Annotated in this window: 58 protein-coding genes and 1 pseudogene (2 of these 59 running past the window's edge); 24 read left to right on the top strand and 35 right to left on the bottom strand. The window is 67.7% G+C overall.

What is annotated here, in order from left to right:
• Positions 1-472 carry the 5' portion of a TetR/AcrR family transcriptional regulator gene (locus tag ROP_RS02075; protein WP_012687695.1) on the bottom strand. 173 nt of this gene lie to the left of the window's left edge, so only the first 472 of its 645 coding nucleotides appear in the window; it begins with the start codon at positions 470-472; its stop codon lies off the left edge, out of view.
• Positions 469-1944: an MFS transporter gene (locus tag ROP_RS02070; protein ID WP_043824068.1), complete on the bottom strand. Its 1476-nt coding sequence runs from the start codon at positions 1942-1944 to the stop codon at positions 469-471. Before ROP_RS02070 ends, ROP_RS02075 begins: the two co-directional genes overlap by 4 nt.
• A 409-nt stretch (positions 1945-2353) precedes the next feature.
• Between ROP_RS02070 and ROP_RS02065 the strand changes: the two genes are divergently transcribed.
• Both ROP_RS02065 and ROP_RS02060 read left to right on the top strand, forming a co-directional pair.
• Positions 2354-2638, top strand: a complete 285-nt coding sequence (locus ROP_RS02065; RefSeq protein ID WP_012687692.1) for a DUF1490 family protein — start codon at positions 2354-2356, stop codon at positions 2636-2638.
• 1 nt (position 2639) lies between these two features.
• On the top strand, positions 2640-4850 hold the full coding sequence (locus ROP_RS02060; RefSeq protein WP_012687691.1) for a heavy metal translocating P-type ATPase: 2211 nt from the start codon (positions 2640-2642) through the stop codon (positions 4848-4850).
• Positions 4851-4885: 35 nt separating this feature from the next.
• On the opposite strand, the gene ROP_RS02055 is transcribed toward ROP_RS02060, so the two are convergent.
• The 10 genes from ROP_RS02055 to ROP_RS02010 form a co-directional block, all read right to left on the bottom strand.
• Entirely contained in the window at positions 4886-6325 is a 1440-nt protein-coding gene (locus ROP_RS02055) for an ABC transporter ATP-binding protein (RefSeq protein WP_012687690.1), read from the bottom strand.
• Positions 6322-7158 carry an ABC transporter permease gene (locus tag ROP_RS02050; protein WP_012687689.1) on the bottom strand — a complete coding sequence of 279 codons (837 nt, stop codon included), beginning with the start codon at positions 7156-7158 and terminating at the stop codon, positions 6322-6324. Before ROP_RS02050 ends, ROP_RS02055 begins: the two co-directional genes overlap by 4 nt.
• Complete coding sequence (locus ROP_RS02045; protein ID WP_012687688.1) at positions 7155-8105, bottom strand: ABC transporter permease; 951 nt, start codon at positions 8103-8105, stop codon at positions 7155-7157. The genes ROP_RS02050 and ROP_RS02045 overlap by 4 nt, the downstream gene beginning before the upstream one ends.
• A complete protein-coding gene (locus ROP_RS02040; RefSeq protein ID WP_012687687.1) occupies positions 8102-9679 on the bottom strand; it encodes an ABC transporter substrate-binding protein in 1578 nt (525 codons plus the stop codon). Before ROP_RS02040 ends, ROP_RS02045 begins: the two co-directional genes overlap by 4 nt.
• 62 nt (positions 9680-9741) lie before the next feature.
• Positions 9742-10578: a class I SAM-dependent methyltransferase gene (locus ROP_RS02035; protein WP_012687686.1), complete on the bottom strand. Its 837-nt coding sequence runs from the start codon at positions 10576-10578 to the stop codon at positions 9742-9744.
• Positions 10575-11831, bottom strand: a complete 1257-nt coding sequence (locus tag ROP_RS02030; protein ID WP_012687685.1) for an MFS transporter — start codon at positions 11829-11831, stop codon at positions 10575-10577. The genes ROP_RS02035 and ROP_RS02030 overlap by 4 nt, the downstream gene beginning before the upstream one ends.
• On the bottom strand, positions 11828-12859 hold the full coding sequence (locus tag ROP_RS02025; RefSeq protein WP_012687684.1) for an enolase C-terminal domain-like protein: 1032 nt from the start codon (positions 12857-12859) through the stop codon (positions 11828-11830). The genes ROP_RS02030 and ROP_RS02025 overlap by 4 nt, the downstream gene beginning before the upstream one ends.
• Entirely contained in the window at positions 12856-13929 is a 1074-nt protein-coding gene (locus tag ROP_RS02020; RefSeq protein ID WP_012687683.1) for a pyridoxal-phosphate dependent enzyme, read from the bottom strand. Before ROP_RS02020 ends, ROP_RS02025 begins: the two co-directional genes overlap by 4 nt.
• Positions 13926-14768: a Rossmann-like domain-containing protein gene (locus ROP_RS02015; RefSeq protein ID WP_012687682.1), complete on the bottom strand. Its 843-nt coding sequence runs from the start codon at positions 14766-14768 to the stop codon at positions 13926-13928. The genes ROP_RS02020 and ROP_RS02015 overlap by 4 nt, the downstream gene beginning before the upstream one ends.
• Positions 14765-16051 (bottom strand): ATP-grasp domain-containing protein, encoded by a 1287-nt coding sequence (locus tag ROP_RS02010; protein ID WP_012687681.1) that lies wholly within the window; start codon positions 16049-16051, stop codon positions 14765-14767. Before ROP_RS02010 ends, ROP_RS02015 begins: the two co-directional genes overlap by 4 nt.
• A gap of 72 nt (positions 16052-16123) precedes the next feature.
• Here ROP_RS02010 and ROP_RS40325 point away from each other — a divergent pair, with 72 nt between their 5' ends.
• Both ROP_RS40325 and ROP_RS40320 read left to right on the top strand, forming a co-directional pair.
• Positions 16124-16774, top strand: coding sequence for a hypothetical protein (locus tag ROP_RS40325; protein WP_012687680.1), 651 nt, complete (start codon positions 16124-16126; stop codon positions 16772-16774).
• A 15-nt stretch (positions 16775-16789) separates the two neighbouring features.
• On the top strand, positions 16790-17698 hold the full coding sequence (locus ROP_RS40320; protein ID WP_080512429.1) for an alpha/beta fold hydrolase: 909 nt from the start codon (positions 16790-16792) through the stop codon (positions 17696-17698).
• Positions 17699-18192: 494 nt separating this feature from the next.
• Here ROP_RS40320 and ROP_RS02000 read toward each other — a convergent pair whose 3' ends face one another.
• On the bottom strand, positions 18193-18573 hold the full coding sequence (locus ROP_RS02000; protein ID WP_012687678.1) for a hypothetical protein: 381 nt from the start codon (positions 18571-18573) through the stop codon (positions 18193-18195).
• 450 nt (positions 18574-19023) lie between these two features.
• Here ROP_RS02000 and ROP_RS01995 point away from each other — a divergent pair, with 450 nt between their 5' ends.
• On the top strand, positions 19024-19461 hold the full coding sequence (locus ROP_RS01995) for a carboxymuconolactone decarboxylase family protein (protein WP_043826173.1): 438 nt from the start codon (positions 19024-19026) through the stop codon (positions 19459-19461).
• 277 nt (positions 19462-19738) lie between these two features.
• Here ROP_RS01995 and ROP_RS01990 read toward each other — a convergent pair whose 3' ends face one another.
• Positions 19739-20446, bottom strand: coding sequence for an MspA family porin (locus ROP_RS01990; protein WP_012687676.1), 708 nt, complete (start codon positions 20444-20446; stop codon positions 19739-19741).
• 464 nt (positions 20447-20910) lie between these two features.
• On the opposite strand from ROP_RS01990, the pseudogene ROP_RS45040 reads away from it, so the two are divergent.
• The 4 genes and pseudogenes from ROP_RS45040 to ROP_RS01970 all read left to right on the top strand — a co-directional run.
• A pseudogene (locus tag ROP_RS45040) lies at positions 20911-21066 on the top strand (cupin domain-containing protein); the annotation flags it as partial.
• 310 nt (positions 21067-21376) lie between these two features.
• A complete protein-coding gene (locus ROP_RS01980; RefSeq protein WP_043826169.1) occupies positions 21377-21757 on the top strand; it encodes a VOC family protein in 381 nt (126 codons plus the stop codon).
• 102 nt (positions 21758-21859) lie between these two features.
• Positions 21860-22594, top strand: coding sequence for a thioesterase II family protein (locus ROP_RS01975; protein WP_012687673.1), 735 nt, complete (start codon positions 21860-21862; stop codon positions 22592-22594).
• A 117-nt stretch (positions 22595-22711) separates the two neighbouring features.
• Positions 22712-23041: a VOC family protein gene (locus tag ROP_RS01970; RefSeq protein ID WP_012687672.1), complete on the top strand. Its 330-nt coding sequence runs from the start codon at positions 22712-22714 to the stop codon at positions 23039-23041.
• Between the two features lie 110 nt (positions 23042-23151).
• On the opposite strand, the gene ROP_RS01965 is transcribed toward ROP_RS01970, so the two are convergent.
• On the bottom strand, positions 23152-23805 hold the full coding sequence (locus ROP_RS01965; protein WP_012687671.1) for a DUF305 domain-containing protein: 654 nt from the start codon (positions 23803-23805) through the stop codon (positions 23152-23154).
• Entirely contained in the window at positions 23795-25354 is a 1560-nt protein-coding gene (locus ROP_RS01960; protein WP_012687670.1) for an LVIVD repeat-containing protein, read from the bottom strand. Before ROP_RS01960 ends, ROP_RS01965 begins: the two co-directional genes overlap by 11 nt.
• 157 nt (positions 25355-25511) lie before the next feature.
• Between ROP_RS01960 and ROP_RS01955 the strand changes: the two genes are divergently transcribed.
• The gene (locus ROP_RS01955; RefSeq protein ID WP_012687669.1) at positions 25512-26426 is read left to right on the top strand and encodes an exodeoxyribonuclease III; all 915 of its coding nucleotides are present in this window, start codon (positions 25512-25514) and stop codon (positions 26424-26426) included.
• 24 nt (positions 26427-26450) lie between these two features.
• On the opposite strand, the gene ROP_RS01950 is transcribed toward ROP_RS01955, so the two are convergent.
• Both ROP_RS01950 and ROP_RS01945 read right to left on the bottom strand, forming a co-directional pair.
• On the bottom strand, positions 26451-26768 hold the full coding sequence (locus ROP_RS01950) for a hypothetical protein (protein ID WP_012687668.1): 318 nt from the start codon (positions 26766-26768) through the stop codon (positions 26451-26453).
• Positions 26769-26864: 96 nt separating this feature from the next.
• On the bottom strand, positions 26865-27779 hold the full coding sequence (locus tag ROP_RS01945) for a hypothetical protein (RefSeq protein ID WP_012687667.1): 915 nt from the start codon (positions 27777-27779) through the stop codon (positions 26865-26867).
• 246 nt (positions 27780-28025) lie between these two features.
• On the opposite strand from ROP_RS01945, the gene ROP_RS01940 reads away from it, so the two are divergent.
• Positions 28026-29303: a sensor histidine kinase gene (locus ROP_RS01940; RefSeq protein WP_012687666.1), complete on the top strand. Its 1278-nt coding sequence runs from the start codon at positions 28026-28028 to the stop codon at positions 29301-29303.
• A 34-nt stretch (positions 29304-29337) separates the two neighbouring features.
• Here the strand turns inward: ROP_RS01940 and ROP_RS01935 are convergent, their stop codons facing one another.
• Positions 29338-29820, bottom strand: coding sequence for a hypothetical protein (locus tag ROP_RS01935; RefSeq protein WP_063721415.1), 483 nt, complete (start codon positions 29818-29820; stop codon positions 29338-29340).
• A gap of 188 nt (positions 29821-30008) precedes the next feature.
• On the opposite strand from ROP_RS01935, the gene ROP_RS01930 reads away from it, so the two are divergent.
• The 3 genes from ROP_RS01930 to ROP_RS01920 all read left to right on the top strand — a co-directional run bounded on the left by ROP_RS01930 (position 30009) and on the right by ROP_RS01920 (position 35228).
• The gene (locus tag ROP_RS01930) at positions 30009-31415 is read left to right on the top strand and encodes a sensor domain-containing diguanylate cyclase (protein WP_012687664.1); all 1407 of its coding nucleotides are present in this window, start codon (positions 30009-30011) and stop codon (positions 31413-31415) included.
• A gap of 252 nt (positions 31416-31667) precedes the next feature.
• Positions 31668-34697: a serine/threonine-protein kinase gene (locus ROP_RS01925; RefSeq protein WP_012687663.1), complete on the top strand. Its 3030-nt coding sequence runs from the start codon at positions 31668-31670 to the stop codon at positions 34695-34697.
• 141 nt (positions 34698-34838) lie between these two features.
• Positions 34839-35228, top strand: a complete 390-nt coding sequence (locus ROP_RS01920) for a hypothetical protein (protein ID WP_012687662.1) — start codon at positions 34839-34841, stop codon at positions 35226-35228.
• A 30-nt stretch (positions 35229-35258) separates the two neighbouring features.
• Here the strand turns inward: ROP_RS01920 and ROP_RS01915 are convergent, their stop codons facing one another.
• Positions 35259-35441, bottom strand: coding sequence for a hypothetical protein (locus ROP_RS01915; RefSeq protein WP_012687661.1), 183 nt, complete (start codon positions 35439-35441; stop codon positions 35259-35261).
• Positions 35442-35618: 177 nt separating this feature from the next.
• Here ROP_RS01915 and ROP_RS01910 point away from each other — a divergent pair, with 177 nt between their 5' ends.
• Positions 35619-36113, top strand: a complete 495-nt coding sequence (locus ROP_RS01910; RefSeq protein WP_012687660.1) for a hypothetical protein — start codon at positions 35619-35621, stop codon at positions 36111-36113.
• Positions 36114-36246: 133 nt separating this feature from the next.
• Complete coding sequence (locus tag ROP_RS01905; protein ID WP_012687659.1) at positions 36247-37527, top strand: serine/threonine-protein kinase; 1281 nt, start codon at positions 36247-36249, stop codon at positions 37525-37527.
• 43 nt (positions 37528-37570) lie between these two features.
• On the opposite strand, the gene ROP_RS01900 is transcribed toward ROP_RS01905, so the two are convergent.
• The gene (locus ROP_RS01900) at positions 37571-38179 is read right to left on the bottom strand and encodes a poly-gamma-glutamate hydrolase family protein (protein ID WP_231868847.1); all 609 of its coding nucleotides are present in this window, start codon (positions 38177-38179) and stop codon (positions 37571-37573) included.
• Positions 38180-38215: 36 nt separating this feature from the next.
• On the opposite strand from ROP_RS01900, the gene ROP_RS43945 reads away from it, so the two are divergent.
• The 3 genes from ROP_RS43945 to ROP_RS01890 all read left to right on the top strand — a co-directional run bounded on the left by ROP_RS43945 (position 38216) and on the right by ROP_RS01890 (position 39936).
• Positions 38216-38455 carry a hypothetical protein gene (locus tag ROP_RS43945; RefSeq protein ID WP_231868846.1) on the top strand — a complete coding sequence of 80 codons (240 nt, stop codon included), beginning with the start codon at positions 38216-38218 and terminating at the stop codon, positions 38453-38455.
• Positions 38456-38611: 156 nt separating this feature from the next.
• Positions 38612-38977 carry a DsrE family protein gene (locus ROP_RS01895; RefSeq protein WP_012687657.1) on the top strand — a complete coding sequence of 122 codons (366 nt, stop codon included), beginning with the start codon at positions 38612-38614 and terminating at the stop codon, positions 38975-38977.
• A complete protein-coding gene (locus ROP_RS01890; RefSeq protein ID WP_043824062.1) occupies positions 38974-39936 on the top strand; it encodes a nucleoside hydrolase in 963 nt (320 codons plus the stop codon). Before ROP_RS01895 ends, ROP_RS01890 begins: the two co-directional genes overlap by 4 nt.
• A 218-nt stretch (positions 39937-40154) precedes the next feature.
• On the opposite strand, the gene ROP_RS01885 is transcribed toward ROP_RS01890, so the two are convergent.
• The 5 genes from ROP_RS01885 to ROP_RS01860 form a co-directional block, all read right to left on the bottom strand.
• Positions 40155-40880 (bottom strand): DUF3105 domain-containing protein, encoded by a 726-nt coding sequence (locus ROP_RS01885; protein WP_012687655.1) that lies wholly within the window; start codon positions 40878-40880, stop codon positions 40155-40157.
• Positions 40881-41054: 174 nt separating this feature from the next.
• Positions 41055-41309: a hypothetical protein gene (locus tag ROP_RS01880; RefSeq protein WP_012687654.1), complete on the bottom strand. Its 255-nt coding sequence runs from the start codon at positions 41307-41309 to the stop codon at positions 41055-41057.
• Positions 41310-41314: 5 nt separating this feature from the next.
• Positions 41315-41509 carry a hypothetical protein gene (locus ROP_RS01875; RefSeq protein WP_043824059.1) on the bottom strand — a complete coding sequence of 65 codons (195 nt, stop codon included), beginning with the start codon at positions 41507-41509 and terminating at the stop codon, positions 41315-41317.
• Positions 41510-41604: 95 nt separating this feature from the next.
• On the bottom strand, positions 41605-41934 hold the full coding sequence (locus tag ROP_RS01870) for a hypothetical protein (protein ID WP_043824057.1): 330 nt from the start codon (positions 41932-41934) through the stop codon (positions 41605-41607).
• 558 nt (positions 41935-42492) lie between these two features.
• Positions 42493-42975: a DUF1707 SHOCT-like domain-containing protein gene (locus ROP_RS01860; protein WP_012687650.1), complete on the bottom strand. Its 483-nt coding sequence runs from the start codon at positions 42973-42975 to the stop codon at positions 42493-42495.
• Between the two features lie 104 nt (positions 42976-43079).
• On the opposite strand from ROP_RS01860, the gene ROP_RS01855 reads away from it, so the two are divergent.
• Positions 43080-43598 (top strand): PadR family transcriptional regulator, encoded by a 519-nt coding sequence (locus ROP_RS01855; protein WP_012687649.1) that lies wholly within the window; start codon positions 43080-43082, stop codon positions 43596-43598.
• Positions 43599-43637: 39 nt separating this feature from the next.
• On the opposite strand, the gene ROP_RS01850 is transcribed toward ROP_RS01855, so the two are convergent.
• The 3 genes from ROP_RS01850 to ROP_RS01840 all read right to left on the bottom strand — a co-directional run bounded on the left by ROP_RS01850 (position 43638) and on the right by ROP_RS01840 (position 45986).
• Entirely contained in the window at positions 43638-44165 is a 528-nt protein-coding gene (locus tag ROP_RS01850; protein WP_012687648.1) for a hypothetical protein, read from the bottom strand.
• Between the two features lie 78 nt (positions 44166-44243).
• Entirely contained in the window at positions 44244-45341 is a 1098-nt protein-coding gene (locus tag ROP_RS01845) for a calcium:proton antiporter (RefSeq protein ID WP_012687647.1), read from the bottom strand.
• Positions 45342-45386: 45 nt separating this feature from the next.
• Positions 45387-45986, bottom strand: a complete 600-nt coding sequence (locus tag ROP_RS01840; protein ID WP_012687646.1) for a TetR/AcrR family transcriptional regulator — start codon at positions 45984-45986, stop codon at positions 45387-45389.
• A 108-nt stretch (positions 45987-46094) separates the two neighbouring features.
• On the opposite strand from ROP_RS01840, the gene ROP_RS01835 reads away from it, so the two are divergent.
• Positions 46095-46445: a hypothetical protein gene (locus ROP_RS01835; protein WP_012687645.1), complete on the top strand. Its 351-nt coding sequence runs from the start codon at positions 46095-46097 to the stop codon at positions 46443-46445.
• Positions 46446-46464: 19 nt separating this feature from the next.
• On the opposite strand, the gene ROP_RS01830 is transcribed toward ROP_RS01835, so the two are convergent.
• Positions 46465-47850, bottom strand: coding sequence for a DUF2252 domain-containing protein (locus ROP_RS01830; protein WP_043824053.1), 1386 nt, complete (start codon positions 47848-47850; stop codon positions 46465-46467).
• A gap of 175 nt (positions 47851-48025) precedes the next feature.
• Here ROP_RS01830 and ROP_RS01825 point away from each other — a divergent pair, with 175 nt between their 5' ends.
• From ROP_RS01825 to upp, 3 genes are read left to right on the top strand one after another with little or no spacing between them, the layout of a single operon-like run.
• On the top strand, positions 48026-49297 hold the full coding sequence (locus ROP_RS01825) for a GTP cyclohydrolase II (protein WP_012687643.1): 1272 nt from the start codon (positions 48026-48028) through the stop codon (positions 49295-49297).
• On the top strand, positions 49294-50559 hold the full coding sequence (locus ROP_RS01820; RefSeq protein ID WP_012687642.1) for a URC4/urg3 family protein: 1266 nt from the start codon (positions 49294-49296) through the stop codon (positions 50557-50559). Before ROP_RS01825 ends, ROP_RS01820 begins: the two co-directional genes overlap by 4 nt.
• A 17-nt stretch (positions 50560-50576) precedes the next feature.
• Positions 50577-51206, top strand: coding sequence for a uracil phosphoribosyltransferase (gene upp, locus ROP_RS01815; protein WP_012687641.1), 630 nt, complete (start codon positions 50577-50579; stop codon positions 51204-51206).
• Positions 51207-51236: 30 nt separating this feature from the next.
• Here the strand turns inward: upp and ROP_RS01810 are convergent, their stop codons facing one another.
• From ROP_RS01810 to ROP_RS01790, 5 genes are all read right to left on the bottom strand, one after another.
• Positions 51237-51578, bottom strand: a complete 342-nt coding sequence (locus ROP_RS01810) for an HNH endonuclease (protein ID WP_012687640.1) — start codon at positions 51576-51578, stop codon at positions 51237-51239.
• Between the two features lie 13 nt (positions 51579-51591).
• Positions 51592-53031 carry an FAD-binding oxidoreductase gene (locus ROP_RS01805; RefSeq protein WP_012687639.1) on the bottom strand — a complete coding sequence of 480 codons (1440 nt, stop codon included), beginning with the start codon at positions 53029-53031 and terminating at the stop codon, positions 51592-51594.
• Complete coding sequence (locus ROP_RS01800; protein WP_012687638.1) at positions 53015-54484, bottom strand: APC family permease; 1470 nt, start codon at positions 54482-54484, stop codon at positions 53015-53017. Before ROP_RS01800 ends, ROP_RS01805 begins: the two co-directional genes overlap by 17 nt.
• Positions 54485-54766: 282 nt before the next feature.
• Positions 54767-55165: a hypothetical protein gene (locus tag ROP_RS01795; protein WP_012687637.1), complete on the bottom strand. Its 399-nt coding sequence runs from the start codon at positions 55163-55165 to the stop codon at positions 54767-54769.
• A gap of 186 nt (positions 55166-55351) precedes the next feature.
• Positions 55352-55816, bottom strand: the 3' portion of a protein-coding gene (locus ROP_RS01790; protein ID WP_012687636.1) for a DUF1931 family protein. The gene runs 57 nt beyond the window's last position; the window shows 465 of its 522 coding nt (coding positions 58-522); its start codon lies off the right edge, out of view — the gene reads right to left on this strand; it ends in the stop codon at positions 55352-55354.

Below are 55816 nucleotides of genomic sequence, written 5' to 3'. Positions count from 1 at the left end.
AGATGAGGTCCAGGTCGGCGTCGGTGGCATCCTCGCGGATGCGGCCGTGCTGCTTGGCTCGCGCCAGGAGTTCGAACAGGATCCGTCGGTACTCGTCCCTGAGGATCCTGGTCTCATCGTCGTTCCACATGCGAGACAAACATCCTCGGTTGGACGCCAGGATGGCACCCGTGCCGTACAGAACTTGCTCGAGCCCTTCGCCGTTCGGCGCGGACAGGGCTTCGTTGGCCACGGCCAGGAAGTCGTCGAATACCTGTCGAACGAGCTCACTGACCAACGCATCCTTGGTGGGGAACCGGCGGTAGAGCGTGCCGATCCCGACGCCCGCGACCCGGGCGATCTCGTCGACCCCCACATCCAGGCCACGCTCGCTGAACACGGTCGCTGCCGCGTCGAGCAGTCGCTGCCGGTTCTCCGCGGCGTCGCGGCGCAGCGCTTTTTCGTTTCCCTGCACCTTCACGTCGGACTTCATTCGGGTTCGTCTCCCACCAGAGTGCCTCCCGCGACCATGGCGAGTTCCGGGTGCCGCAGTGCGGTCGACTCTTCGAGACGCGTGATGTCGCCCCGTTTCATCGCCGGGATGAACATCGCCGCAACTGCGCCGAGGCCCACTGCTGTGCCGAGCACGACGAATCCATGGGTGTAACCGGATTCCGGCGGAACGCCCTCGGCGGACGCGCCGGCCGTGACGATGCTGGCCATGAGTGCAGCGCCCAGTGACCCGCCGATCGTGCGGATGTTCGCGTTCATACCGCTGGCGACACCGGTCTGTTCGGACGGCACCGCCGCGACCACGACGTTCGACATCGCCGAGAAGGCAAGTCCGAAACCGATTCCGATCAATGACGTGGCGAGGTAGATCTCGGTCTCGGTCTGATGTGCAAACGCCACCACGAAGTAGCCGATCGCACTCACGACAGACCCCGCGATCAGTAGGCATTTCGAACCCAGGCGAGCCGCCAGGCGGCCGGAGGCGAGTCCGAGTAGGAACATTCCCACGCTCAGGGGCAGCAGCATCAGACCCGACTCGGTGACCGAAGCGCCGAAGCCGTATCCGGCGGCCGTGGGCGTCTGCAGAAACTGTGGTAGGAAGCCGAATGCGGCGTACATGCCGACGCCCATCAGTAGAGCCAACAGGTTGGCCGCCCAGACGCTGCGGACCCGCATCATCTGCATGTCGATCAGCGGGTTGGAAGACCGTGCCTCGGCGGCAACCCACGTCACGACGATGACCGCGGCCGCCACCAGAAGGCCGACGACGATCGGAGAGCCCCAACCCCACGCGGGTGCCTGACTCACACCGAGCAGGAGCGTGACCAGCCACCCGGAGAGCAGTAGTGCGGTGAGCCAGTTGATCTTTCCCGCGGTGCGGACCGGAGACTCGGGGATCAGCATCTGCGCGGCCGCCCCCGCGAGGACGACCATGATCAGCGGAATCCAGAACAGCCAGTGGTAACTCAGCACGGTCACGATGGGGCCGGCGAGAACGATGCCGAGACCTGCGCCGACAGCGGTGAGTGCGGCGATGACACCGACTGCGCCCGCCACCTTCTCCTCGGGGAACTCGTCACGGATGATGCCGAACGCCAGGGGCAGCACTCCGCCGCCGATGCCCTGGATCGCCCGGGCCGCGATCATCACCGGCAGAGATGTGGCGAGTGCGGCGAGGAGAGACCCCACCGCCAGTGCAGCGAGCGCAAGGACGAAGACACGCTTCTTGCCGTGCATGTCGCCGAGGCGTCCCATGACCGGGGTGAAGATCGACGCCGACAACAGGTAAGCAGTCAATACCCACGTGACGTCGGCCTGGGTTGTGCCCAGTGCGGACTCGAGAGTGGGCAGCACCGGCATCAACAGCGACTGCAGAAGAGCGAAGGCGCCGACACCGATGGTGAGAACGGTAAATGTCAATTGATAGTGCGTCCGCGGCGAAGCGGTTTTCATGAATACTCCCAACGAAGCGGAGCGTTCACTCCGCATATTGGGGAATCTATCATTCGACGCGGTGCGGGTGCGTGATCCCGGTCAGTTCGGGCCTTTGCGTCCGACGAGGTGGAAGATCCGGCTGAGTTGGCGGTAGGGGTCTCGTCGGCCGGCTTCGAGTTCAATGGCGGCGGCCGCGGCGAACTGCCGGGAATCGCTAGGGTCCAGCCGGGCACCGCTGAGATCGAGCCGGTGCACGAACAGCCAAGAACCCGTTTTGGCGTCGATTATGAGGAGGTGACGGTAGCCGTTTGTGGAGATCGCCTACGACATGATGACTACCGGGTGGCCTCGGTCCGAGCCGGTACCGGTGATCGACCCAGGTGCTCATCCTGCGTGCGGATCGGAGCCCGGAGTGCCACGATAAGACATGGCCCTTCACATTCTGCTCGTCAAGGCCGCCTCTACCGTGGTAACCGGCGCCGTCGGTGTCGCCGCCTACAACGCGGCCCGCAAGGTCGTCGCGAAGGCGCCGCTGCACGAGGCGGCGGTCACCGCGACCGCGTGGGGACTGCGCGGTGCCCGTAAGGCGGAGGAGGGCGCCGAGTCGGCACGGCTGAAGGTCTCCGACGTGGTCGCCGAGGCCAGAGGCCGGATCGGTGAAGAGGTGCCGCCACCGCCGGATCCTGAAATCGGTCACGGCCACAATCACTGACATGTCCGCCGACCCGGTCGCTTCGGATACACCGACGGGTCTCGCCGTCATCTCGGATGCGGCGGGACGGATGCGTGTGCACCTGCCCTGGCTCCGGGCGAGCGCCGGGCGAGCGGTAGCGATCGAGGACGCCGTCGCCAAGATCTCTGGTGTGCGGGCGGTACATGCGTACCCGCGGACCGGGTGCGTGGTGGTCTGGTACTCGCCCAGGCGGCTCGACCGCGACGAACTGCTGGATACGATCGCCGCCGGCGAGCAGACCCCCTGGTCGCTGGTCCCGGACCGGTCGCCGCGCTCGGCCGAGGTCGGCAACGCCGACATCGTGCGGATGGCGATCGGCGGCGCCGCCCTGATCCTGCTCGGGATCCGCCGGTACGGTCTGCGCCGGGCACCGCTGCTCGGCCCGTCCAGTCGCCTGTTCGCCACCGGCGCCACCATCTTCACCGGCTACCCCTTCCTCGAGGGGGCGCTGCGCACCCTGGCCGGAAACCGGTCGGCGGGCACCGACGCCCTCGTCTCCGCCGCCACCATCGCCAGCCTGGTACTCCGCGAGAACGTGGTTGCCTTGACCGTGCTCTGGTTGCTCAACATCGGCGAGTACCTCCAAGAACTCACGCTGCGCCGTACCCGGCGCGCCATCTCCGACCTCCTCAAAGGAACTCAGGACACGGCCTGGATCCGGCTGGCCGATGCCAGCGAGATCTCGGTGGACATCGACTCCCTGCAGGTCGGCGACGAGATCGTGGTCCACGACCACATCGCGATCCCGGTCGATGGGGTGGTGGTCGACGGGGACGCAATCGTGGACCAGTCCGCGATCACCGGCGAAACACTGCCCATCGCCACCTCCGTCGACCACCTCGTGCACGCCGGCTCGGTGGTGCTGCGCGGACGCCTGGTCGTCCGGGCCACCGCGGTGGGCAACGAAACTACCATCGGCCGGATCATCTCCCAGGTCGAGCAGGCCCAGGACCACCGCGCCCCGATCCAGACCGTCGGGGAGAACTTCTCCCGGCGGTTCGTGCCGGCGTCGTTCGGGCTGTCCGCACTCACCCTCGTCCTCACCCGTGACGTGCGCCGCGCCATGACCATGCTGCTGATCGCCTGCCCATGCGCGGTTGGATTGTCGACGCCCACCGCGATCAGCGCCGCCATCGGAAACGGTGCCCGCCGCGGCATCCTGATCAAGGGCGGGTCCCACCTCGAACAGGCCGGGCGGGTCGATGCGATGGTGTTCGACAAGACCGGCACCCTCACGATTGGCCGGCCGATCGTCACCAACGTGGTGGCGTTCGAGCCGGAGTGGACTCCGGAGCGGGTCCTTGCCTACGCGGCGAGCTCGGAGATCCACTCCAGGCACCCGCTCGCCGAGGCGGTTATCCGGTCCACCGAGGAACGGCACATCCTGATCCCACCGCACGAGCAGTGCGAGGTCCTCGTCGGGCTCGGCATGCGGACCTGGGCGGACGGGCGGACACTGCTGCTGGGCAGCGAATCGCTGCTGCGGGAGGAGAACGTCCAAGTGTCGGCCGAGGCGGCCGAGTGGGTGCGCAGCCTGCAGCAGCTCGCCGAGACACCGCTGCTGCTGGCTGTCGACAACATCCTGGTCGGGTTGATCAGCCTGCGCGACGAGGTGCGACCCGAATCCCTCGATGTTCTGTCGCGGCTGCGGGCCGACGGCATCCGGCGAATCGTGATGCTCACCGGCGATCACCCCATGACCGCCGCGACGGTGGCCGCAGAGCTGGGGATCGACGAGTGGCGGGCCGAGGTGATGCCGGACGACAAACTTCTGGTGGTTCGCACGCTGCAGGCAGAGGGACACATCGTTGCGATGGTCGGGGACGGCACGAATGATGCCCCTGCGCTCGCTGCCGCCGATATCGGCATCGCGATGGGATTGGCCGGCACCGACGTCGCCGTCGAGACCGCGGACGTCGCCCTCGCGAGTGATGATCTGCGTCGGTTGCTCGATGTGCGTGATCTCGGGGCACACGCGGTCGCGCTGATTCAGCAGAATTACGCCATGGCGATCGCGGTGAATGCGATCGGGCTCCTCGTCGGAGCCGGCGGGGTCCTGTCCCCGGTCCTCGCGGCGATCCTGCACAACGCCTCGTCCGTCGCCGTGGTCGCGAACAGCTCCCGCCTGATCACCTATCAGGTGCAACAGCCGATGCCGTCTCGGCGCCGCGCCGGCCCCGCATCCAACTGATGCCGGTGAGCGGCAGTATTGCTCACCGGCAACGGTCAGTGCGCTCCCGCCATGTCGACGACCTGGTCGGCGACGGCGTGCACCACCGCCGCGTCGTGGCTGATCATCAACAGCGAAACATTCCGTGCGCGAGTGAGTTCGGACAGGATGTCGAGGACTCGACGCTGCGATACGGTGTCGAGTCCCGTGGTCACCTCGTCGCACATCAGGACCGACGGCGCCACCGCCAGTGCCCGCGCGATCGCTGCGCGCTGCGCCTCGCCGCCGGAGAGGGCATACGGGCGCTGACGTGCGATCCGCTTGTCCAGCCCTACCTGATCGAGCGCCGTCCCCGCCGCCGCCGTTGCCTCGGCGTGGGTGGCGCCGCGCAACTGTAGTGGTCCGCGCACGATCTGCTCCCACACACTTCGGTACGGGTCGAAAGCAGCCTTGGCGTCCTGAAACACGTAGGCGATCGCCGCGACCTGCTGCCGCGTCCGCCTCCGGGTGGCTCCCGCCAGAGCGCAACCGTCTAGTACCACCCGCCCGGCCGCCGGCTGGTGCAGTCCTGCGATGACCCGGGCCGCGGTGGTTTTCCCGCAACCGGATGGGCCCACCAGTGCCACGCACTCACCTGGGTCGAGCGACAGCGAAAAATCATGCAATATACTGCTTTTGCGGAAATCGGCCGTCACCGCGTCCACAGTCAAGCGGGTACCTCGCCGGCCGGAAGGATGACGGCTCGGTCTGTGCCGCCTCAGCCGGGACTGCGCATCGACCAACGCTCTCGTCTGCTCGTGCACCGAGCCGTCGAGGACTCCGGCATCGCCTGCCTCGACAATGTGACCGTGCGCCATGACGATCACCTTCTGAGCCACGGCGCGGACGGCATCGAGGTCGTGAGTGAGGAGTACGACCGTCAGGCCCTGCCGTGACAGCCGGGTGATCTCGTCGAGGACGGCCGCCCGGTTCGCCGGGTCTTGACCGGTGGTCGGCTCGTCCATGATCAGGCAGGTCGGGTTCGTCAGCAGGGCGTGGGCGATGACCAGTCGTTGCTGTTGACCACCGGACAGTTGGTGCGGGTAGCGGCGCAGCATGACCGGATCGCTCGGGAAACCCGCTCGCTGCAGTGCATCGGGCACCGAGACCTTGTGTCCCGCCCGGCGCGCGGCGCGTTCGATGTCGCGCAGGACCGCGCCGATCCGCAGGAACGGACTCAGTACCGAGGACGGTTGTTGCGGAACGTACCCGAACCGTGCCCCCGCGGTGTCGCGGCAGTCCATCGACAGGGTTACCCCGGGCCGGTGCTCACCCATCAGTGCCAGTGCGGTGGTTGTCTTTCCGCTGCCGGAGCTGCCGATGATCGCGGTGACCAGGCCGCCAGGGATATCGAGGTCGATGCCCGCGATCAGGGTCCGGTCCCGGGTTGTCGCGGTGAGCCCGCGCACCCGGATGACGCTGGGCCGCGTGTGGAGTTCCTGCACTGTGTCGGTCATTCCGGATCCTTCGGGGACGAGTGGTCGGTTGCGGCGCGGGCGCCCGCGTCGAACAGCAGATTCACGCCCATGGCCAGCGCGATGATCATCACCGCGGGGACGACGACACCCCAGGGCACGAGGGCGATGCCGCTGCGGTTGCGGTCGATCATCACGGCCCAGTCGGTGCCGGTGGAATCGGCGGTCAACCCGAGAAAGCTCGCGGAGGCCACCAGGTAGATCGCCCCGACGAACCGCAGCCCGGCGTCGGCCGCGAGCACGGGGAGCAGCGAACGCCCCAGGTAGCCGATGTTGCGGCGCCACCACGTTTCGCGTTGCAGCCCCAGTGCCTCCATCGCCGGGGTGTGTGCGGCGTGTAGCGCCGAGGCTCGCACCATCCGGGCCGCGTCCGGGAACAGCAGAACAGCCACCGTCACCGCCAACACGAGCGTGTCGGCGCCGGTGAGGGCGACCACCAGGAGTAGCAGCAGCATCGAGGGCAGCGACAGCAGCAGATCCAGTGGGCGCATCAGCGCTTCGTCGACAATCCGGCGCCGCGTGGTGGCGGCCGCCACCCCCCAGGGCACCGCGAGTAGGTAGGTGACCAGGACCGCCGCGGTGGCCACCGACACCAGTGACCGGCCGCCGAGCAGAAGTTGGTTGAGGACGTCCCGGCCCTCGGAGTCGGTGCCGAGGAGCCAGTTTTCGCCGAGGGTGAATGCCGGGCCGCGGCCGGCCGGCTCGGCGATCAGCGGTCCCAGGACCGCGATCAGCAACGGGATGGCAGTGAGCAGCAAACCGACGAGGTAGCGCTGTCTCGGAAGTCGGCTCAACACCCGTCCGGGGGCGGTCATGATGTGCCGCCTGCGGTGGGGGTGAGCCGGAAGGCCACGATGTCCGCGATCGTGTTCACCGCGACGGTGATGACAGCGAACAGAGCGGCCAGGCCCATCAGTAGCGGGATGTCGCGGCTGCTGACCGCGCTGACCAACACCTGTCCGAGGCCGCCGAGCGCGAAGACCGCTTCGACGACGACGACCCCGCCGAGCAGCCAGTCCGCCACCCGCGCGAGGTGCGCGGCGGCGGGGGTGAGCGAGCCGGGTAGGGCGTGCCGCCACACCACCCGGCGGCCCGGCACCCCCAACCGCAGGGTGTGCCGGATGTAGTCGGATTCGAGGGTGGTGATCATCGATGCGCGCACCAGTCGCGACAGCGAGCAGACCGGACGGATCACCAGCACCGCTACCGGCAGTACCCACAGCTCCGGCTGCCACAGCAGGGGCCCGCCGGCACCGACCGCGGTGGGGGCGAAGAGCCCCAACCCGACCGCGAACACGGCGACCAGCACGATCGCCAGAGCAAACTCGGGCACCGCATACAGCGCCACCACTACCCCGGAGATCGTCCGGTCGACCCGCCGGCCGCGTCCGACCGCGGCGGCCACCCCCAATCCCACCGCCAGCGGAATCAGCACCGCCAGGGCGAGAGCGGCGAGGGTGAGCGTCGGTACCAGTGCCGCGGACAGTATCTCGGCGACCGGGCGACCGGAGACCGCGGAGGTACCCAGATCGGCCCGGGGCAGCCCGGCCAGCCAGTCGCCGAGTTGTACGAGCAGCGGCCGGTCCAGCCCCAGGGTTTCCCGCAGCTGCGCAATCCGCGCGGGGTCGGCGTCGTCTGCGGCGATCACCACCGCGGCGTCCCCGGGCAGCACCGACGCCACCAGGAACACGACGACGAGGACACCGAGCACCTGAGCCAGCCCGAGCGCCACCCGCATCCCGGCGTACCGGGTGAGGATCACGACAGCCAGGCCTTGTCGAAGCGGGCGTACCCGAGGGTGTTGCTGGGGGCGCTGCGGGCCATCCCGGCCAGGTTCGGGGCCAGTCCGTGCAGGCCGTCGGAGAACCCCCACACCAGCAGTCCGCCCTCGGTGTACAGCTGGGACTGCATGTCCCGGTAAGCGCGGGCCCGCACCGCCTCGTCAGTGGTCTCACTCGCGGTCGCGAACAGTGCATCGAAGTCGGGGCGGCGCCACTGGGTGTAGTTCTTCGACGAGGTGGACAGCATCCGCTGCGCCAGGTGCGTCTCGATGGGCATGGCACCCGAGCGGAAGCTCGACAGCACCCCCTCGTCGAGGGTCCGGGTCCAATAGGTGGAACCCTCACCGACTTTCACGTCGATCGTCAGTCCCGCTCGTGCGGCCTGTTCGGCGAGGATGTTGGCGGCCTCGACGAATCCGTTGGTGGCCCCGGTGGTCTGCAGCTCGATGGTCGTGTTCTGGGCGCCGGCCTTGCGGATCAGTGTCTTGGCGTCATCGAGGTCCAGGCTGCGCTGGGGCAGGTCGGTGGCGTAGTACTTCGTGTCCTTGCCGAACAGGTCGTTGCCGACCACCCCGGTGCTGCCGAGCACGGTGGAGACCAGTTCGTCCCGGTCGGTGAGGGCGAACATCGCCCGTCGCAGGTCCAGGTTGTCGAACGGGGGCCGGTCCACCTTCATCGCGAACCCCGACATCGCGCTGCGCGGGGACCGTAGGATCTGCACCCGGGCATCGGTTTCGTAGGTGCGGGCCGAGGTGACACCGAGGTCGTCGGCGTACTCCACCTGCCCGCCGAGCAGGGCGTTGATGCGGGCCGTTTCGTCCGGGGCGGTGAGGATTTCGAGCTGCTCGACATGCGGGGGGCCGTCCCAGTAGTCGCCGAATCGGGCGGCGACGAACGAGCGGCCCGGCGCGAACGAGACGAAGGTGAACGGCCCGGAACCGATCGGTGCGGTGAAGTCGGTGGTGCCCTCCGGGATGATGTAGGCACCGAACGCGGCCAGCACATTGGCCAGGTCCCCGCAGGGCCGGGTGCACACGAATTCGATGCTGCGATCGTCGACCTGCCGGGATCGGGCGATGTCGATCACCTCGAGCGAGGCGCGCGGGCGCAGCGCGTTCTTCGGGTCGAGGATGCGCTGGTAGGAGTACAGGACGTCCGCCGCCCGCACCGGCCGGCCGTCGTGGAACACCGCGGGGCGCAGCTGCACCGTCCACGTGGTGGCGTCGGCATTCGGTCGCCAGGCGGTGGCGAGTCGGGGTACCGGGCCGAGGTCGTCGCCGTACTCGACGAGCTTGTCGTAGAGCGCATTCGACCGCGCGACGTCGGCGTAGAGGTTGGTCTTGTGCGGGTCGAGGACCTCCTGTGCACCGCCGCCGGCGAACACCGCCCGCAACCGGCCGCCGTCGCGGGGGGTCGAGGTGACCTGGGTGCCGGTGTCGCCCGTGCTGCAGGCGCCGATCAGCACCGCCCCGGTGGCGGCGGCGCCGAGTCCGAGGAAGGATCGCCGGCTCAGATACGGCAGCGGGGACAGGGGTGATCGGGGGACCGGATTCATCGGGTTCTTCTCCTGGAATGAGTGGATCAAAGGTGTTGCGCAGGTTGCGGGTAAGCAGGTGGTCAGATCGCCTCGGCGATGACGTGCAGCCGGTCCCCGGACATCGTGCCCTCGCCGACGCGGGTGAGCGGGTCTCGCTCCGATCCGGTGGGCCAGCCGGCCTCGGCGCGTGGACCTGGGGTGTCGAACATCGCCCGCACCGTGAAGCCCGCGCGGCGCAGATGGCCGGTGAGTTCCAGCGGGAACAGCAGCCGCCACGCCGAGGTCTGGACGAGTTCGGCGGCGGAATCGGGGATCTGCCACTGTCTGCGGCGCCGGAGCAGTTGCGCGGCGTGGTCGATCCACAGGGTCGTCTCCGCCCGCCAGGTGCGGCCCTGCCACTCGAAGGACGAACGGCGGGGGCCGTCGAGGAGGTCGGTGCTGCCGAGGAAGAACGCCCCGTTGCGCATCTCCGCCACCAGTAGTCCGCCGGTGCGCAGATGGCTGCGGCAGCAGCGCAGGCACGACTCCAGTTCATCGTCGGTGTGGCAGTACAGCAGGGAACTGTCCAGGCAGATGACGGCGTCGACGGTCTCACCGAGCTGGAAGTTCCGCAGGTCGCCCACCGACGCGCTCACCCCCGGGTAGCGCCGCTGCGCGAACTCCACCATCGCCGAGGACTGGTCGATGCCCAGGCAGCGATACCCGCGGTCGGCCAGAAACCCCAGGTCACGCCCCGTCCCGCAGCCCAGGTCCAGCACGGTGACGGGACGCTCCGGGTGGCCGGACATCGCGGGGGGCAGGTGCGCCCCGAGCACGTCGTCGACGAACCGCCCCGCCGCATGGTCGGGGTCGGGGAACCGTGCCTCGTACAGTTCCGGGTTGTCGGTCAACAGGTTTCGGGCCTCAGTCGCGGTCATGCCTTCACCCCGGCGGGTTCGGCGAGCAGACGTCGGCACTGCAGCAGCCAGATGCCGGCCGCGGACGCAGCCCCGAGTGTGATGCACACCAGCGCCCCGGGCCAGCCGTTACCCAGTTCGATGCCGTACCCGATCAGCGCATTGCCCCCGGCGGCGACCACCCCGGACACGAGGTAGAACATCCCGAACAGCGTTCCCGAGATTCGTGAATCCCCATACGCTGGAATCAGTTCCATCACGAACGGCTGGGCGATCATGATCCCGGACTCGAGGATCAGTGCGGACAGCACCAGCGCCCCCAACGCGAGCACGACCTGCCAGACCACGCGTCCGGGGTCGGCCCACAGCACCGGCAGCAGCACCACGAAGGCACCGCTCATCAGCGCGAGCCCCACGGCGATGGCGGTGCCCCGGCTGGTTCGGCCAGCGAACCACCGGGTGATCCGCACCTGGAACAGCAGGCTGAAGACGGTGGTGCTCAGGAAAAGCACCGCCACCGCACCCGCCCACTCGGTGATCCGCCCGGCGAGCACCGGGTACACCAGATACATCTGGGTCTGCAGGACGAACATGCCGAACATGGCCAGGGTGAACAGCACGAACCGGCGGTCGGCCAGCACCACGCCCCAGCCGCGGAGCACCGTGCTCTCGGCGGGTTTGACCGGGTGGGCGGGCAGCAGCCGCAGCTGCGCCGCCGTCAGTGCCGCGAAGATTACCGCCGCCGCGAGGGCGACGGTGCGGAAGTCCACCGCCAGCAGAGCCGTACCGATCAGCGGCCCGGACAGCGCCCCGGCTTGGGCGAAGACGTTGAACACCGCGAACGCCTCCGCCCGCCGCCGCGGTTCGGCGACCGCGATGTAGGAGCGGACCGCCGGATTGAACAGCGCCCCCGCCAGCCCCGACAGGATCGAGGCGAGCAGCAGCAGCGGCACGCTGGTGCCGAACGCGAACACCGCGAACCCCACCGACCGCAACGCGCAGCCGGCGATGATCACCCGATGCGGCCCGAGCCGGTCGGCGGCGGTGCCGCCGACCAGGAACAGTCCCTGCTGGCTCAGCGTCCGGATCCCGAGGACCAGGCCGGTGATCGTCAGGGACAGGCCCAGGTTCCCCGTCAGATGCATCGACAGGTACGGCACCAGCATGTAGAAGCCGGTGTTGACGCCGTATTGGTTGAGTACCAGCAGCTGCACGGATCGCGGGAAGCTGCGCAGCAGCGCCAGTGTTCCTGCACCCGAGTGCGTTTCGGTCATCGGGGGTCGTCCTCCTCACGTCGGCGCACGCCGAGACCGGCGACGCCGCTTGGCCGCAACACGCCGTCTTCGCCGCCGAGGCCGGTCCACGGATCCCGTGCGAGCAGCAGGTGCCCGTCCAGGTCGCACCATCGCGCCAGCGAGGCCAGATGCACCGCCGGTGCGATGCCCAGCGAGCTGCAGACTAGGCAGCCGAGCATTACCTCCAGCCCGCGCTCGCCGGCCGCGATGGCGATCTCCTGGGCACGGTAGATGCCACCGCACTTGGGCAGTTTGATGTTCACCACGTCCGCGAGGCCGTCCAGCCGGTCCAGATCGGTCAGGGTGTGGACGGCCTCGTCGGCGATCAGCGGAATGTCGGTGCGGCTGCGTAATTCCCGTGTTCCGTCGCGGTCACCTGCGGGCAGCGGCTGTTCCAGGGCCGTCACCGGCAACCCCTGGGTATCCGCGAGCACCCCCAGCGCGCTCGCCGCCGTCCAGGCCTCGTTCGGATCGACGATCAGCTCGGCTGCGGGTGCGGCCGCGGCCACCGCCGCCAGCCGCCGGGCCGACTCGGTCCGGTCGGCGTCGGTCTTGACCTTCAGCAGCCGTACCCCGTCGGCGGCCAGCCGGGCAGCCTCGACCGCCATCGACCGGGGCGTGCCGATGCCGACGGTGCGGGAGATGGGCACCGTGTCCGGCAACGGCACCCCGAGGTGGGCGGCGAGCGATCGGCCGCCAGCGCGTGCCCGGTGCTCGGCGACGGCGGACCACACCGCGGCGGCCACCGCCGGATGTACCTCGGCCAGGACCGGGTCGAGGTCGGCACCGTCGTCGCCGCAGTGTCCGTGGATTACCGCCAGCTGTGCCTCGATCCGGTCCAGACTCAGGTCCGCGTACGGCGAGGTGACGACCTCCCCGCGGCCCACGATCGTGGGATCGGCGCCTACCAGGGTGATCGTCACTGCCGCGCGGGAGGCCATCACGCCTCGGCTGATCCGGAACGGCTGCGTCAACTCGAGCGTGCTCACGCTCCAGGTCAGCCTCATCCCGCGGCCTTCGTACCGTCGCCGGCCAGTGAGTGTGGTGCGAGCACCGACTGGCATCGGGTCCAGCACTCGGTGTGATCTCGGCAGTCGTCGATCTCGTGCGGTTGGGTGCGCGGTGGATCGAGCAGTCCGCGCCCGCGACACCAGTCGTCGTCGAAGATGGTGCGAAGGTAGCGGTCCGGGCCGTCCGGGAAGATGGTGACCACGCTGCCCGACCCCTGGGCGGCCGCCCACCCGGCCACCGTGGCGGCCGCGCCGGTGGACCAGCCGCCGGTGTGGAATCCGCCTCGGGCCAGGGCACGGCAGGCGTGCACGGCCTCGCGCGGGCCCACCCAGTGCACCTCGTCGAACATCTCGTACCGCACATTGCCCGGGTGCACACTGCTCCCCAATCCGCGCATCAGGCGCCGTCCCGCGGGCTGGCCGAAGATCTTCGACCCCAACGCGTCGACGCCGATGATCCGCAGGCCCGGCCACACCTGCCGCAACCGGAGTCCGACCCCGCTGCTGTGCCCGCCCGTGCCCACGCTGCACACCAGGACATCGGCCCGGTCGATGCCCACCGCGGCCAGACCGGCGACGATCTCGTCGGCGAGTCCGTGATAGCCCGCGGCGTTGTCCGGGTTGTCGTACTGATTCGGCCAATACGCCCCGGCGTCGGTGGCCAGGATGCGGCTCAATCGGTCGAGTCTTGCCTGTTGCCATCCACCCTCGGGGTGCGGGCGCTCCACGATTTCCAAGGTGGCACCTAACGCCCGCAACAGGTTCCGCATCGCCGGTTCGAGTTCGCCATCGACCACGAGCGTCACCGGGTGCCCCAGCGACTGCGCCACGTACGCCAGCCCGACTCCCAGAGTGCCGCTGGTGGATTCGACCACCCGGGCACCCGGCCGCAGCTCGCCCCGCCGGCGCGCGCCCACCAGCATCGAGAGTGCCGAGCGGGCCTTGAGACCACCCAAACCGAGGGACTCGATCTTCGCGAAGTAGCCGGGGTGGCGGCGGGGCACCGGGGTGGTGATCCGCACGAGTGGGCTGTGTCCGACGCGCCAGCGTGGTTCGATGACGGTCACCGCGGCTGCGCCCGGTACAGGTGGATGGTGCTGGTGTCGCCGGTGAGCCAGAAGAACGGATACGGCTCGGCCGAGAGCGCATCGACCCCGTGCCCGAGTAGTTCGCGGGCCACCGCCGCCCCGCTCTGCGCGAAGAGGGCGACCGGGACCGCCCGGCCGGACGCCGCGACCAGCTCGAGGAGTCGATCGAGGGTGCCGTTGCCGAGCATCATCCCGCTGGCCAGCACCGCATCGCAATCGTCCAAACCATCGGCGAATTCGGTGACGATCGGCTCACCCCACTCGGTTTTGCCGCCCTTCAGATCGCATGGCACATACCGCAGGTCGCGCTCGCGCAGGCAGGCCAGCAGCGAGTTGACGACCCCGATCACCAACACCCGGCCCTGTCGCGGTGCGTCGAGAAGACCCGTCACCGCCCGGGCCCGAGCGAGGGAACGCTGCAGCGAATCTCCCGGTGCCACATGGACGGTGTCGGCGCGGGAATCGAACGCGTGCGGACGTTGGTGCGCCAGGTAGGAGTCCAGCGCCGCGACCCGAACGGCGAGTTCGTCGTGGCGGAGCAATTCGGCCACCGGCACCCCGGCGCAGGCATGAATGACGTCCGGATCCACCGAACCTGGTTCGACGGCGCACGAACCGGTCGCGCCGCCTACGCGCAGGCTGATCACCTGGTTTCGGTAGCCTGCGCTGCGCCCGCTGTGCCGAACCCCCTGGAAGGTGGTGAACGCCGTCGACACCATGACGGCGGCGGGCGGTATCAGTGCCGGGTCGGTGCGGTAACGGTCGAGAAGCGCGGCTGCGGGTCCAGTGTGTGCATTGGTCTTTGCGCCAGGGGTCACGGCGCAGGCTCCTCGTACCTGGCAGAGACAGCGGACAGCAACCCCTCGGCGAGCCGGCGGGCCCCCGACTGCTCATGGGAGAGGGCAATGACGCTGCCCAGATAGCTGTTGTTGTCCACGCCCACCGTGGTTCGGTGACCAGGCGCCTTGAACGTCGCCGCGATCACCGCCGGATCGGCAGCGACCGCCTCCGTCCCCTCGATGCCGGTCAGAATTCCCGCCCTCGCCGGCACCAGCATGCTCACCGCTGCACTCAGCGCCCGCGACCCGCCTCGCTGCCCATTCGGCACCGTCGGGAGGGCCGGCTCGCGTCCCAGTGCCAGCTCCACCGCGATGCGCGGCAGGTCGATGCCGGTGACGTGCCTGATCAGCTCGGTGATCTGATTTCCCGCGGGCCGCGGATTGATCTCGATGATGCGCGGCCCGGCCGCGGTCAGCCGCAGTTCGGTGTGCACCACACCGTGATCGAGGCCCACCGCACGAATCGCCGCCTCCGCGGCGGCAACAAGCCGCGCATGATCCTGGTCGCCGACGTCGGCCGGGAACATGTGCCCGGTCTCCACGAAACCCGACGCACCGCCGAGGCTCTTGTCGGTGACGCCGACCGTGTGGACCTCGCCGTCCCGAATCCAGCTCTCCACACTGAACTCCGGCCCCTCGAGAAACTCCTCGAGCAACACCACCGGTTCCCGCCGCTGCCCGCGCGCATTGACCTCGAACCGGAGCAAATCGCGGGCCGCCGTATCGAGCGCCGCCCAGTCCTCGACGCGTCGCACGAACATCCCGGCACACAGGTCGGTCGGCTTGAGCACCAGCGGAAAACCCACCATCTCGGCCCCGGTGCGTAGTCGCTGCTGGTCGTCGGCCGGCACGGTGACGTGGCGCGGCCCCGGCACATCGCACCGGTCCAACGCCGCTCGGGTCAGCGCCTTGTTACAGGCGGCCACCACAGCGGCTGGGGTCGGACCCGGTAATCCCAGCTCGGCGGCGATCCGCGCCGCCAGGGGCAGGTAATAGTCACAACTGGTGAGGACACCGTCGATCGGCGTGTCCGCATGGAGTGTGCGGGCAGCGGCGAGTGCCGTTGCCGGGTCGTTCGTCTCGGCGGTCACCACACCCCGGCCGAGGCGAAGCGGGTGCGGTAATCCGTCGGGGGCTGATTGTGGATAGTGCTCGGGCCGCCGTGTCAGGAACGTGAACTCGGCGCCCAGCTCGGCAACCGCCCTCGGCAGCAACGTCCCCATCGCGCCGACCCAGCTCTCGACCAAGAGTAGGTGTGCCACACGTGACCTTTCGCTCGCGTCTCCCGTAATACCGTCGAGCAAAAGATACTGACAATCGTTATCGTTAGCAACATGGTGTTCCCCTACGGCGATCTACGTCCCTTTGCGATCTGTCTCTCCGCCCGCACCTCGGCAGCAGTTGCCCTCGCTTTCGCTCTACTGATCGGTGGATCCGCGCCTCTGTCGGCCGCCCTGCCGACACTCGAGAACACGAGCGGTGGCGATGGTGGGCGCGCAACCCTGCACTTCGGGCCGTGCTCGGCCATCACGGGCACCGATGATCTGGGAATGCAGGGTCTGGAATGCGGAACACTCCTCGTCCCGTTGTCTTCGGACGACCCCGGAGCGGGAACCGTGCACCTCGCCGTATCACGCCTGCGCGCAACCGATCCCGCCGCCAGGCGGGGGATGTTACTGGTCAATCCCGGGGGCCCGGGCGGCGCCGGGCTCGAATACGCCGCCACCAAGGGCGCCAAGCTCCCGCAGCGAGTACTGGCCGCCTACGACATCATCGGATTCGACCCCCGGGGGATCGGACACAGCGTGGTCTCCCGACCGAACACCGGACAACCTCCCTCGTCACTGAACTGCGGGCCGATGGGCGGCAACTTCGACCGTCCGGTTCCACCGACAAAGGACCTCACGGCTCTGCCGGCACTAGCCGCCACCGCAGGAGACTGCGCCGCCGCCATCGGTCCGCATGCGGCAGATTTCGGGACATAACGCGTCGCCGACGACATCGACGCCATCCGTCGCGCCCTCGGCGAACAGCACATCTCGATGCTCGGTGTCTCGTATGGCACCCTGATCGCCGACAGGTACGCCCGCCGGTACGGCGATCATGTGAACAGGTTCGTCCTCGACTCCGTCGTGGGACCGGGACCGGACGGACGCGACGACTGGCACGCATTCGGCCTGCGGCAGGCCGAGGCCCTGCTCTCACAGCGCGAGACGATGATCGGGTGGTGGGCCCAGCACGCCGAGCGCTTTGGCCTAGGATCCGACCCAGTCGCCGTGCGTCGCAACTACGACGTGGCGCGCCACCTCCCACCCTCGGGGCGAATCGGTGCCGACGAGTTCGACCGCGCCGTCTACCGCGCACTCGGCCGGACCGAACGGTGGCAACCCCTCGGCGACGCCCTGGCACGGGCCCTGCATACAGGCGACCTGCAGACACTCGAGGCGGTCGTCCCTGGCATCGACGACGAACGGCGAAACAGTGAGGCTGCCAACCGCACCGTCGTCTGCGCCGACTCCACCGAAACGCTCCCACCGACCGCCATCCTCGCCGGCCGCTCCGCATTGCGGGAGCTGGATCCTCAACCGATCGTCACCGGACTGGAAGCCGAAGTGTGTGCATTCTGGCCGATGGACCGGCCGACGGAACCAATGCCGGCAGCACAACCCGAAGTGGGTGCGCACCTGCTCCTCGTCGCAGGAACCCACGATCCCGTGACCCCCGTGACTGACGCCGAACGCCGCCACCGGCAATGGCCCGGAAGCGGGCTTATCACTTCGGCGCAGACCTGGTCGCACGGTGTGTTCGCGAGCCAGAGAATCGACTGCGTCGACGAGGCGGTCGCCGACTTCCTGCTCGGCGCTTCCGCCTCGGTGCGACAGTGCACAGGCCCGGGACTACCCCGATGACCGAACACGCTGACGACAGCATGAAATCCACTTCACGGCCATTCTCCACGGAAGCCCGGCTGAACGACACGCCACGACACCACGTTCCGCAACCTTGGACATGAGACGATCACCCCACACGCTGATCCATCGCCCAAAGCCCCTGGTCAAGGCATCTCAAACGTCAATTCCACAACTAAGCACCACAACTCCCGTACAGTCTCGACGTTCGTCGCCTCAACGTCGTTCCAGAGTCGGGCGTACTGCCATCGCGTGGGCGTTACCCGCCATGATCGAGACGACTCCGCCGGCCTCAGTGCACCGGCACAGTTGGTCGACCAACTGTGCCGGTGGTGCGAGGTACCCGAGCACGCCAGGGCACAGCACCGCCGCGGGCTGCCGAGCGGGGTGACGTCGTAGCCGGCGTCGGCGAGCGGGAACGATCGATGGCCGGCGCCGCCGCCGATGTCGAGCACCGGCACAGGTGTCGTCGCCCACCGCGCCACGGTATGGGTTCACATCCAGGGCATGTCGGGATCGAGCGAATGGGAGATCACGCCGTCGTCGGGCTCGAGGGGGTAATTCGCCGCGTGGAATGGGGCACTCGAGGATCCGAAGAGATCGGTGCCGCCCGGCTGAGTCAGCGCGGTGCCGGGTTCGACCAGGGTGACCTGCGGGGGCCGGTCCTCGTCCGGGGCGTCGCAGGCGACCATGGGCCAGGCGTCGGCACATCCGATGCGGTCCCGTACCTGGACGGTGTACGGGGAAACCGCGTCCGGAGCGACCTCTGCGGCGGGTGCGGCGCCTGCGGTGGCACCCTGCGCCATCAACACCCCCAGTCCTACGGCGACGCCTGCGGCGGCTGCGACGGCGGTGCGGGTCTTGATCGAGGTCATTGTTTACTCCTGCCTGGTGGGTGAAGTCCGCGTCTTGCGAACGACACCAACTCTGCTCCGGGAGAGGGCCGGCGGTAACACCCGAAGGGTGGTCATCCCGCCACCCTGTGCGGGGTCGAAATCTATCCCTCGGGGTGGTTCCGCGGAGGGCGGCGGGTACGAGTGCGTCTGCGAGGAAGTCGACGTGCGACTGCATGCCGGGGTCGAGGCTCCCCGCGGTCGCCGGGATGATCCACCCTGAAGTGCTGTACTCGGCTGCCTGTTTCATGACCGGATCTGCCGTGCTCGTTCTCCGATGTCGAGCAGCAATTCGAACTCGATGGGGCCGATCGCGCATGGGTCGCCCCTGGTCTGCGTCGCCCGCTACGACCACACAAGAGCGAGAATCAATCTCTGGGTGTGGGCGACCGGATCCCGCCACCACTCGACAACCTACTCGAAGGGAACATCATGACCAGCGTGAATCTCAGCAAGCAGCACCCGTCGGTGTACAAGAGTCTGATGAAGCTGGACGCGGACGTGAAGGCCGCCTTGGAAACGGCGGGAGTGGACCCGCTCTTGGTGGAGTTGGTCAAGATACGTGTCTCCCAACTCAATGGCTGTGCGTTCTGCCTTCGCATGCACACCCGCGACGCCCTCGCGAAGGGGGAGACGACGGATCGGCTCGCGGTCGTCGCGGCGTGGTGGGAGGCGCAGTACTTCAGCGAAAAGGAGCGCGCTGCACTCGCTCTTGCCGAACAGGTCACCGCTCTCTCCGTTCCGGAACGGCGCGCCTGGGACGACGGCTCCCTCACGGACGAGCAGGTGTCCGCGATCAGCTGGCTCGCGACGGTGATGAACGCCTGGAACCGGGTCGCTGTCACCAGCCACTACCCCGTTACGCCGTAGAGTCGCACGATAACGTCCGACGGCGAGTCGATGTCCGTGCGACGCGCCCCCGCCACCGCTTGCTACGGCAGTGAGCGGGGGCCGACATGCCGCTGGATCGGTTGCATCGAACTTGCAGCACACACTGAATGCTACTCGCATGCATCGGCTGGCAAACGACGAATTCTGTTCTTTTCAAACATGTCTCACTCCGCTTACCGCGCGGACCGCCCGAGCAACGACAAGCCGGCGCGACTGAGTCGCGCCGGCCTGCACATCGTGGTTCGTGCGGTGTGAATCAGTTGAGCTTCTGCGGCACACCGTAAGTCATCACGGTGTCACCATTCGACGTGACCGCCATCGCGTACGGACGGATGGTGACCGGCCCGATAGCACCGGAGATGGAGCCGTGAACTCCCTGCATCCTGACCACAGCCGCCGATCCGTCGAACTCCTGGCCCTCGAGGATCGGAACCGTGGTGATTCCACCGGGCTCCAGGTCGATGTCGAGTTCCTGCGACGGAATGATGTCGCCGGCGAGTTCTGCGTTGGTCCCGGCGCTCAGACCGAGGCTCTCAAACCCCATCGGGCCGAAACCGATGTCGATGCCGTTACTCGACCCGATTGCGAACCCGAGGCCGGGCGTGTTCAGGACGATCGTCGCGCCGGCCAGTGCGACCGGGTAACCGATCTGATATCCGACGGTGAGCTGCGTCCCCTCGAACTCCTCCGAGTTCGGTCCCGTGATGGCGACCCCCGCGTAACCGTTGTGGAAGAACTCCACGCTGGTGGGAACGCCGTCGAGCGGCGGTACGGTCTGATACTGCGTGTCGCCCTGGACGACTTCTATGCGATTTCCTCGTGCATCGATCACGGAGCTGGAATTGTCCACGCCGGCCGACGCCGAGCCGTTGCCCATTACCATGGCGAGCGCTGCGATGCCTGCGACCGCGACTGTGCGAGTGAACCTCTTGTACCCAAAGCGAGATGTGCTGATGTCCGTCATGCCGACCCCATTCAGAGTGCTTCAAAACAGAGATGAAGAAGTATGCGAAGCGTAACCACAGGGGCGTACAGAATCTCGATATTGATCAGAAGTTCACGACGAAGTTCCTGTGTCCGCGGGTTGCCCGCTCTGTGGCTCTCCCTTCGGGCGTACCCAGCGGTTCTGCGGCCCACGTCGACCGTGCGATCACAGCGCTGGCTCGGTAGGTTGACCTCACGCGTTATGGAGTGACGCTGCCACCGTGAATGGAGTGGTCCGTCGCACGTGTTGCTGGGGATGATCGTGACACCGCTGGCCCGTCGGCGGCCGCAGATCGCGGCTCGTCCGGTTCTGGCTATCGACCATCTCTCGAGTCGGCGCCCAACCCCACGCCAAGGAGGGCCGTCCGCCAACTTCGATGTCTTCGACTTCGATCTCACCGCCGATCAACTTTTTGCGATCGACGCTCTCGATACCGGGGTGCGCGGACCCTCTACTGCCCACCGAACGAAGAACACTGGCACGGAGCCGGTACCGACTCGTTCATGGAACACCTGGCAATGCTCGACAACGCTGACGACCCGGCCACCACCACGACCTGGCTGGAACACGTCACCGACGACGAATACCTGGCTGAATAGCTTTCCCTCGCACCCGTACGGTCTGTTACGTCAAACCGGCTTGATTCATCTGGCGATACGCTGGTGTCGTGGTGTTGGTGTGCCAGCGCGTCCGTCCGTCGTGCTGCCGGATACTCATTCGTTGCGGTCGCAGCTGTGGGCGGCGCTATCCGGCGGCGCGCTGGTGGTGGCCACCCGCACAGCAGCATCGACGGTCGCGACAGCTACCGTCTGTACCGGAAACTGTGCCCATCCGTGATCGGCGGAAGCTCCACTGCGGCAGCGCACCAACGGCCCAGCCGAAGTGCACGGTGAAAAGGAGTTTGCGATGATGACCCCACCCGACGAATACGTCAGCGTCCGCTACCTTGTCGATGATGTGGCCGCCGCCATCGACTTCTACACCAGCCACCTCGGTTTCACCCTGCACACGAATCCGGCCCCTGCCTTCGCCGACGTGACCCGCGGTTCGCTGACGCTGTTGCTGTCGGGCCCGGCTAGTTCGGGGGCTCGCGCAACACCTGCCGACAATGCCGGTGCGGGCAGAAATCGCATTCACCTGATCGTCGGCGACCTCGACGACGAAGTCACCCGCCTACGCGATGCCGGCGTCACATTCCGCAGCGATGTGGTCGTCGGTCCGGGCGGTCGTCAGATCCTGCTCGCCGACCCTTCCGGCAATCTGGTCGAACTGTTCCAGCCCGCGACCTGACGGCCGGCGACGTCGGCTGCCCGGCTACGTCTCGCCGACCGCCTGCGAGACGCGCTACCGTGAACAGCGTCCCACCGTCATCTCGACTACGGGGAGTGGTAAGTGAAGTGGATCAGGTGTTTCCAGGCCTCCCCGAATGCATCCGGTGTCCTGCTGTGCTTTCCGCACGGTGGTGGGACGGCAAGCGCCTATCGCACGTTGGCCGAGGCACTGTTCCCGCGGATCGAGTTGCTCGCGGTGCAGTATCCGGGCCGGCAGGATCGCATCGGCGACGAGATGATGTCCGACATCGGCGCTATCGCGGAGCAAGTTGTGTGCGAGTCGACTCCGCCTGCGGGTAGCCGTCTTGCAGTGTTCGGCCACAGCATGGGTGCCACGGTCGCCTTCGAGGCGGCGCGGAGGTTCGAGCAACAAGATCACGCGCTCGCAGCATTGTTCGTCTCTGGTCGAACGGCACCGAGCGTCGTTCAGCCGACAACGCTTCACCTGGAACGCGATCAGGCCTTGCTCGACGACATGCGCCGACTCGGGGGTGCGGACTCGAACGTGGTGCAGATGCTGGTCGAGAACCCCGACCTTGCCGAGATGGTGCTACCGAGCGTGCGCAACGACTACAGGGCCGTGGAGACCTACAGGTACCGGCCGGGGCCGGACGTGTCATGTCCGATTGTTGCCATCCGCGGCGACTCCGACCCGTCGGTGTCAGGCACCGACATGCGGCTCTGGAGCAAATTCACCACCGGATCCTTCGACACGCGCGAATTCTCGGGCGGTCACTTCTATCTCGATGACCACGTGGACGAGATCGCTTCCCTGGTCGGCTCGCGGTTCGACTGAGCCGGGCGAAACAGGTCTCAGACCGATCAGGAATAAAGAAGCGCCGGTCCCCGGACTGCCCTTAGCGTGGACACCGAGCGGTCGCCGATGCGGCCGCCGGACCCTGAGGAGACAAGTATGAGTGCCACGATCCGCAGCCTGGTGATTCCGGTGTCCGACCTGGACGCCGCGAAGGCCGTCTACACCGCTTTGCTCGGCGAACCGCACACCGACCAGCCCTATTACGTCGGATACAACGTCGACGGCTTCGAGGTCGCTTTGAATCCCGGCGAAGAGGGCGGGGGACCGGTGGCCTTCGCCGATGTCGAGGATCTCGATGCGGCCCGCGCGACCCTCCTCGAGGCAGGTGCCACCGAGCGCAGCGCCCCGCGCCAGGTCGCCGCGGAGGCGCGGGTGTGCGTGCTCGCCGACGCCGACGGCAACCCGATCGGTCTGCGCGGCAAATAGCCGTCGGAGTGGGCCGGGACCCGCCGCAGTATCCGGCGGTTCCTGCCCTCGTTGCTCGATCACGCGTGACGCCCGAAACGACTGGTGCCACCTCGATCGAGCCGAGAGGGCTAGGGGTGAGGAAGCGGTTTCGCGTCTCGAGTGCCGAGTAGTGCTGTCATCACGGCGATCTCGTTGCTCTGGTCGCGGATCATCCCGCGTGCGACGCGGCGGATCGGTTCCGAGGCAACCGCGTGGATAGCTGCCTCCGCCATCTCGACGCCGCCTTGGTGGTGCCGGATCATGAGTTGCAGAAAGAGTGCCTCCGCGTCTGCACCGCGCAGGCCGGCGAGCCGGCTGATCTCACTCGTGCTCGCCGTTCCCGGCATCGGTGCGCCGCCCTGTTCGCTCATGACGTGATCGGAACCGTGCATCCACTGCATCGGATGCGCTGTGGTGAATGCCTCGTCGAAGAGGTTGAGCCAGCCGCGCATCGTCGCGATCTCGGAAGTCTGCGCGACGACGATCTGGTCGGCGATGACCCGGATCTGTGGGTCGACGTCCCGCGGCAGGGTCTGGGCGATCAGCACCGCTTGTTCGTGGTGCACCGACATGTCCTGTGCGAAACCGACGTCGGCCGGGGACAGCTGAACCCGGCCGACGAGTTGCTCGCGCGCCGACTGCAGCCACATACCGGCCGCAACCCCGCCGGCACCGAGCAGCACGGCGCACAGCAACAGGACGACGGGACGGCGGAATCGCGAACGCCGTGTGTCACTGGCCATACGTCGAATCCTGGTTCGCCGGTGCTTGATAGACGGACTCGTCCAACTGCAGCGCCATGAAACCGTTGTCGCTGCACGAGGTCCAGATCTGGTTGCCGTGGAATTCCGGCGGCGAGAAGCACCAATCCGCGGACAGGTCACCGAACGCCACCATTCCGGCTCGTGGACCGAATGCCACGCGCGGATCCGCCTTGCCCTCGAAGACGGCGCGGGCGAGCGGAACGAAATCGAAGAGTGACACACCGATCAGCGACGACAGCGCGTGTGGTGAGTTGGTCAGCTGGAGATTCTTGCCGGTCTGTGCCGGTGGGTTGTAGTAGGCGATCTCCCGGATGTCGTCCAGGTCGCGGATGTCGAACACGCGGATCCCGGACGACTCCCAGGAGCACGCGAGTGCGGTCGGGTCCGAGGGGCGGTCGACCACGCAGTAGTGGGGATCGTAGGAGAACACCGAGCCGCCCTGCGAGGACCGAAGGTTCGCGGCGGTGTTGGCGGGAAGCTGGATCTCGAGCTTGACCTTCTGCACGATGTCGGCGTGCGCCGGGTCGGCGACGTCGAAGACCTTGATCCCACCGCCCCCGGTTTCGTCGACGGTGAAGATGTGGGGCTTCCCCCCATACGTCACCGGAATGCTGTGCTGATTGAAGAATCCGTCGGTCCACAGATACGTGGCGAGTTGCGGCACGGTGGGATACGGGTCGCCGCGCTGCACCGCGCTGATGTCGAGGACCGTGATCCCACCGAGGTTGGACAGGTACATCCGGTTCCCGTCGGGCGTGATACCGAAACCGTGCCCGCCGAGTCCGTGCAGTCCCTGCCAGGTGATCCGTGGCTCGGCCGGGTTTCTGATGTCGATGGCGGTGAGAAATCCCGGGGCGGGGCCGGACACCCAGTAGGTGTTGCCGTCGGGGGAGAAGCCGCCTTCGTGTGAGAGGAACGGCAGCGGCATGGTGACGTCGGTTCCGGCTCCTCGGTTGAGCAACCGGGGGTGGGCGCAGTCGGAAATGTCGTAGACGGAGAAGTAGCCGGTGCCTGCGGCGGCCGGGACGGCCGTGGCTGCCAGCAATTTCCGTGCCTTGTTGACCTTCAAACTTTCCCAGGTGCCGCCCAGCATCGCGGGTTCGTTCAGAGTGGTGGACAGCACCGGCTGGGCGGGGTCCGACACGTCGAGCACCTGAACGCCGGGCGTGTCGGGGTCGAGGAGATTCCCGGGGAAGAACGTACTGGTGTAGGAGCAGTGGTCATAGGTCACCGACAGCAGGCCACCACCGCGATCCTGCAGGCCGCCGATCAGCGACATGTTGCATCGATAACCTTGGGTGCTTCGTCCGTTGTTGCGGTCTTCGGCCGGAACGTCGCCCTGCATACCCGTCTCCGGCAGCGAACCGGGACCGCAGTCCGCCCGCGGAACCGCCGTCGAACCGACGTCGTCGAAGACGTAGGTCTCGGCCGACGCGATGGCGGGTGCGGGGCTCGTCGCGACCCCGAGCACGACCGACACGGCGAGGGCCGAGCTAGCCACACCTCGCCGTATTCTGGCGATCCGCATCACGAACTCCCCCCGCCGTGGACTCGACTGAGGGAACGCTAGCAACCAGTACTCGAGTTCACACACAAATCGGCCAACTCCGCGAAACCCGCGCTCGGACGGGCGACGACTCTCGCCGGAGTGGGGGCGGAGAGGGACGGATCCCTACACTGTGACCGTGCGAATCGCGACCTTCAACATCAACGGGATCCGTGCGGCGCAGCGGCGCGGCTTCGAGGAGTGGCTGGGCGACCGTGCGCCCGACGTCGTCTCGCTGCAGGAGGTCCGCGCTCGTGCCGCCGCCATCCCCTCGGGGGTGTTCGGCCGCTATCACCTCGCGTACGACGAGGGCGAATTCGCCGGCCGCAACGGTGTCGCGATCCTCACCCGGCACGCGCCCCTCGCGGTTCGGACGTGGAGCGGCACGGCGCTGGTGCAGGCACCGGGCGAAACACACCTCGAGAGAGTCGAACTGGATCCACAGCCGTTGGCTCGGGGTCTGGGGGAATTCGCGAACCACGGTCGGTACATCGAGGTCGACCTCGCCGACGCGCCGATCACCGTCGTCTCGATGTACCTGCCGAAGGGCGGACTGCCTGCACACCTCCAGAAACCCGGACGGATGCGGGATGCGCCCGACGGCGGGGCCCGCTACGACCGCAAGATGCGCTTCCTCTCCGCTTTTGCGCGCCAGCTGACCCGCTCGCGGCGCACGGCTCGCGCGCGGGGCCGGGAACTGCTGTTGATGGGCGACCTCAACATTGCGCACACCCGTCACGACGTTCGGAACTGGAGGCGCAGCAATCAGGCCGAGGGCTATCTGCCGGAGGAGCGTGAGTGGTTCGACTCCATCGTGTCGCCGCGCACCCTCGTCGACGTCGTCCGGCGGCACCATCCGGGCGTCGACGGTCCGTACTCGTGGTGGTCGTGGCTGGGGCAGTCGTTCGTGAACGACGTCGGCTGGCGCATCGACTACCACCTCGCGACACCGCACCTGGCGCGGGCGGCGGTCACGGCCGGCACCGACCGGGACCCGGCGGCGGATCGCCGGATGAGCGATCACGCGCCGGTCGTCGTCGATTACGACTTCTGAGCTGCGTAGATCACCATACGACGCTCAGGTGGTCAGCTTCATGGACAGGAAGGCCAGGGTCGCCCCGAGTTCCCGGATGTCGCGGGGCTGGTCCGGTCGGCATGCCCAGGTGATCAGGTCCCGATCGGCGACCAGGTCGGCCGCGCGACGACGCGACTCCTCGGGGTCGGGCGGTGTTGCCCGTAGCGCGTCACCCAACCGGCTCAGGGGTTCGACGAGCGGGATGAGCTCGGAAGGTGGGCGGTTGTCCGGCGTGAACACCCGCTGAGCGCTCTTGATCACCGTCATCGCCGCGAGCCACGAGCCTTCCCAGGTACCGGCCTGGTCATTCGGTGGTTGCATGGCGTCAGCGTAGACATCGGGCGACGAGTCTCGCTGGGACTTCGTCGGCGGAATCCGACTGGACTCGGTGTGCGCGGCTATGGGCCGGTTCGCCTTCTACGGCTGTGCGACGACGCTGTTCCCGTTGTCGTCGGTGCAGTTGATCGTGTAGCCGATCTCCGCCGATTCCGGGTCTCCCGCGAGGCGGCATTCCCACCCGTCGAAGCTGTACACCGGTTCACTCTTGTCGCGGCCGGTGAAGTATTTCGTGAGCATCGTGTGCGCCTCGTCGCAGCGGAGTGTCCCCTTCACGATGACCACGGTCGCGGGCTTTCCCGTTTCCGGATAGGTAATGGGGCCACACTGATTCGATCCACGAGCCTGCTGCGGCAGAGGTGCGGCGGTAGGTGCGATCGGCGGTGGGCTCGCACTGGGAACGCTCATCGGCAGCGGGGTGAATTCGAACTTGTACCCGTTGGTGGAGACGGTAAAGCCCTTGTTCGTCGCATCCTCTCGGCACGAGACTCCCGAGAACTGCACATTGCAGCTGAATCCGTCGACCGCCAGCGTGGTGTCATAGGGGAGGACATTGGCGTTGCCGGGGAACAGTGCCTGGTTCCAGTTCTGGAAGTTCGGCTCCTTTCCCGCCTCGATCGCGATGAGGTCGGCCTCGGCGGGCGGGCCGCCGTTCGGCGACGCTATCTGCGGGGTGCCAGGGACCCCCAAGGGCCCCGCGGTGGGATGCGAAGCGCATCCGGCGAGCTGCTTCGCGGGAATGATCGCGCACAACCATTTTCCCGACGGTGTGACGAAGCCGTACGTCTCGGTCGCCGGGTCGCTCGACGCGTACTGCTTCGCATCGACGCCGTCGACCGCCGGCTCGGCTGCCGGTGACTCGCTGGTGGCGCCCGGTGCGGCGGACTCGGTGCCGTCGATCGACGACGCATCCTGGGTGCAGGCAGCGAGCAGAAGAACCGAGGCACCGGCGATCGAGGCCAGCGCCACCGCGGACCGCCGTCGAATCCTGGTCATGCGTCACACCCCTTTCTGTTCGGTCCGCGGGACCGACCGCCTGAGATGTTCCCACGAATACCGGGGTGTTGCGTCGCATCGACGGATCGGCTCCGAACACCGCTGGTGGCGGGCGACCGGACTCGGTCCGCCGATCCCGCGGTTCGAAAACTCGGCGGTGTTAGAATTCTGGGGCATTGTCGCAGGTCCAGCAGTTGACGTACCCGGATCTTCCTGTCGGAGTCGCCCGGCCGAGGAGGCCGTTCCATGGCTGAGTCATCGGTATTGCCCGCGGATCTCGGCGGCAGCCCGGATCTCGAACGCATCGTCCTCGAGCACGCATATCGAGGCGCGCATCTGCAACTCGCGCTTCGTGGTGTGCTGGTGCTCTTCATCGCGTTGACACTGGTGTTCGTCCCGCCCACGAACGACGCGAATGTGTGCGTGGCGGTCCTGATCGGCTACGCGCTCTGGACCGTCGGGCTCGCGATGTGGACCCGTCGAGGCGGTCCGGGGCCGGTGAACGCGATATGGCTCGCCCTGTTCGTGGACCTTGCCGTCATCGGTAGTCTCACCCTGCTGACGGGGATTGCGGCGCAACAGAGTTGGACCGCAGACATCTTGACCAACGGACTGTTCGTGATCCCGCTACTGGCCTGCACTCAGCTCCGCCCGGGGGTCTGCGCCTCCGTCGTCGTGCCGACGGTCCTGGTGTTCCTCGCCGCCAGCTGGGCCACGATGGCGTCGAACGAGGAACCGTGGTCGTCCATTCTGCTCAGCACGATGGCACTTGCCATCCTGTCAGCGGGCGCAGTCGTGCTGAGCAGAATCCAACGATCCAGGGTGCTCACCATCGGTCACCTCGTCCACGACCGCACCGCCCTGCTCGCGGAGTTGATGGGCCTCGAACAGCGCGAACGACGTGCGTTGTCCGAACAACTCCACGACGGAGCGCTGCAGTTCGTGCTGGCCGCGAAGATGGATCTCGACGACCTCACCGGCGGCGCGGATCCGGAGGCCGTCGATCGCATCACCCACGCACTCACCGAATCCGCGACGCTGCTGAGGGCCACCGTCTCGGAACTTCATCCCACGGTGCTCGATCGCGTCGGACTTGCCCGCGCTCTCGGCGACATCGTCCGGTCCGCCCAGGCGCGTGGCGGTTTCGACGTGGATCTCCAGACGGTGGAATGGGACGACGACTTGCGTACGTCGGCCGACGACGTGCTGTTCAGCGCGGCACGCGAATTGCTCAGCAACGTGGTCAAGCATGCGAGAGCCCGCACCGTCCGCGTCGAGCTGTCGCGGACGGGTGGGCATGCGGTTCTCGACGTCACCGACGACGGGTGCGGCATCTCCCGTGAAGCGATCGACCGCAGTCTGAGTCGGGGACACATCGGACTGACGTCGCACGAACTCCGCGTCGTCGCAGCGGGAGGCAGTTTCTCCGTCCGTCCCGGACCACGTTCCGGGACGGTAGCCCGCATCGAGATGCCGTTCGAGGTCGTCACAGCGTCCGATTCCCTCACGATCTCGGCGCACTAGCAGGGACCACCCCGAACGGTGTGAACCTCGCGAGTCAGTCGGAGGTGACGGTCGACGGGCTCGGTTCCAGGAGAGCGGTGAGGCACGTCGGACCCAGGCCGATCTCCGGCCACCCCGCCGAGATCATGATGTCGTGCGGTCGCGTACACGTGCCGAGCCAGTAGTTCGGCTCCGTGCGGTAGGCGGGCACTCCACCCCACTTCCGGGGTGAACCGGACCGTGGCAGATAGGGGTCGGCAACGCCCACGACAGAGCCCAACTGCAGCAGCACCGACAGATACGACCACTGGGTGTCGGGGTCCGCCGGATCGGACAGCAGCCGAGTCTCGTGGTGTGCACGCTCGGCGGTGCGCCCCGTGGCAGTCAGGGCGAGACGGACGTGGATTCCGGACGAGAACGCGACAATTCCCAGGAGGTCCAGGGTGAGGTGAGTTCCGGACGCGAGGATGGTGGGACCGTGCACCGCGGTCCCACTGGCTGTCGGCGGCGCGAATGCCGGCCAACGCGCTCTGCGCATGCCCACGATCGTGCACCTACATCGAGGCGGAATCAACGTCCCACGCCCGCGTGCGTGGGACGGCACTCGAGACGGCCGGCGCGGCACAATGGCGTGACGACGTTCGAGGTGTCACTTCCGGGAACGCTTATCGTGGATGGAGGTCGAGGCGGGTGCAGGACGGAAGGTTCGCAGCGGAGGGAGTGCCGATGGAGTCGCTGCCGGATTCGGGGATGCTGCTCGCGGTCCTCGAACACAGTCCGGCGTTGGTGTTCGTGTCCGAGTTCGTGTCCGGTCGGATCGTGTATGTCAATCCCGCGGGTGTCGGTGTCCTCGGATTCGGTGATGCCGTGCATGCGTACTCGAGGACGACGGCGGAACTGTTCACCGACGTCGGTCTCGTGCAGGCGCGTGAGGTGGAGTCGGCTCTGGCCGACCGGGGAGAGTGGACCGGGTTGACGGAATTTCGCCACTTCGTCACGGGCGAGCCGATCCCGATGCTGATTTCGACTTTCGTGCTCGAATACGCGGAGACCGGGCCGTCGGTGATCGGGTCGATTGCCCAGGATCGCCGCGGCGCCGAAGACGACGAGCAACGCCTGCAGCGCGCACTGGGGGAGTCCGCATACCGGGCCCGCGAGCAGCAGGCGATCGCAGACCTGAGCCAACTCGCCGTCGGCGGAGACCTCGACGAACTCCTCTCGGCGGCGGCCGGGGCGGCGGCCGCGCTGATGGGTGTGCACTGTTCGTCGATCGCCCGGGTATCCGACGACGGCGAACTCACCGTGCTCGCCTACCGCGGACCCGAGCCCTGTCCCAAGACATTCGCCCCGGGGCCGGGATCACAGCCCGGGTACGCCGCCGCCGACGGGTCGGTGATCGTGTGCACCGATCGGGTCCACGAGACCCGGTTCTCCACGGCGGGGATGAGCGGGCGCGGGCTGCAGAGCGGGGTGTGCGTTCCGTTCGGCTCCGATGCGGTGTGGGGCGTGTTGACGGCGCACAGTCGTCGCCCCCGCGAATACACCGACCGTGACCTCACCTTTCTGCGCTCGGTGACAGCCGTGCTTTCCGCGGCGATCCGCCGTATCGAGGCCGAGGCCGCCTTGGTGCACCAGAGCCTGCACGACCCGCTGACGGGATTGCCGAACCGCACTCTGGCTCGCCGCCGGCTCGACGAGGCCCTGGACGCGGTGCCGCGCGGCGGCCCGCGCGTTGCGCTGTTGCTGGTGGATCTCGACGACTTCAAGACCGTCAACGACAGCCTCGGTCACGCGGTCGGCGACGACGCGCTGATCGTGCTCGCCCGGCATCTGCGGTCGGCGGTGCGTCCGGGCGATACCGTGGCCCGCCTCGGTGGTGACGAATTCGTGGTCGTCTGTGAGCACGTCGCGGGCGCGGCGGAGGCGGTCGCGATTGCCGCTCGGATCGCCGGGAGTTTCGCCGACCTGAACCGGGCACGGTCACTCGAGTGGCCGATCAGCGCCAGTATCGGTGTCGCACTGTCCGATCCGGAGGGCACTCGTGAAGAGCTCGTTCGGCGGGCGGATGCGGCGATGTATCGTGCAAAGGCCGCGGGAGCCGGCGGGTACGCGCTCTACGACGACACCTTCTAGCGCAGCAGCACGCCCCGATCGGTGTGATGGTGCCGACGCGACACGATATCGTGGCCACTGCTAGGCACCCTGGGGTGGGGAAATTGTCATCTTGACGCGCTTCGCGACGCGTCGAATACTTGTCGGACAGGGCGGCTCCCGTCGGCGTTCGACGGGGGAATTCCGCGTTTTGCCCTTGTGAGAGAACGATATTCGCGTCTTCGGCGGCTGTGAACGCGTCGGCGCGGATGTCGGACGGAACTGAGGCGCTCGATGGCAGATTTCGACCCAGACGCGACCCAGGCGGCGTCGGTCCGCGCAGTCGGCCACGGGATCGTGGCGGAGTTGGACGCTGCCGGATTCGCGGGTGCCGAGGAGGTGGGCCGGGGCGGGTTCGGTGTCGTGTACCGCTGCCTGCAGCGTTCGCTCGGTCGCATCGTCGCGATCAAGGTCCTGACGTCGGACCTCGACTCCGAGAACCGCGAGCGTTTCCTGCGGGAGGGCTACGCGATGGGCGGACTCTCCGGCCACCCGAACATCGTCAACATCCTGCAGGTCGGCGTGACCGAGACCGGTCGCCCGTACATCGTCATGCATTACCACCCCCGCGACTCGCTGGCAGTGCAGATCCGCAGAGAAGGTCCGCTGCCCTGGCCGGAGGCGATCAGCATCGGAGTGAAGTTGGCGGGTGCACTGGAGACGGCGCACCGGACCGGCACCTTGCATCGCGACATCAAGCCGGCGAACATCCTGCTCACCGACTACGGCGAGCCGCAGCTGACCGATTTCGGCATTGCGCACATCGCCGGCGGTTACGAGACCGCCACGGGCGGGTTCACCGGGTCACTGGCGTTCACCGCTCCGGAAGTCCTCAACGGCGAATCGCCGACCGCGCGTTCGGACGTCTACGGTCTGGGCGCGACGATATTTTCGCTGATCGCGGGGCGGGCGGCGTTCGAACGGAAGACCGGCGAGGAACTCGTTGCGCAGTTCGTGAGGATCAGCACCCAAACGGTGCCGGACCTGCGCGCTCAAGGCATCCCGGACGGTGTGTGCGCCGTCATCGAGAGGGCGATGGCGCCGAACCCGTTCGCCCGGCCGGCCTCCGCCGAGGAATTCGGCCACGAACTCCAAGCCGCCCAGCGACACATCGGGTTGCGTTCGGACGCGATGGCGTTGGCACCCCTGGAGCCCGCCCAGCCGGGCCAGGCGCACCCGGCCGCGGATGCGGGTGGCTACCGTCAGATCCGGTTCGAGGATTCGGACGGTCAGCGCCGATTCTTCGCATCGACCGAGCAGATCCAGCCCGATTCCCACCCCTCGGCCCCGTTCTGGCCGCCGACGGGTCCGTCGCCCTGGCCGCCGCCGGAAGCGCGGGGTCGCAGTGGGCCGGCCCGCGGCCGGCGGCGCGGGATCCTGATCGTGCTCGCACTGGTGGTGACGCTGGTGCTGGCCGGTGGCGGTTACCTCGTGTTCAGGGAGGCAACCGGACCCGGCACCGCGGGGCCGATCGCCCAGGATGGCGGTGAACCCCCGGCCGTCGACCCGACCGCGGCGTGGCGGCCGGTCGGCGACGCCCGTGTCGCCCGACAGCAGACGGCGACGACGGTGGCGGACGGGACCATCTGGGTGTTCGGAGGGTTGGACGACAACGGTGTCTCCGCCCGGCAGGAGGGCTACGACCCGGCCATCGACACCTGGAAGGCGGGCCCCGATCTCCCCGTCCCGCTCAATCATGCGATGGCCGTCACCTACAACGACGAGCCCGTACTCATCGGCGGGTGGCAGGCGAAAGGCCAGAACCTCACTGCCGTCGCCTCCGCACGGGTGATGGCCATGCGCGACGGTCGATGGGTGGACCTGCCCCCGCTGAACGTGCCGCGGGCGGCCGGTGCCGCCGCCGTGGTCGGCGACAGGATCGTGGTCGCCGGGGGACAGGCGGACGGCGAACTGGTTTCGCCGACGGAGGTGTTCGACGGCACGAAATGGACGACGGTCGCGCACATTCCGACGTCACGGGAGCACCTGGCCGGGGTGTCGGACGGGAAGTACTTCTACGCGATCGGCGGGCGTGACCTCGCGTCGGATCAGAACACGGCCGCGGTCGAACGGTTCGATCCGGTTGCGGGAACGTGGGCGACGCTGCCCGGCATGCCCACCCCGCGTGGCGGGCTCGGGGCGACGTTCATCGACGGCCGCATCGTCGCGGTCGGCGGTGAGGAACCGACCCGCGTGCTGTCGACGGTCGAGGCCTACGACGTGGTTGCAGGGTCGTGGTCGCAACTTCCCGCCCTGCGCACGCCCCGGCACGGGATGGCGGTCGGCGCGGTCGGCAACACGGTGTACGCGGTCGGCGGCGGCATCAAACCCACGCACGCCGAATCGACAGCAGTGTCCGAGGCACTGCAGATCGCGCCGCGCAAGACTCAATGGGCGCCGGCGTGGCGGCCGCTCAGGGACGCGCCGATCGCCCGCCAGCAGACCGCGACGGCCGTCGCGGACGGGACGATCTGGGTGTTCGGCGGACTCGACAACGTGGGGTCGACCGCGAAGGTCGAGGGCAATGACCCGGCCATCGACACCTGGAAGGCGGGCCCGGACCTTCCGGTCCCGCTCAATCACGCGATGGCCGTCGAATACGGCGGCGAGTTGGTGGTCCTCGGAGGCTGGGTGCCGGAAGGGCCGAACCTCACCGGGAAGACGTCGGACCGGGTGCTCGCGCTGCGGGACGGCAACTGGGTGGACCTCCCCCCGCTGAACGTGCCGCGGGCGGCCGGTGCCGCCGCCGTGGTCGGCGACAGGATCGTGGTCGCCGGGGGACAGGCGGACGGCGAACTCGTGGCGTCGACAGAAGTCTTCGACGGCACGAAATGGACGACCGTCGAAGACATTCCGACGTCACGAGAGCATCTGGCCGGGGTGACGGACGGGAAGTACTTCTACGCGATCGGCGGGCGCGATCTGGCGTCGGATCAGAACACGGCCGCGGTCGAACGGTTCGATCCGGTGGCGGAGACGTGGGCGACGCTGCCCGGCATGCCCACCCCGCGCGGTGGGTTGGGGGCGGCGTTCATCGACGGACGTATCGTCGCGGTCGGCGGTGAACAGCCGACCCGGGTGCTGTCGACTGTCGAGGCCTACGACATCACCTCGGGGACCTGGTCGGCGTTGCCGCCGATGCCCACCGGAGCCCACGGGATGTCCGTCGCAGCGGTCGGGCACACCGTGTACGCCATCGGCGGCGCGCTTCGGCCCACGCATGCCGAGTCGACTGCGACCGCGCAGGCACTCGATTTCTGGTGAGAGCAACGGTCGCGGACTGTTGATCCGCCGGCAACTGCGCCACTCTGAATGTCCTCTGTGCGTGTCGTTGTGCGCAGTAGAGGGGGACTAGACTTGTGGTCGGGAGACACGAGATACGGGCCGGGTGGGAAGAGGTTCGTGATGAAGGTGACGGCGACGGCCACCCGTCGCGGTGGATCGTGGGTGGTGAAGGTTCCGGGAGTCGAGGGCGCGGTCACCGAGGCGCGGCGACTCGATCAGATTTCCGCCATGGTGGCGGAGGCCGTGCATCTGGTCGAAGGTGTGCGGGCCGAGGACGTCGAGGTGGAACTCGACTACGACATCGGAGATCCGGCGGCGCTCATGGAGGCACGCGCCGCCCACTGGCAGGTCGAGTCCGCCGCCCACGCTCAGGAATGTGCAGCGCGGGCCTCGCGGGCGGCGGTGGCGCATCTTCGCCGATCGGGTCTCTCGGTGCGTGACATCGGTGTCATCCTCGACCTGAGCCCGCAACGGGTCTCCCAGCTCGACCGCGCCGGCCTTCATGCCTGACGGCGGTGCGTCCGACAGTTGCCACACCGATCAATCGCGGATGCCGCAGCGAATCCAGTTCTGGATCCGCCAGATCACGTTGTACAGGTTCCACGGTGCGATGTCGTAGGTGTCCCACGTCTGACCGACATGGGCGGTCCATTCAGGGATCCGGCCACAGCAGATCCGGTGATCGAAAGCGGCGAACAGGGCATTGCAGAGCGCAGTACGCATCAGGATTCTCCCGAGTCGGGGCGGCCCCGGACCGGGGCTAGCCTTGGTGCGTTCTGCGCATGCGAGCACAGTACCCGGACGTCCCGACAACTTCCGATCCGGTAACGCCGGTGCGGCCCTAGGATGCAGGGAGAGCCCTTCGCGATGAACGGCTCGGCGCAGGTAGGGGGAGTGCGGATGCGTAGAGCAGGAAAGATTCTCGCCGGAATCGGCATGGCAACAGTGATCACCGCCACCGGTCAGGGCATTGCGGTCGCGGCGCCCGAGGGTACGACGGAAAGCGTGACGACCCTGCAGGTCCCGCCCATCGGGATGAGCCCGGTACTCGCCGCCTACTTCACCGTCGACGCAGTCACGGGTCGGGTACCCGGAGTCGTGCGGTTTCGCACCGTGAGCGAGTGTTACGTCCTGAATCCCATCAGCGCGGACACGTGCATTCCCGGACCGGGTAACGCCATGCGGGCGAATGCTGTGCGGGTGCACTGGCTGAACATGAACACCGGGGCGACCGGCGCGGTCACGATCCCCATCGGGACCGCCGGGTCGACCGATTCGCCGCGTCCCGAGATCGACGTGGCCACCGGCAGCGGGCGAATCGTCGTCGGCACGATGGCCCCGGCCGAGTATCCACAGGCGTTGCTTCCGGGCTTCGGCACCTTCGACGTGCCCTGATCGTCTCCGCCGCGAACCGCCGGCCGCCACCGCCTAGAATTCCGGTGGAGGCGGGCGCGCCTCTCCGATGCGTCGCCCGTCCCCGGTGCACAGTCCCGCAGACGCGGCAATTTCGATCGGCGGAGAGTGGCAAATGCAAAGTGGAGCGTTGTTCGGCAGGTACCGGCTGGACCGGTCGCTGTCGGTGGACGAGAACGGCGAGGTGTGGGCGGCATTCGACACCGTCACCGCTCGGCACGTCACGGTGCGGGCGTTGCCGCGGGACGCGAGCGAGGACGACGAATACTGCGATCGATTCGTTCGTGAAGCCGGTCTCGCGGCACACATCCGGAACCCGCACGTGGTTCCGATTCACGACTTCGGGCAGATCGGTAACCGGCTCTACCTCGCAACTCCGCTAACCGGCGGCACGAATCTGCGGACGATCCTCCAGGCGAGCGGGCCGATGGAGGCAACTCGCGCGGCCGGGGTTGTCGAGCAGCTGGCGTCGGCGCTGGAGGCCGTGCACGCCACGGGGCTGGTCGAGCAGGGAGTGACGTCGGGGAACGTCGTCGTGACGGACGGGGGACTGGTTCAGCTCACCGACGTCGGGCTCCCTGCCGCTGCCGGCGCCGCGGCGGGAGTCCCAAGTCTGAGCACCGTCTTGTACGAGTGTCTGACCGGTGGGCAGTTCGCGTCGAACGGCCGGGAGTTGCCGTCGTCGAAGTTCTCCACGCTGCCCGTCGGCATGCAGGCCGTGATCGCACGCGGAACGGCAGCCGATCCCGGGCGGCGCTATCGGTCGCCGAGCGACCTGGCGACGGCCGCCGCTCGTGCTGCGGCGACAGGGCCGCAGGCTTCCGCGGATCCCGCTCCCGAAACCCCGCCGAACGGCCGCAACCGCCGTCTCCTGCTCGCGGGACTTGCGCTCGCCGCGATCATCGCCGTCGCGATCGTCGGGGGCGTGATCATCGGGTCGCAATCGTCGTCGCCCGACGTCGTGGTGCCCGTGCCGGCGTCCAGCGCGGCTGGGCCGACATCCGCCACGTCATCGACTGCCGCGGCGAATCCGACGGCCGCCGAGCAGGTGCCACCGGCCGCGGAGGCTCCCGTTCAGGACGAGGTCCCGCCGGCGGAAACTCCGGCGCCGCAATCGCCGGTACTGCCGGTGCCAGCACCCGCACCCGCACCAGCACCCGCACCAGCACCCGCACCAGCGCCCGCGCCTCCGGCGGCGTCCGCTCCGCAGGTGCTGCCCTGTTACCCCGGCTACGAGCACACCCCGCCTCCGGACGGACCGTGCCTCCCACCCGGCTCGCCGCCGGTTCCGGCACCGGCACCGGCACCCGCGCCTGCGCCTCAGGTGCTGCCGTGCTACCCGGGTTACGAGCACACGCCGCCCCCGGACGGGCCGTGCTGGGCGCCCGGCCCGTGAGCCGCATCGGCGACGGGTTGATGTCGGCGACCACCGGAGGTGATCACCGACCGCTGTCGGCGGCGATCCAGGATTCGCAGACCTCGCCGACAGCGGCGGCGATGGCTTGTCCGTACAGCGTCCGCGCAGATCGGGGCTGTTCGATCTGGATTCCACCCGCAGCGCCGACGGTCAGGCGGTTGACCAGGTTGGATGCCGATTCACCGCTGTACCGTTCGCCGGGATCCGCTACGCGCACACGGATGCCGGTTCCGTCGAGTGCTGTCGCGACTGCGTCGAGAACTTCCGATTTGAGGCGTGCGGGTGCACGACCCCCGATGAGGACGTCGTCTCCTCTGTAACCGTGGAACGACACCGCCCACCGGAATCGGCGTGCAGCCAGGGAGCGTAGAAGCGGGAAGCTGCGCACGCTGAGATCGCCCGAGGAAATGTGCCACGCCCGGTACGCATTGCCTACCGGTCGCCACCCTTTGCACGTCCACAGTGTCGAATCGCGTGATCCGAGCGACGCGTAAACCTGCTCGGCCTGCCGATCCGTGTGGCTTTCGATGGCGCCGCCGTGCGGTGCGAGGACAGCGAGGCGGTGGTGGCGCCCGTCGTCCTCGAGTCGTTCGATGAATTCACCCTCGACTTCGGCCTCTGCCTCGGACATGGTGGGGTCTATACACCGAAGGTCGAGGACCACTGCGTGTCCGGACTCGGCGCCGATCCGACGGCATCCACCATCAGTTACCTGCACGGTGTCGATCCCTCCTGCACCGTTGCCTGGTACGAGTGTGAACAGTGCGGTCGTTCCCTCGCGACTCACCCGCACCTGCTGACGGGGCTCGGCTCCGATCCCGGCCAGCAGGCGCGGGTGAATCCCGACATGTTCGGCGACGTTGGCGCTGGTGGATCGACTTCGACGGACTTCGAGGCGAACGATTGAAATCTGCTGTGACGGACGCTCTTCGAACACCTCCCCAGGTTAGGCGCGAATCCGTCGTGGACACGGTGGAAACGGCCGTCCGCCACCGATCTGGAGTCCAGGTTCCGTCCCAACGGGCCCTTGTCGGCAGTTGTCGCGCGGCGAAGACTCGAATCCATGACTAACAAAGCAGTGGTCAGTCTCACCACCGGTCTCGAGGACGCCGAGAAGGTGACGGTTGCGTTTCTGGTCGCGGTCGGCGCGGCAGAACAACAGCGCCAAACGCTGATGTTTCTCACGAAGGAAGCGGTACGGCTCGCCCTCGACGGCACAATTCAGGGCGTCGCATGCGAGGGTTGTCCGCCGCTTCCCGATCTGGCGGCACGATTCGAGAACGCCGGCGGCACCTACATGGTGTGTCCGATCTGCTTCGAGGCCAAGCACCTCGACAAGGACGCGTTGGTATCCAACGCCGAGCTCGCCGGGACGGTGCCGATGTGGAAGTGGATCGGTGACGAAGGAGCGGTCACGTTCAGCTACTGAAACGGTACGTACTCGTCGACACCGACACCGGTGTCGACGACGCCCTTGCCCTCCTCACCATTGCGCACGACCCTGGCATCGAGATCGTCGGTGTCGGGAGCGTGTTCGGCAACTGCACCGAACGGCAGGCCGCGTCGAATGCCCTCACGGTGCTGTCCGTCGCCGGTCTCCGCGACGTTCCGGTGTGTATCGGACGGCCACGGCCCGGGCCTCCGCCGGCAACGCCGTCCGCGCACGGTCTCGACGGACTCGGCGACCGCGGCCATCGGCCACCGCCGGACGCGCGTCCGGCGCCCGGTTCCGCCGTCGAGCAACTCTTCCGCGCCGCGGAAGAACGGCCCGGGGCGGTGGACCTGCTGTGCCTCGGACCGCTGGCCAACATCGCCGCCGCCGTCACACGCGACCCTCGGATCCTGACGCGGTTCAGGGCCGTCACCATCATGGGCGGAATGGGCCCCGCCTCGCGGCGAGGCGCCGAGGCCGCAGTGCAACCACATTTCCTTGCGAAAGGCGACACGAACACCGACCACGATCCGGCTGCCGCCGCGGTCGTCGCGGCAGCGCCGGGGCCGATCACGTGGGTGGGAATGAACGTCACCGGCCGTCTCAGATTGGCCTGGGCCGACGTGGTCGCTCGCTCGGCACCGGGGAAGGTCGCGACGTTCGTCCGCGACATCACCGAGGACTACCACCGGCACTGCACCACCACGTACCGCGCAGAGCACCCGGTCTACACCTCACACGATTCCGTCGCAGCTGCCGTGATGCTCGACCCGGCGGCCGTGCTGTCTGCCATAGACGCCCACCCCCAGGTGCTCCGGGAGGACGGGCGGTCGAGTGTCTGGGGCGTCGCTCGGGCGCGCGGGACGGTGCACCGTTTCGTGATCGACGTCGATTACCGCTCGATCAGAGACCGGATCGCTGCCACCCTCGATGCAGACATTTCCCGAAGCGACTGACGGTGCGCGTGCAGTGGCGGACACCGCCGCTCATGCGGTGGCATCGAGCAGATGCAGTTCCTCCGCAACGATCAGATCGACCTCGTCACTGGTCAGACCGGACAGCAGATGTGCCGACAACATCGCACTCACCTCCTCATTGTGCTTCTACCAATGAGTCGAATGGGCGAGCGCGATATCGACACGGTCGCCGAAATTCTCCGCAGGAAATTTCGGCGCTAGTTGCCGTCCACCGGAACTGCATCCGGACCCGGTGCGGACGGATCGAACGGCGGCGGGTCGGCGGGGTCGAATCCGCCGCGCACCGTCGAACAGGTCGCTCCGGGCTCCGGGTAGGTGTTCGGGTTCTGTCGTAGAGCCGTGAGGAAGTCGGCGATCCTCTGATCGTGGACGTCGTCGAGTCGGAGTTGGTGACCCCACGACTGCAGGGACACCGCCGAATCGAGACCCGGGTACGGCGACATCAGGGTGTACGGCACCCCGTCGACGTGCGCCGCCAGTGCGGTGACGTCGTCGGCGCTCAGATGGTCCGGGTCGTAGGTCACCCACACGGCCCCGTGTTCGAGGGAATGTACGGCGTTCTCGGCGCGGATCGCTTCGGGATAGACGATTCCGGTGCACGTCGCCCAGTACTGATCGTGTGCACCACCGAACGGCGGACTCTCTTCGTACGCCACTCGTTGCGGCGCTTGCACATGGTCGGCGGGCGGATAGTCGACGGTGACGATCCCCTCGATTCCCAATGACGGGTCAGGGTTGTCCGCGCTGGGTGCGAAGTCGTGGGCTTTTCGGGCGTCGTCGGATCCGGCGGTCAGTACATACGCACCGATGGCGACAGCCCCCACCACCGCCACCGCGGCGGCCGCGAGCAGCCAGGGCAGACGCCGTCGCGTCCCGCCTGGCTTCGGCCGGGATTGCGGGCTCTCGCTGCGGTCGTTCGTCATTGCCGATCCTTCGTCTCACCGGGCGCCCAGACCGCGCATCCCATCTACGAAGGATCGTAGTAGACGGGTGGGGTGTTGCTGACGAAGGGAAATCGCAGTGCAACGTCGGGTGCCCGGGGTGCATCGATGCAGCGCGGAGGTGGGACGGCCTCCACGAAGTCGAGATCAGCTAGTTCACAGCGAGGGGCGCGGGCGCGATATCGCGAAATCGATCATGGCGAAGACTTCGCGCTGGGACATCGTGTCGCCGGCCTCGTTCGTCTGAGCGGCCTCGATGAGGTCGTCGGTGAGGCTGTCGAACAGCAGTGCCGTGCGGGGATCGGCCCGAAGGCTGCCGTGCGTTTCGAGGGCACGCAGCGCGTCGACCGCGTCGCGGTAATCGGCGAGACCGTCACGCGGCGGGAGCAACTGCATCGCTGGCGCGTTCATCGTGGTCAGCTCCGAACCAGGCTGTCGGACAGTCGCGCTTCCTGCAGCGCTCGACTGGTGGGATCGCAGCGGAACTGCCCGGTCGTGGTGTGCCGGTAGCCCGGGCCGTCCTTCGCGACGGCGTGCCCGCAGTAGCGGCACTCGTGACCGTACTGCCCGATGCGGATGGTTTCGATGGTGGGATATGTGTTGGTGCTCATGGTCTCGTTCGTTGGTGTGGTCGGTGTGGTCGGCGCAGCGGAGGTCGGGCCCGGCCGAGGTGGACTTCGCGGTGACATCGCCGCCGGCGGGCGGGTCATGCGTATTCGACGACGGCGTCGGCCGACCCGGCGTGGGCGCTTCGTTCCAGTGCTTCCCAAACGAGGTCGTAGCGCTTGAGCGTTATCTCGTCGGCGTTGGCGAGCAGGGCGGTGAGGAGGGAGTGCGGGTCGTCCTGCCAGGAGTCCAGGGCGGCCGCGACTGTCCCGTTGCTGAACAGGCCCGATTGGGCGAGTGCGTGTGTCCACTCGTCGAACAGTCCGCGGTGGATGCGCTCGACTGTGTCGTGGTCGAATCCCTCGGCGACGAAGTCGCGAGCGAAGGTGGCCGTGACATAGTCACCGCAGGTCATCGGTTGTGCGTTCATCGGTGCGGGCATCCTCCGTCAGTGGCGGCGTCGGACCATCGGGCGACTCCGGGCTCATGAGTGAGACAACTCACATCGTCGCCCATCCGGGGTGCGCGACACATCGGCCGAATCACCGGGGGGTATACCTATTTCTGGTCCGCGCAGGCCCCCACGCGGTCGGCTGCAGGGAATGTCTTGCCTGGTCACGGCGTCGCTGGTCGCCCTTACGCGCTTCGGCCGATTCGGGCGTACCCGGTCGGTTCTGCGCGGCGTAGCCGTAGGCGACCGGCTCAATGCGGGGGACCGGCTCGTGGACGTCCTGCAGGTGGCGGCCACCGCGCCCGGACCGGTGCTGCTTCGCCCCCGAGCCCGGTCGGGCGCATCCCAACGACCGTGATCTGCGCGGTCTCGTCCCCGAGGCCATCGAAGGTGTCCTCGCCCTCTGGGATGCCCGTCCCGGCGGCGTGCACGGGTGGCTGAGAGAGCGCGGTGCCACCGACGAGACGATCCGACTCTGGACCACGCGCTTCACCGGGTAACGCCGTTCGGCCGGGCGGGACGGGTGCCGGCAGCGGTTCAGCGACTCGCGACGGCTCTCATCCGGTCGTCGCGTAGAGCGTCCGTGAATTTGCTGCACCCGCTCTCGCGGCCGAGCACGGTCCTGCCCAGCAGCACCAACCCCCACGGGCCTATCACCCACACCGGCCAGGCGTAGATCATCGCGCCGGTAGCGAGTGAGACGATGCCCCAGATCGCGATGTTGATTCCGCCCGCGACGGCCCAGGCGAGCCATTCGATCTTCTGGTGGCCGGGAATTCTGCGACGCGCCGGACGGGTGGGTGGCGTCGTGACCGATGCAGCGGCAACAGTGGGGGCTGCGGACGGTAGGTCACGCAACACCTGATGGGCCTGTTGCCGGGTGGTCGATCGATAGACCTCTGCCGCCCGCTGGTCGAACTCCCCGATGGTCAGCCGCCCCGCGGTGAGGTGCCGCCCGAGTTCGGCGACGACCTGGTCGCGTTCGGAATCGGATATCCGGATGTTGTCCGCGTACTGCATCGGACCCTCCTCGGCGATGACGTTCCACTGTGGAATGTCGCTATCACCATGATCGATATGCCACAGTGGAATGTCAACCCCCCGACCGAGCGAAGGACCGCGAGATGGACGAACGCCCCCTCAATGCCACTGCGGCATCGCTCCTCGGGTTCCTGCACGAGGGTTCCAAGACCGGTTGGGATCTGGTGGTGACCGCGCAGGAACGCATCGGCAAGTTCTGGTCGATCACGACCAGTCAGGTCTATCGGGAGCTCGCGGCAATGGAGCGTGCCGGCCTGATCGAGGCGGGGGAGCGCGGTGCCCGCGAGCGCAAGCCCTACACACTCACCGACGAGGGTCGACGGGCGTTCGCCGAATGGATTCAGCGCGAACCCGGCCCGGAGAACATTCGCTATCCGTTGCTTCTCACCGTCGCATTCGGCGCGCACCTTCCGCCCGACCGATTGGCCGACATGGTGGACTCGCACCGTGCGGCCCACGAGAGGCAACTCGCGGAGTACGAGCGGGACGCGGCCGTGCACGAATCCAACCGGTTTGCGCTGGCCACACTCGACTTCGGGATCGTGTACGAGCGCGCGGTGCTCGACTGGTTCGACCTGGTCGCGGACCGGCTGAGGCAGTGAACGGTGGATCGTGCCTCGCTGGGTGCCGACGGCGGGCAGTCAGCCGATCACGCCGTCCTCGGTGACGGTCGTCGGCAGGTCTACTCGTTGCGGAGTCCCGGCCCCGTCGTGGATCACGGTGACGAAGGCCGGAAACACGATTCGCCACGAGCCGGCGACGGGAGACAGTGCGCTCGCGGAGAAATCGGCCCACTCCTTCGGTAGCAACGTCACCGCTCCTTCGTGCAGCCACTGCGGCGTCGGGACCCGCCGGTTCTGCTCCTCGGCGGGATCGACGACGAATCGCACGTCGGTGGCGATACCGGTTCCGACATTGTGTAGCCGGAACCGGTCGACGGGTCCACGGATGCGCTGGACGTCGAACTCGACTTCCAGCGGCCGCGGGAGCGCCTGTTGCGCGGCTTCGGCGATCCTGGTCATCGCTTCGAGTTGCCCGAGCGCCGCCTCCAGCGCGGCCTCCGCTTCGTGCCTGGCCTGATCGGCAAGATTCGCTTTCCGCCAGGCTGCGGCAGCGGTGGCGCCGAGCAACACCGCAGTCGCCGCGCTGACCCACGATGCGGTTCTCATGCGCGGAAACTTACCCGAACGCGAATCCGGGGGGCGCGCTGGTGACGTCTCCACGGGCGACGAGGTGGCGGACCGCGGTCAGGGGTTGACGGAGAGAAACACGTACGCGGCCAACAGCACCAGGTGGACGCCGCCCTGGAGTCGGGTGGCGCGGCCGGGAACCACCGTCAGCATGCCGACCACCACGGTGATCGCGAGCAGCACGACCTGGGTCGGACCGAGGCCGAGCAGAAGCGGCCCGTCCAGCCAGATCGACGCGACGGCGATGGCGGGGATGGTCAAACCGATGCTGGCCATCGCCGATCCGAAGGCCAGGTTCAAACTGATCTGGATCCGGTTTCGCTGCGCCGCCCGCACCGCGGCGAGGGTTTCCGGCAGTAGCACGAGCAGCGCGATGACCACACCGACGATGGATTGTGGCAATCCGGCGTCCTCGACCGCGTCCTCGATCGCGGGCGATTCCACCTTCGCCAGACCCACGACCGCGCACAACGCCACCACCAGGAGGGCGAGGCTCACGCCCGCCATCCTGCCCGTCGGGGGAGCGGAACTCCGGTCGCCGGTTTCCGGTTCATCGGCAATGACCGGCAGGAAGAAGTGCCGGTGCGGCCCGGTCTGGGTGAGGACGAACATCCCGTACAGCACCAGCGAGGCGACCGCCGCGAATATCAATTGGGCCGAGGAGAATTCGGGACCCGGTCGGCTCGTCGTGAAGGTCGGGAGCACCAGGCTCAACGTTGCGAGTGACGCCACCGTTGCCAGCGCCGCGCCGGTCCCCTCGGCATTGAACAGCGCGACCCCGTACCGTCGTGAGCCGACGAACAGCGACAACCCGGCGATGCCGTTGACGGTGATCATCACCGCCGCGAACACCGTGTCGCGGGCCAGCGACGCCGTCGCCGGGCCACCCGAGATCATCAACGTCACGATCAGTCCGACCTCGATGACCGTGACCGCGACCGCGAGAATCAGCGACCCGAACGGCTCACCGACCTTGTGTGCAACCACCTCGGCGTGATGAACGGCCGCGAGTACCGCACCGACCAGGACTACCGCGACGGCGAGCACCACGACCGTGCCGATGTGGCGGCCCCAGGTCACGCCCAGCACCGCAACCGCGACGGGTGGTATCACCAGCGGCCACTCCGCAGCGACCGACCGCCACCCGAATGCCATGACTAGACCTTGCCAGCTCGATCCGGTCCCGTGCACCGCAATGGGTCAGGTCCGATCGGTCCGGGCGATCGCGGCGTCGGTGGCGGCTTCGACGGTCATCACGATGAATTCGCGGCGTCGTGAATCCCGGTCGTCGCGGCGGGAAGGAGGTGGCGAGAACAGTCGGTCCGCGGTCTGGAGGGTGCCCCAACCGTCGACCAGGGTGATCACCGTGATGAGAAGTTCCTGGGCGTCGGCCTCGGACAGGCCGGTGGCTTGTTGCGCTCCCGCGACCAGCGTCTGTGCGTGTTTCCGACGGGTTTCCTCGGCGACCGGCTTCTCGAGTTCGAGGCCTTCCCAGAACAGCAGTCGGGTGAAGGCCGGGTGCGAGCGTTGATAGTCGAATCGACGGCCGGCGTAGTCGGCGACGGCCGACACTCCCTCTCCGGACAGTTCGACCGCATCCAGCGACGCCGTGAGTTCACTCTCGACAACGGCGCTGAAGAACGCCTCTTTCTTGCCGAAGTACTGATAGATGCGCTCCTTGTTCACTCCTGCTTTCGCGGCGATCCGGTCGACTCGGCCGCCGGCCAGTCCGAAGGCACTGAACTCCTCGGCGCCCGCCTCGAGCAGGAGTCTCTTGGTTCGTTCGGTATCCCACGCCACCGGTGCATCCTAACGGCAAACTCCAACTGTTTGGTTGCAAAGTTGTCTACCGGCGCTCTACTCTCCAAATGCAACTGAATAGTTGGAACTTGGAAGGGCGCTCTCAGCATGGAATCTCTCGCTCTGGCATCCGCAGTGGTGGAGCAGCTCGCCCCGGTGGCAACGAAGAGTCGCCGCACGCGGACGGGCCGGACTGTCCAGGACGTCGTGCCGGCGCCGTCCATTCACCTGCGGGTTGCCGTCACCTGGGTCTCGATCTTCCCGCTCGTCACGCTGGGCATGACCGTCATGACGCTGTCGGGCCCGATCACTGCCACCTGGCCGACCTGGCTTCGCGCGCTGTCGCTGACCGGTGTCGTCGTCCCCACGGCGGTGTACTTCGTCGTGCCGCGAATCCTCGCCGTGGCCCTCCGGTGGTTGAGTTGGCGGCGACGGCGCTCCGCCGCCACACCGGGCTGATCCGGCTACTCGTGCCGGATCAGGCCGGTTCGGCGGCCATCCGCCCCGATTTCACCGCGGCCACCAGTTCTGCGTGGTCGGCTTCGGTCTGATCGGCGTAGCGGACGGCATACCGGCCGATCGCCTCGTCCAGTTCGGTGTCGCCCGCGAAGTATCCGGCGAGCGCCCGCGGGTCGAGTGAGCGGGTGTGTGCGCGGGCGAGCAGGGCGCCGGCCAGGCGGCCGTAATCATCGAGATGATCCTGCTCCAGACCGGTCGGATCGATGTCGCCTTTGAGGTTCCGGAACTGACGCACGATGTAGGGGAGGCCGTCGATCGTCGTCCAGCCCAGAAGGATGTCCGATTCCGCTTGCACCAACCGGGCACCGTGCACGATCCGCTTGCCCTCGTGCTTCGGTTCGTCGACCGGCAGGTACGCCGCCAGTGCGGACGGCCGGGCCTGTTTCAGTTGAAGGACGAGCACCTCGTCCCGATTGCCGTGCAGCAGAGCGATATAGCTGCGGAGCCCCACGCTGCCGGTCCCGACGATCCGGAAGGCGACGTCGGACACGACGAATCGGGTGATCAGGTTCCGTCGCGACTCCCGAAGTGAGTCGACATAGCGTTCCAACCCGTCGGTCACCGCATCGGCGGTCGCGCGATCCACGTGCGTGAGGATCGGCGGATCGTCGACGAACCGTCGCCGGCGTATCCCGGTCTCGTGATTTTCGAAATGGGCGGTCCATTTCGCCGCCACCTTCTCGCTGGTGTTGCGTCGCGCCTTCTGCGCGGCCTTGTCGAAGTCGTCGAGCAGAGCGTCGGCCTTTGCCCGCGCGAGCACCGACTTGTCCGGCAGCGCATTCCAGGACTGGAGGAACGGAAGTTCGGCGAGATCGCGCATGGTGCGCCGATACGATTTGACGGCGTCTTCGGCGGCCTCGACACACCCGCTCTCGGACACTCCGCCCTCGCGTCCGGCGAGGACCAGGCTGGCCGCGAGACGTTTGAGATCCCATTCCCACGGACCGGGGAGGGTCTCGTCGAAATCATTGATGTCCATGACGATTTGACCGTCCGGCGTCCCGTACAGGCCGAAGTTCGCCGCATGCGCGTCACCGCACAGCTGCGCCGTCAGTCCGGTGACCGGAGAGGCGGCGAGGTCGGCCGCCATCAGGCCGGCGGCGCCGCGGAAGAAGGCGAACGGCGAGGCGATCATCCGGCCGATCCGCAGGGGGACCAGATGCGTCAACCTGCCCTCGTTGTCGGCCTCGACGAAGTTCAGCACATCCGGCCGGCCGGCGCCGGTCGCGGCATGATCGTGTGCACGGGACGGCACGCTTGCCTGCAACGCGTCGCCGCGCGTGAATACGTCGTCCGCCTCGTCCTGGGTTCGCAGATCCACGGCGCGCGCTCGATTCTTCGTCACCCCGGCGACACTATCGGAGGCATGTGCGCGGTCTGAACGCTCGGCGTCTTCGCCGCACGACATTGTGGCTGAAGAGTGGTTATGCTTCGGTTTCCGGTGGCGGGCAGCATCCGGCACCGGAGACACGTTCCGGAGGCATGCCGTGCCGCCGGGCCTTCCTCGAGGGAGGAACGCTATGTCCGCTGAACCCGTTGCCGCGACGCCCGACAACCCCGCCGGCCACATCCGACTGACGTCCCACAGTGGCGGTGTCGGGGCTATCCCGGTTCACTGGGGCGCGCCCACGGCGTCCGAGCGCGGTCCGGTGGTCGGCACCACCACCAATCGCGCCCACCGCAACGTGATCGGGACGCACAGTGGCTCGTACAGCATCTACCGGGCGCTGGCTGTCGCTTCGGGTGCGCTGTCGCGTCACCACAAGGCCGACCTCACCAACACCGCGCCCACGAACGCCGTCGGCCCGTATCCGCAGTGGAGCGAGCCCGGCAAGATCGTGAGCCTGGATCCGTGGGGCGCCACGGTGGCCGAGGTCTTCGCGGCCGAATTGGCGGCCGGCCACGACATCCGGCCCAGCATCGCCGTGACCAAGGCGCATGTGATCCTGCCGGAGATCATGGACGCCATCCAGAAGGGTCGCCTGCATCCGGACGGGCGTTTCCTGCTGCCCAGCGGTGCGGCGCTGGTCACCAAGGCCGCGATCGAGCCCGTCTGGCATCTGCCGGGGGTGGCGGAGCGCTTTCATTGCAGCGAGACAGATCTGCGCCGTGTGCTGTTCGAGGAGACGGGCGGCATGTACCCGGAACTCGTGACGCGCTCGGACCTCGAGGTGTTCCTGCCCCCGATCGGCGGGCAGACCGTGTACATCTTCGGTGACGCGCGAGATCTGGCCGATCCCGCGGTGGAACTGACCGCGCGCGTACACGACGAGTGCAACGGCTCGGACGTGTTCGGCTCCGACATCTGTACGTGCCGTCCGTACCTGACCCATGCGATCGAGGAATGCATCCAGGGCGCGCAGCGCGGCGGTGTCGGCCTGGTGGCCTACTCCCGCAAGGAGGGGCGCGCGCTGGGTGAGGTGACCAAGTTCCTGGTCTACAACGCCCGTAAGCGCCAGGTGGGCGGAGACACCGCCGATCAGTACTTCGCCCGCACCGAATGCGTGGCCGGCGTGCAGGACATGCGCTTCCAGGAAATGATGCCGGACGTGCTGCACTGGCTGGGTGTCCGGAAGATCCACCGCCTGGTCTCCATGAGCAACATGAAGTACGACGCCATCACCGGCTCGGGCATCGAGGTCGGGGAGCGAGTGGACCTCCCCGCCGATCTGATTCCGGCCGACGCGCGAGTGGAGATCGACGCGAAGATGGCGGCCGGCTACTTCACCCCGGGCGCGGTGCCGGACGCCGAAGAATTGGCGAAGGTCAAGGGCCGGGAGTTGGACGAGTGAGCGTCACCGGCGTCGGTCCCGTCCTGGACGTCGGGCGGGCCGACGGTGCGGCGGCGGCCCTGCGCACCACGACCGCCGTGCGGGAACGCGCGCAACTGCTGGTGCGTCGCGCGCGCGAGGGCGGCTCCCGCTGGTTCGACGTGGACGACGGCGCGCTGCAGACGGCCGCGGGCGAGGTCGTGGACGTCACGCACGCCCGCTACCCGGACCTGAAGATCCCGTTCCACAGCCGGTGGCGCCATTTCGAGGCCGGCGGAGTGGATCGAAAGGCCGAGCTGGATGCACGGTTGGCCGCGCTGGACGCGCCGGGCCGCGCCCGCGCCATGATCGACCTCGCCGTCGTCAGCGTGCTGCTCGATGCCGGCGCCGGTCCCGACTGGCAGTACCGCGAGGAGGCGAGCGGGCAGCGCTTCGCCCGTTCCGAGGGCCTGGGTGTCGCGAGTTGGCACGCCTTCCTCGGCGGACTGTTCTCGAGCGACGGCGCGCAGCCGCTGCGGGTCGACGCGGCGGGACTGCGTGGCCTGGACGCGGACCGGCTGGCCCAGGCGTTCCAGGTGGGTCCCTCGAATCCGTTGGTGGGACTCGAGGGCCGGGTGCTGCTTTTGCGCCGGCTGGGTGAGGCGCTCGCCGTGCAACCGGACGTGTTCGGTCTGCACGGCCGGCCGGGCGGTCTGTTCGACCTGCTCGTCGCGCCGCAGGTACCGGGCGCGGCGACGGTGGCGGCCCACGACATCCTGTCGCAGCTGCTGACGTCGCTGTCGGGCATCTGGCCGGCGGGCAACGCCATCGGCACCGAACCGCTGGGCGACTGCTGGCCTCACGATTCAGTGGACGGTCCGGGTCTGACCCGGGGCTGGGTGCCGTTCCACAAACTGTCGCAGTGGCTGACCTATTCGTTGCTCGAGCCCTTCCAGTGGGCCGGTGTGCAGGTGGTGGGGCTGGACGCGTTGACGGGACTGCCCGAGTACCGCAACGGCGGCCTGCTGCTGGACACCGGCGTGCTGCGCCTGCGCGACCCCGGCTGGGCTGCGCGCAGCTGGGCTGCGGGCGACGAACTCATCGTCGAATGGCGGGCGTTGACGGTGGCGCTGTTGGACGAACTGGCCCCGCTGGTGCGCGCACGGCTGGATGTGGATGCCCGGGAGATGCCGCTGGCCTGCGTCTTGGAAGGCGGCACCTGGGCGGCGGGCCGTGCGCTGGCACAGCGCACCCGTGGTGGGCTGCCACCGCTCTCCGTCGTCAGCGACGGCACGGTCTTCTAGAACGAGAGGACGAACACATGGGGACAGTACACCTGATCGACCACCCGCTGGTGCAGCACAAGCTCACGATGATGCGCCGTAAGGATGCCTCCACCAACAGTTTTCGCCGACTGGCGAACGAGATCTCCGCGCTGATGACGTATGAGGTGCTGCGCGACATCCCGATGCAGGAGATCGAGATCGAGACGCCGCTCGAGGTCACGACCGGCAGGGTCATCGACGGGAAGAAGCTGGTCTTCGTGTCCATCCTGCGCGCGGGCACCGGCATCCTGGACGGCATGCTGACGATCGTGCCGGGCGCGCGGGTGGGGCATATCGGTCTGTACCGCGACCCCAGGACCCTCGTGGCGGTCGAGTACTACTTCAAGATGCCCGGCGACCTGCACGAGCGCGACGTGGTGGTGGTCGATCCGCTGCTGGCCACCGGTAACTCCGCGGTGGCGGCGGTGGAGCGGCTGAAGGAGTGCGGTCCCAAATCCATCAAATTCGTCTGCCTGCTGACCTGTCCGGAAGGCGTTGCCGCGCTGGACAAGGCGCATCCCGACGTGCCGATCTACACTGCCGCCGTCGACCGTCAACTCGACGAGCACGGCTACATCCTCCCCGGCATCGGCGACGCAGGTGACCGCATCTTCGGCACCAAATAGCAGGTGCGGTCGCTACCGGCGGCCTGCGGGTCACGGGGCGGCGGTATCCGGCATCTCGATCGCGGGGTCCGGTTCCGCGGGGAATCGCCGTGCGAGTGCACTCTTGATTTCGATGTGACGCAGCAGGAAGGCACGCTCGTCGAGCCGCTTGCGCCGCAGCCAGCCGGTGACCTCGTCGTTGCATTTGCTGGCGTTGCAGGAGCCGCAGGCCGGGGCGATGTTGTCGAGGGTGTACCGCCCGCCGCGGGACAGTGCCTGTACGCAGTCGCGTTGCAGCGGCTTGTCGGTCGCACCACAATACGCGCAGCCGCCCCACGCCTCGGTGAGGGCACTCCACTGCTCGTCGGTGAGGTCGTGCTCGACACTGTCCATCCGACGCTTGCGTTTACGGGCTCCCCTGGCCTTGCGACTTCGGTTGACCGCCATCGCCCCAGCGTAGGGCCCGGGACGGGTCAGCCGGCGACAGGGGCACGCTCTGCTCGAAGTTGAACACGTTCTCGGGGTCGTAGGTGGCCTTGACCTCGCGCAGCCGCTCGCGGTGGGAGCCGTAGTACTCGCGCTCCCAGTCGGACGCAGCGGCGTTGGGCACGTTGACGTAGGCGCCGTCGCCGTAGGGTCGTAATGCGCGCCAGAAGTCGGCGGCCCAGCCCAGTGCCGCCGAGTTCAGGGCGGGGTCGTTCCACGCCGCGCCCGGCTCGCAGTAGAACAGCGCGTCGCGGTGCGGGAACGCGGATCCCCCTGGCGGCGCGTGACGCACGGCCCCACCGAAGCTCGAGCAGAAGAAGTTGCTCGGCGGGCTGGGAGTGTTGTCCATGAAGCGGACGATCAGATCGATCGCCTCGTCGGGTAACGGGCGGGTGACGAACTGGGAGTAGAACTTCCAGAAGGGGACGTCGTTCGGCCCCCTGTCCACGTCGCCGTACACGGTGGGCCACGCGTCCTCCGTCACCGTCACCTCGGGACTGCCGATCGCCAACAGCGAGCGCAGTTGGTCCTCGAGTTCTCGCCGCGAACCGCCGTACAGCAGTGCAGACAGTTCGACCGCGGTGGAATCCGCCTCCAGTGCGCTCGTGAGCCGATTGTCTGCGACCGGCGCCTCGCGCTGCCACGCGCGAAGCAGGTCAGCCAGGTCGCCGTGACCGCTCCACCTCGCGACCAGGAACGTAACGTTCGAAAGCTCGTGCAGCCTCAACGTGTAGGACGTCGCGATCCCGAAGTTGCCGCCGCCTCCACCACGGCACGCCCACAGCAGGTCGGAGTTGCGGTGTTCGGTGGCCTCCACGACCTTCGCCGACCGCGCGCCGTCTGCGACCACGACCTCCGCGGCAAGCAGGTTGTCGCAGGCCATGCCCATGCTGCGGGTCAGTAGCCCGAAGCCGCCCCCGAGAATCACACCACCGAGTCCGACACCGCCCTCCGAGCCGGTCGGAACGGCGAAGCCGTGTTGCCCGAGCGCCGCGACCGTCTCCATCTGCGTCAGACCCGTTCCCACCGTCGCCGTGCGCGCCGACTCATCGATCACGATGTCCTTCATCCGGCTGACATCGATCACCAGGCCGCCGTCGAGCGACGACCAGCCGTCGAGGCTGTGGCGTCCGCTGCGGGCACGAAGGGCGATACCTTCCTCTCGGGCCCAGCGGACAGCGTTGACCACGTCCTGCGTGTCGCAGCAGAACACGATGGCCTCCGGGTAGCGGGAATACAGGCGGTTCCAGCCGACCCGAGCCTCCTCGTACCCGGAATCGCCCGGACGCACCACGTCGCCGGTGAGCACGTTGGCGGTGGTGGTGAGGTGCTGCGCCGCGCGGTCAGTGCGCGAAGACATCGGCGTCTCCGGGCTCGGTGTCCAATACGTCGCGTTTGAATATCAACAGATAGGTGAAGTACACCCCGCCCGCGAGGAGCAATCCGACCGCAATCAATATCGAGGTCAACGCAGTTGAGGGCGACACGATCACGAACACCACGAAGGCCGACCACACCAGTGCGCAGATCGCGACCGGTAGCTCGAAGCGCCCGAGGTCGAACGCGCCTTCCTTCCGATCCAACCGTGTGCGGACTGCAAGATAGAGGACGACTATCCCGCCGTAGAGGACCGCCGAGATGACCGTTCCCACCGTGAGCAACTCCAGCAGTGCACCGCCGGGCAGTGCGGCCATCAGGACGACTCCCACGACGACGATCAAGATGGTCGCCGGAATGGGTGTCTGCGTGCGCGGGTTGACCCGGCGCATCAGCCGGTGAGCAGGGAAGCGTGCGTCGCGCGACATCGCGAACACCATGCGCGAGCAGGTCGCCAAGGTCACCATCCCCGCGCCGAAGAAGGCGAACGCGATTGCGACCAGAAGGGTTCGCTCCATCACCGGACCCAGCTGATCGCGCAGGATCGCCGCCACCGGCGTGTCACTGTCGCTGATCCGGGGAACATCTTCGATCGCGATGGTGAGCGCGATCAGAAACACCAGTCCCAGCACCGCCGCCGCCACCACCGACCCCACGATCGCGCGCGGGACGCTGCGAAACGGATCCTTGGCCTCCTCAGCCATGTTCGCCGCGGAGTCGAAGCCGACGAGTGTGGCGAGCCCCATGATCGTCGCCGCCATCAATCCGCCGCCCACGGCGAAATAATTGGGGGCGCCCTCGGCGACACCGCGGGAGGTGAGGTTGCCGACCGAGCCCTCGCCTGTGATCGGCACGGCGACGAAGAGCCCGATCGCGAGCACCACGACGATCACCAGTTCGAGCCCCACCGCGCCCGACGTGATCAAGCCGACGAGGCGCGTGGAGAACACGACGAGCACTGCCTGGACAAGCACCACGACGAGCGTGATCACGCGGGCCGTGCCCTCGTCGGGCTGCATGCCGAACAGCGGCATGAGGGCGGAACTCGCCATCGCATTGTCGACCGTCACCACGCCGAGCGCCAGGTAGCAGAAGGTCAGCCAACCGAACAACCAGCCGACTTTCGGGTTGGCCAGCCGTGAGGCCCATTGGTAGGAGGAGCCGCTGAGTGGGATCCGAGCCGCGAATTGGGCGATCACCAGCGCCACCAGGATCTGTCCCAGAGCCACGACGACCCAGAGCCAGATCCCCACCGGCCCCGCGTCGCGAAGTACGTCGTCGTAGGTGCCGAAGATCCCGACTGCCACCGAGATGAACGCGAACGAGACGGCGAACACCTGAAAGGAGCCCAGAGTTCGCTTCAGCTCCGGTTCGTAGCCGCAGTCCTGACATTCTTGATCGGCAGCTTTAGATCCCATCACGCGTTCTGTCGTCATCTCGGCCGCCTCACGTTCGATCGGGAACTGCGGAGAGGGTGAATCACTTCGAAAAGACCCGCGACAACGGGACTCGTTCACGATAGGAGCGAGACCGGTCTGTTTCATCGTCCTCCTCGCGTCCGCGGATGTCAGTGATGATTCGCCTTTCTAAATATTCCGGCAGCGCACCGCACACCGCGTCGCACACGCCTCGGCCGCCGGGGCCGATGGCCCCGGCGGCCGCGCGAATCTGCGCGAGATGCAGCTGATCCAGGTCGTCTACTCCGAGTCGTCGTCACATCACATCCAGGGCATGTCGGGATCGAGCGAGTGCGAGATCACCCCGTCGTCGGGCTCGAGGGGGTAGTTGACCTGATGGATGGTCGCCGAGGCGGGGCCGAAGAGGGACGTGCCACCGGGCTCGACCAGGGTGGTGCCGGGCTCGACGAGGGTGACCTGCGGGGGCACGTCCTCGTCCGGGGCGTCGCAGGCGACCATGGGCCATGCATTGGCGCAACCGATACGGTCTCTCACCTCGACCTTGTACGGGGAGAGCCCGGAGTCCGGGGAGACGACCTGAGGCGACGTCGCCTGCGCGGGTGCGGCGACGGCGGTGGCGCTCTGGGCCATGAACATCCCGAGTCCGATGGCGGCGCCCGTTGCGGCTGCGGCGGCGATGCGTGTCTTGGTCGAGTTCATTGCGTTGCTCCTGGGTGTGGTGTGGGGGTTTTCCGTGTCCCTTGTGGACTGACACCAGTCTTCGCCGGAAGGGGGGCCCGCCAACGCCCCCTACAGGGGTGGTCGACCCTCCATCCGGGGGTGGAAGTTTGCACCCCCGGGGGTGTTACCAAATCGGGAGCGGACAGCGGCCCGCCTCCGGTGATGTCAGAGATAGAGGTCGACGAGCGTGCTGACCAGCGCCCAGTGCGTCGTCCGGGCCCGCAGGGTCCTCAGCTCGGGGTAGACGATGCGGAAGGTGCGCGCGAGGGCGACGCTCAGTCCGCCGGTGATGTCGGGGAGCCCTGATCGGGTGTCCGTTGCGAGTGCGCCGCCGAGCGGCGGGTAGTCGGTCAGTCGCTCGAGGATCGGGCCGGCCCGGAGGTGCGGGCCGAGTTCCCGGAACAACCCGATGTTCTCCTGCAAGCCTCTGGTGATCGGCAGATCGGTGAGTTCGATGACGTTCCGGTGCTGAGCGGCGGCATCGGACTGGGCGACGAGCAGCAGGTCGTACAGCTTCCCGGTGACGACGTCGTCGAATCGATGAAAGTCGTCCCTCACGACGCCGATACTGGCGGCCACCCGGAAGATGTCCTCGAATTGGTCGAACGTCATGAGCGACCGGTGGCTTCC

The organism is Rhodococcus opacus B4, from assembly GCF_000010805.1.
Taxonomy (GTDB): Bacteria; Actinomycetota; Actinomycetes; order Mycobacteriales; family Mycobacteriaceae; genus Rhodococcus_F; species Rhodococcus_F opacus_C.
This window is presented reverse-complemented; position numbering and strand designations above follow the sequence as displayed.

Bases quoted from the DNA above. Each gene is read 5' to 3' on its own strand.
- ROP_RS02070 (WP_043824068.1), bottom strand. From the start codon at position 1,944: ATGAAAACCGCTTCGCCGCGGACGCACTATCAATTGACATTTACCGTT.
- ROP_RS02065 (WP_012687692.1), top strand. From the start codon at position 2,354: ATGGCCCTTCACATTCTGCTCGTCAAGGCCGCCTCTACCGTGGTAACC.
- ROP_RS02060 (WP_012687691.1), top strand. From the start codon at position 2,640: ATGTCCGCCGACCCGGTCGCTTCGGATACACCGACGGGTCTCGCCGTC.
- ROP_RS02055 (WP_012687690.1), bottom strand. From the start codon at position 6,325: ATGACCGACACAGTGCAGGAACTCCACACGCGGCCCAGCGTCATCCGG.
- ROP_RS02050 (WP_012687689.1), bottom strand. From the start codon at position 7,158: ATGACCGCCCCCGGACGGGTGTTGAGCCGACTTCCGAGACAGCGCTAC.
- ROP_RS02040 (WP_012687687.1), bottom strand. From the start codon at position 9,679: ATGAATCCGGTCCCCCGATCACCCCTGTCCCCGCTGCCGTATCTGAGC.
- ROP_RS02035 (WP_012687686.1), bottom strand. From the start codon at position 10,578: ATGACCGCGACTGAGGCCCGAAACCTGTTGACCGACAACCCGGAACTG.
- ROP_RS02030 (WP_012687685.1), bottom strand. From the start codon at position 11,831: ATGACCGAAACGCACTCGGGTGCAGGAACACTGGCGCTGCTGCGCAGC.
- ROP_RS02025 (WP_012687684.1), bottom strand. From the start codon at position 12,859: ATGAGGCTGACCTGGAGCGTGAGCACGCTCGAGTTGACGCAGCCGTTC.
- ROP_RS40325 (WP_012687680.1), top strand. From the start codon at position 16,124: ATGGTGTTCCCCTACGGCGATCTACGTCCCTTTGCGATCTGTCTCTCC.
- ROP_RS02000 (WP_012687678.1), bottom strand. From the start codon at position 18,573: ATGACCTCGATCAAGACCCGCACCGCCGTCGCAGCCGCCGCAGGCGTC.
- ROP_RS01995 (WP_043826173.1), top strand. From the start codon at position 19,024: ATGACCAGCGTGAATCTCAGCAAGCAGCACCCGTCGGTGTACAAGAGT.
- ROP_RS01990 (WP_012687676.1), bottom strand. From the start codon at position 20,446: ATGACGGACATCAGCACATCTCGCTTTGGGTACAAGAGGTTCACTCGC.
- ROP_RS01980 (WP_043826169.1), top strand. From the start codon at position 21,377: ATGACCCCACCCGACGAATACGTCAGCGTCCGCTACCTTGTCGATGAT.
- ROP_RS01970 (WP_012687672.1), top strand. From the start codon at position 22,712: ATGAGTGCCACGATCCGCAGCCTGGTGATTCCGGTGTCCGACCTGGAC.
- ROP_RS01965 (WP_012687671.1), bottom strand. From the start codon at position 23,805: ATGGCCAGTGACACACGGCGTTCGCGATTCCGCCGTCCCGTCGTCCTG.
- ROP_RS01960 (WP_012687670.1), bottom strand. From the start codon at position 25,354: ATGCGGATCGCCAGAATACGGCGAGGTGTGGCTAGCTCGGCCCTCGCC.
- ROP_RS01950 (WP_012687668.1), bottom strand. From the start codon at position 26,768: ATGCAACCACCGAATGACCAGGCCGGTACCTGGGAAGGCTCGTGGCTC.
- ROP_RS01945 (WP_012687667.1), bottom strand. From the start codon at position 27,779: ATGACCAGGATTCGACGGCGGTCCGCGGTGGCGCTGGCCTCGATCGCC.
- ROP_RS01940 (WP_012687666.1), top strand. From the start codon at position 28,026: ATGGCTGAGTCATCGGTATTGCCCGCGGATCTCGGCGGCAGCCCGGAT.
- ROP_RS01935 (WP_063721415.1), bottom strand. From the start codon at position 29,820: ATGCGCAGAGCGCGTTGGCCGGCATTCGCGCCGCCGACAGCCAGTGGG.
- ROP_RS01930 (WP_012687664.1), top strand. From the start codon at position 30,009: ATGGAGTCGCTGCCGGATTCGGGGATGCTGCTCGCGGTCCTCGAACAC.
- ROP_RS01925 (WP_012687663.1), top strand. From the start codon at position 31,668: ATGGCAGATTTCGACCCAGACGCGACCCAGGCGGCGTCGGTCCGCGCA.
- ROP_RS01920 (WP_012687662.1), top strand. From the start codon at position 34,839: ATGAAGGTGACGGCGACGGCCACCCGTCGCGGTGGATCGTGGGTGGTG.
- ROP_RS01915 (WP_012687661.1), bottom strand. From the start codon at position 35,441: ATGCGTACTGCGCTCTGCAATGCCCTGTTCGCCGCTTTCGATCACCGG.
- ROP_RS01910 (WP_012687660.1), top strand. From the start codon at position 35,619: ATGCGTAGAGCAGGAAAGATTCTCGCCGGAATCGGCATGGCAACAGTG.
- ROP_RS01905 (WP_012687659.1), top strand. From the start codon at position 36,247: ATGCAAAGTGGAGCGTTGTTCGGCAGGTACCGGCTGGACCGGTCGCTG.
- ROP_RS01900 (WP_231868847.1), bottom strand. From the start codon at position 38,179: ATGTCCGAGGCAGAGGCCGAAGTCGAGGGTGAATTCATCGAACGACTC.
- ROP_RS01895 (WP_012687657.1), top strand. From the start codon at position 38,612: ATGACTAACAAAGCAGTGGTCAGTCTCACCACCGGTCTCGAGGACGCC.
- ROP_RS01885 (WP_012687655.1), bottom strand. From the start codon at position 40,880: ATGACGAACGACCGCAGCGAGAGCCCGCAATCCCGGCCGAAGCCAGGC.
- ROP_RS01880 (WP_012687654.1), bottom strand. From the start codon at position 41,309: ATGAACGCGCCAGCGATGCAGTTGCTCCCGCCGCGTGACGGTCTCGCC.
- ROP_RS01875 (WP_043824059.1), bottom strand. From the start codon at position 41,509: ATGAGCACCAACACATATCCCACCATCGAAACCATCCGCATCGGGCAG.
- ROP_RS01870 (WP_043824057.1), bottom strand. From the start codon at position 41,934: ATGAACGCACAACCGATGACCTGCGGTGACTATGTCACGGCCACCTTC.
- ROP_RS01860 (WP_012687650.1), bottom strand. From the start codon at position 42,975: ATGCAGTACGCGGACAACATCCGGATATCCGATTCCGAACGCGACCAG.
- ROP_RS01855 (WP_012687649.1), top strand. From the start codon at position 43,080: ATGGACGAACGCCCCCTCAATGCCACTGCGGCATCGCTCCTCGGGTTC.
- ROP_RS01850 (WP_012687648.1), bottom strand. From the start codon at position 44,165: ATGAGAACCGCATCGTGGGTCAGCGCGGCGACTGCGGTGTTGCTCGGC.
- ROP_RS01845 (WP_012687647.1), bottom strand. From the start codon at position 45,341: ATGGCATTCGGGTGGCGGTCGGTCGCTGCGGAGTGGCCGCTGGTGATA.
- ROP_RS01835 (WP_012687645.1), top strand. From the start codon at position 46,095: ATGGAATCTCTCGCTCTGGCATCCGCAGTGGTGGAGCAGCTCGCCCCG.
- ROP_RS01825 (WP_012687643.1), top strand. From the start codon at position 48,026: ATGTCCGCTGAACCCGTTGCCGCGACGCCCGACAACCCCGCCGGCCAC.
- upp (WP_012687641.1), top strand. From the start codon at position 50,577: ATGGGGACAGTACACCTGATCGACCACCCGCTGGTGCAGCACAAGCTC.
- ROP_RS01810 (WP_012687640.1), bottom strand. From the start codon at position 51,578: ATGGACAGTGTCGAGCACGACCTCACCGACGAGCAGTGGAGTGCCCTC.
- ROP_RS01805 (WP_012687639.1), bottom strand. From the start codon at position 53,031: ATGTCTTCGCGCACTGACCGCGCGGCGCAGCACCTCACCACCACCGCC.
- ROP_RS01800 (WP_012687638.1), bottom strand. From the start codon at position 54,484: ATGACGACAGAACGCGTGATGGGATCTAAAGCTGCCGATCAAGAATGT.
- ROP_RS01795 (WP_012687637.1), bottom strand. From the start codon at position 55,165: ATGAACTCGACCAAGACACGCATCGCCGCCGCAGCCGCAACGGGCGCC.